This window comes from Ramlibacter alkalitolerans (assembly GCF_016722765.1).
Lineage (GTDB): Bacteria > Pseudomonadota > Gammaproteobacteria > Burkholderiales > Burkholderiaceae_C > Ramlibacter > Ramlibacter alkalitolerans.
Map to the genome: position 1 here is coordinate 169263 of NZ_JAEQND010000004.1, position 56562 is coordinate 225824.

Annotated in this window: 49 protein-coding genes and 1 pseudogene (1 of these 50 cut by a window edge); 17 read left to right on the top strand and 33 right to left on the bottom strand. The window is 68.5% G+C overall.

Going from position 1 to position 56562, the window contains the following annotated elements; translation table 11 throughout:
- The 14 genes from hflX to JI746_RS08325 form a co-directional block, all read right to left on the bottom strand.
- Positions 1–175, bottom strand: the beginning of a protein-coding gene (hflX, locus tag JI746_RS08260; RefSeq protein ID WP_236599671.1) for a GTPase HflX. 1001 nt of this gene lie to the left of the window's left edge; only the first 175 of its 1176 coding nucleotides appear in the window; it begins with the start codon at positions 173–175; its stop codon lies beyond the left edge, outside the window.
- Positions 176–236: 61 nt separating this feature from the next.
- On the bottom strand, positions 237–485 hold the full coding sequence (gene hfq, locus JI746_RS08265) for an RNA chaperone Hfq (protein ID WP_201688364.1): 249 nt from the start codon (positions 483–485) through the stop codon (positions 237–239).
- Between the two features lie 139 nt (positions 486–624).
- The gene (gene der / locus JI746_RS08270) at positions 625–1962 is read right to left on the bottom strand and encodes a ribosome biogenesis GTPase Der (RefSeq protein ID WP_201688372.1); all 1338 of its coding nucleotides are present in this window, start codon (positions 1960–1962) and stop codon (positions 625–627) included.
- Positions 1963–1975: 13 nt separating this feature from the next.
- The gene (bamB, locus tag JI746_RS08275; RefSeq protein WP_201688379.1) at positions 1976–3127 is read right to left on the bottom strand and encodes an outer membrane protein assembly factor BamB; all 1152 of its coding nucleotides are present in this window, start codon (positions 3125–3127) and stop codon (positions 1976–1978) included.
- A complete protein-coding gene (locus JI746_RS08280; protein WP_201688381.1) occupies positions 3124–3798 on the bottom strand; it encodes a YfgM family protein in 675 nt (224 codons plus the stop codon). The genes bamB and JI746_RS08280 overlap by 4 nt, the downstream gene beginning before the upstream one ends.
- Before the next feature lie 155 nt (positions 3799–3953).
- Positions 3954–5267: a histidine--tRNA ligase gene (gene hisS / locus JI746_RS08285; RefSeq protein ID WP_201688389.1), complete on the bottom strand. Its 1314-nt coding sequence runs from the start codon at positions 5265–5267 to the stop codon at positions 3954–3956.
- A 56-nt stretch (positions 5268–5323) separates the two neighbouring features.
- Complete coding sequence (gene ispG / locus JI746_RS08290) at positions 5324–6586, bottom strand: flavodoxin-dependent (E)-4-hydroxy-3-methylbut-2-enyl-diphosphate synthase (RefSeq protein WP_201688393.1); 1263 nt, start codon at positions 6584–6586, stop codon at positions 5324–5326.
- Positions 6586–7566, bottom strand: a complete 981-nt coding sequence (locus JI746_RS08295; RefSeq protein ID WP_201688395.1) for a helix-turn-helix domain-containing protein — start codon at positions 7564–7566, stop codon at positions 6586–6588. The genes ispG and JI746_RS08295 overlap by 1 nt, the downstream gene beginning before the upstream one ends.
- Positions 7559–8401 carry a type IV pilus biogenesis/stability protein PilW gene (gene pilW, locus JI746_RS08300; RefSeq protein ID WP_236599672.1) on the bottom strand — a complete coding sequence of 281 codons (843 nt, stop codon included), beginning with the start codon at positions 8399–8401 and terminating at the stop codon, positions 7559–7561. The genes JI746_RS08295 and pilW overlap by 8 nt, the downstream gene beginning before the upstream one ends.
- Positions 8402–8405: 4 nt before the next feature.
- Entirely contained in the window at positions 8406–9551 is a 1146-nt protein-coding gene (gene rlmN / locus JI746_RS08305; RefSeq protein WP_201688401.1) for a 23S rRNA (adenine(2503)-C(2))-methyltransferase RlmN, read from the bottom strand.
- A gap of 6 nt (positions 9552–9557) precedes the next feature.
- A complete protein-coding gene (ndk, locus tag JI746_RS08310; RefSeq protein WP_201688402.1) occupies positions 9558–9983 on the bottom strand; it encodes a nucleoside-diphosphate kinase in 426 nt (141 codons plus the stop codon).
- A 247-nt stretch (positions 9984–10230) separates the two neighbouring features.
- Positions 10231–11754 (bottom strand): pseudouridine synthase, encoded by a 1524-nt coding sequence (locus JI746_RS08315; protein ID WP_201688403.1) that lies wholly within the window; start codon positions 11752–11754, stop codon positions 10231–10233.
- A 3-nt stretch (positions 11755–11757) separates the two neighbouring features.
- Positions 11758–12501: an SMC-Scp complex subunit ScpB gene (scpB, locus tag JI746_RS08320; protein WP_201688407.1), complete on the bottom strand. Its 744-nt coding sequence runs from the start codon at positions 12499–12501 to the stop codon at positions 11758–11760.
- Between the two features lie 126 nt (positions 12502–12627).
- Positions 12628–13650 (bottom strand): RluA family pseudouridine synthase, encoded by a 1023-nt coding sequence (locus JI746_RS08325; protein WP_408004088.1) that lies wholly within the window; start codon positions 13648–13650, stop codon positions 12628–12630.
- 7 nt (positions 13651–13657) lie between these two features.
- Here JI746_RS08325 and JI746_RS08330 point away from each other — a divergent pair, with 7 nt between their 5' ends.
- Positions 13658–14494 carry an outer membrane protein assembly factor BamD gene (locus JI746_RS08330; RefSeq protein WP_201688409.1) on the top strand — a complete coding sequence of 279 codons (837 nt, stop codon included), beginning with the start codon at positions 13658–13660 and terminating at the stop codon, positions 14492–14494.
- Positions 14495–14646: 152 nt separating this feature from the next.
- Here the strand turns inward: JI746_RS08330 and JI746_RS08335 are convergent, their stop codons facing one another.
- Positions 14647–16740 carry an ATP-dependent DNA helicase gene (locus JI746_RS08335; RefSeq protein ID WP_201688411.1) on the bottom strand — a complete coding sequence of 698 codons (2094 nt, stop codon included), beginning with the start codon at positions 16738–16740 and terminating at the stop codon, positions 14647–14649.
- Positions 16740–16943 carry a YdcH family protein gene (locus JI746_RS08340; protein ID WP_201688413.1) on the bottom strand — a complete coding sequence of 68 codons (204 nt, stop codon included), beginning with the start codon at positions 16941–16943 and terminating at the stop codon, positions 16740–16742. Before JI746_RS08340 ends, JI746_RS08335 begins: the two co-directional genes overlap by 1 nt.
- Positions 16944–17013: 70 nt before the next feature.
- Here JI746_RS08340 and JI746_RS08345 point away from each other — a divergent pair, with 70 nt between their 5' ends.
- On the top strand, positions 17014–17775 hold the full coding sequence (locus JI746_RS08345; RefSeq protein WP_201688415.1) for a PP2C family protein-serine/threonine phosphatase: 762 nt from the start codon (positions 17014–17016) through the stop codon (positions 17773–17775).
- 63 nt (positions 17776–17838) lie between these two features.
- On the opposite strand, the gene JI746_RS08350 is transcribed toward JI746_RS08345, so the two are convergent.
- From JI746_RS08350 to JI746_RS08385, 8 genes are all read right to left on the bottom strand, one after another.
- Positions 17839–18486, bottom strand: a complete 648-nt coding sequence (locus tag JI746_RS08350) for a hypothetical protein (protein ID WP_201688417.1) — start codon at positions 18484–18486, stop codon at positions 17839–17841.
- Entirely contained in the window at positions 18483–19580 is a 1098-nt protein-coding gene (gene zapE, locus JI746_RS08355) for a cell division protein ZapE (RefSeq protein WP_201688419.1), read from the bottom strand. Before zapE ends, JI746_RS08350 begins: the two co-directional genes overlap by 4 nt.
- 118 nt (positions 19581–19698) lie before the next feature.
- Positions 19699–21129: a dihydrolipoyl dehydrogenase gene (gene lpdA / locus JI746_RS08360; protein WP_201688420.1), complete on the bottom strand. Its 1431-nt coding sequence runs from the start codon at positions 21127–21129 to the stop codon at positions 19699–19701.
- 140 nt (positions 21130–21269) lie between these two features.
- Positions 21270–22544, bottom strand: a complete 1275-nt coding sequence (gene odhB, locus JI746_RS08365; RefSeq protein WP_201688421.1) for a 2-oxoglutarate dehydrogenase complex dihydrolipoyllysine-residue succinyltransferase — start codon at positions 22542–22544, stop codon at positions 21270–21272.
- A 147-nt stretch (positions 22545–22691) separates the two neighbouring features.
- Complete coding sequence (locus JI746_RS08370; protein WP_201688422.1) at positions 22692–25562, bottom strand: 2-oxoglutarate dehydrogenase E1 component; 2871 nt, start codon at positions 25560–25562, stop codon at positions 22692–22694.
- Positions 25563–25861: 299 nt separating this feature from the next.
- On the bottom strand, positions 25862–27955 hold the full coding sequence (locus tag JI746_RS28180; RefSeq protein ID WP_330892967.1) for a methyl-accepting chemotaxis protein: 2094 nt from the start codon (positions 27953–27955) through the stop codon (positions 25862–25864).
- A 132-nt stretch (positions 27956–28087) separates the two neighbouring features.
- Positions 28088–30139, bottom strand: a complete 2052-nt coding sequence (locus JI746_RS08380; RefSeq protein ID WP_330892968.1) for a propionate--CoA ligase — start codon at positions 30137–30139, stop codon at positions 28088–28090.
- Positions 30082–30690, bottom strand: a complete 609-nt coding sequence (locus tag JI746_RS08385) for an isochorismatase family protein (protein WP_201688428.1) — start codon at positions 30688–30690, stop codon at positions 30082–30084. Before JI746_RS08385 ends, JI746_RS08380 begins: the two co-directional genes overlap by 58 nt.
- Positions 30691–30761: 71 nt before the next feature.
- Here JI746_RS08385 and JI746_RS08390 point away from each other — a divergent pair, with 71 nt between their 5' ends.
- From JI746_RS08390 to JI746_RS08400, 3 genes are all read left to right on the top strand, one after another.
- Positions 30762–31745 carry an ATP-grasp domain-containing protein gene (locus JI746_RS08390; RefSeq protein WP_201688430.1) on the top strand — a complete coding sequence of 328 codons (984 nt, stop codon included), beginning with the start codon at positions 30762–30764 and terminating at the stop codon, positions 31743–31745.
- Between the two features lie 96 nt (positions 31746–31841).
- Positions 31842–32897, top strand: a complete 1056-nt coding sequence (locus JI746_RS08395) for an ATP-binding response regulator (RefSeq protein WP_201688432.1) — start codon at positions 31842–31844, stop codon at positions 32895–32897.
- Positions 32898–32914: 17 nt separating this feature from the next.
- Positions 32915–33565, top strand: coding sequence for a response regulator (locus tag JI746_RS08400; RefSeq protein WP_201688433.1), 651 nt, complete (start codon positions 32915–32917; stop codon positions 33563–33565).
- Between the two features lie 774 nt (positions 33566–34339).
- On the opposite strand, the gene JI746_RS08405 is transcribed toward JI746_RS08400, so the two are convergent.
- From JI746_RS08405 to JI746_RS28410, 4 genes and pseudogenes are all read right to left on the bottom strand, one after another.
- On the bottom strand, positions 34340–35086 hold the full coding sequence (locus JI746_RS08405; protein ID WP_201688434.1) for a hypothetical protein: 747 nt from the start codon (positions 35084–35086) through the stop codon (positions 34340–34342).
- Complete coding sequence (locus JI746_RS08410) at positions 35083–35745, bottom strand: hypothetical protein (protein WP_201688435.1); 663 nt, start codon at positions 35743–35745, stop codon at positions 35083–35085. The genes JI746_RS08405 and JI746_RS08410 overlap by 4 nt, the downstream gene beginning before the upstream one ends.
- A gap of 92 nt (positions 35746–35837) precedes the next feature.
- Positions 35838–36245, bottom strand: a pseudogene (locus JI746_RS28340) (hypothetical protein); the annotation flags it as partial.
- A complete protein-coding gene (locus JI746_RS28410) occupies positions 36128–36412 on the bottom strand; it encodes a hypothetical protein (RefSeq protein ID WP_456239076.1) in 285 nt (94 codons plus the stop codon). The gene JI746_RS28410 and the pseudogene JI746_RS28340, both read right to left, overlap by 118 nt.
- Between JI746_RS28410 and JI746_RS28415 the strand changes: the two genes are divergently transcribed.
- Together JI746_RS28415 and JI746_RS08425 are read left to right on the top strand one after the other, a co-directional pair.
- Positions 36299–36565: a hypothetical protein gene (locus JI746_RS28415; RefSeq protein ID WP_201688861.1), complete on the top strand. Its 267-nt coding sequence runs from the start codon at positions 36299–36301 to the stop codon at positions 36563–36565. The genes JI746_RS28410 and JI746_RS28415 overlap by 114 nt on opposite strands.
- 731 nt (positions 36566–37296) lie before the next feature.
- Positions 37297–37623, top strand: a complete 327-nt coding sequence (locus tag JI746_RS08425) for an FHA domain-containing protein (protein ID WP_201688436.1) — start codon at positions 37297–37299, stop codon at positions 37621–37623.
- Between the two features lie 524 nt (positions 37624–38147).
- Here the strand turns inward: JI746_RS08425 and JI746_RS08430 are convergent.
- The gene (locus JI746_RS08430; RefSeq protein ID WP_201688437.1) at positions 38148–39293 is read right to left on the bottom strand and encodes a PQQ-dependent sugar dehydrogenase; all 1146 of its coding nucleotides are present in this window, start codon (positions 39291–39293) and stop codon (positions 38148–38150) included.
- A 121-nt stretch (positions 39294–39414) separates the two neighbouring features.
- Here JI746_RS08430 and JI746_RS08435 point away from each other — a divergent pair, with 121 nt between their 5' ends.
- From JI746_RS08435 to soxA, 7 genes are all read left to right on the top strand, one after another.
- The gene (locus tag JI746_RS08435; RefSeq protein ID WP_201688438.1) at positions 39415–40008 is read left to right on the top strand and encodes a C40 family peptidase; all 594 of its coding nucleotides are present in this window, start codon (positions 39415–39417) and stop codon (positions 40006–40008) included.
- A gap of 87 nt (positions 40009–40095) precedes the next feature.
- Positions 40096–40596 (top strand): (2Fe-2S)-binding protein, encoded by a 501-nt coding sequence (locus JI746_RS08440; protein ID WP_201688440.1) that lies wholly within the window; start codon positions 40096–40098, stop codon positions 40594–40596.
- On the top strand, positions 40593–42779 hold the full coding sequence (locus JI746_RS08445; protein WP_201688441.1) for a xanthine dehydrogenase family protein molybdopterin-binding subunit: 2187 nt from the start codon (positions 40593–40595) through the stop codon (positions 42777–42779). Before JI746_RS08440 ends, JI746_RS08445 begins: the two co-directional genes overlap by 4 nt.
- 98 nt (positions 42780–42877) lie before the next feature.
- Positions 42878–43312, top strand: coding sequence for a sulfur oxidation c-type cytochrome SoxX (soxX, locus tag JI746_RS08450; RefSeq protein WP_201688443.1), 435 nt, complete (start codon positions 42878–42880; stop codon positions 43310–43312).
- A gap of 9 nt (positions 43313–43321) precedes the next feature.
- On the top strand, positions 43322–43792 hold the full coding sequence (locus tag JI746_RS08455) for a SoxY-related AACIE arm protein (RefSeq protein ID WP_201688445.1): 471 nt from the start codon (positions 43322–43324) through the stop codon (positions 43790–43792).
- Positions 43792–44115, top strand: a complete 324-nt coding sequence (locus JI746_RS08460; protein WP_201688446.1) for a thiosulfate oxidation carrier complex protein SoxZ — start codon at positions 43792–43794, stop codon at positions 44113–44115. The genes JI746_RS08455 and JI746_RS08460 overlap by 1 nt, the downstream gene beginning before the upstream one ends.
- Positions 44115–44876: a sulfur oxidation c-type cytochrome SoxA gene (soxA, locus tag JI746_RS08465; RefSeq protein ID WP_201688447.1), complete on the top strand. Its 762-nt coding sequence runs from the start codon at positions 44115–44117 to the stop codon at positions 44874–44876. Before JI746_RS08460 ends, soxA begins: the two co-directional genes overlap by 1 nt.
- Before the next feature lie 185 nt (positions 44877–45061).
- Here soxA and lpdA (JI746_RS08470) read toward each other — a convergent pair whose 3' ends face one another.
- The 4 genes from lpdA (JI746_RS08470) to aceE form a co-directional block, all read right to left on the bottom strand.
- Complete coding sequence (lpdA, locus tag JI746_RS08470; protein WP_201688448.1) at positions 45062–46891, bottom strand: dihydrolipoyl dehydrogenase; 1830 nt, start codon at positions 46889–46891, stop codon at positions 45062–45064.
- A gap of 86 nt (positions 46892–46977) precedes the next feature.
- The gene (locus tag JI746_RS08475) at positions 46978–47568 is read right to left on the bottom strand and encodes an Ntn hydrolase family protein (protein ID WP_201688450.1); all 591 of its coding nucleotides are present in this window, start codon (positions 47566–47568) and stop codon (positions 46978–46980) included.
- A 15-nt stretch (positions 47569–47583) separates the two neighbouring features.
- The gene (aceF, locus tag JI746_RS08480) at positions 47584–49278 is read right to left on the bottom strand and encodes a dihydrolipoyllysine-residue acetyltransferase (protein ID WP_201688452.1); all 1695 of its coding nucleotides are present in this window, start codon (positions 49276–49278) and stop codon (positions 47584–47586) included.
- 56 nt (positions 49279–49334) lie between these two features.
- Positions 49335–52064: a pyruvate dehydrogenase (acetyl-transferring), homodimeric type gene (gene aceE, locus JI746_RS08485; RefSeq protein WP_201688455.1), complete on the bottom strand. Its 2730-nt coding sequence runs from the start codon at positions 52062–52064 to the stop codon at positions 49335–49337.
- 201 nt (positions 52065–52265) lie between these two features.
- On the opposite strand from aceE, the gene JI746_RS08490 reads away from it, so the two are divergent.
- From JI746_RS08490 to JI746_RS08500, 3 genes are all read left to right on the top strand, one after another.
- Positions 52266–54803, top strand: coding sequence for a PAS domain-containing sensor histidine kinase (locus JI746_RS08490; protein ID WP_201688456.1), 2538 nt, complete (start codon positions 52266–52268; stop codon positions 54801–54803).
- On the top strand, positions 54800–55426 hold the full coding sequence (locus JI746_RS08495) for a response regulator transcription factor (protein ID WP_201688457.1): 627 nt from the start codon (positions 54800–54802) through the stop codon (positions 55424–55426). The genes JI746_RS08490 and JI746_RS08495 overlap by 4 nt, the downstream gene beginning before the upstream one ends.
- A 160-nt stretch (positions 55427–55586) precedes the next feature.
- Positions 55587–56438, top strand: a complete 852-nt coding sequence (locus JI746_RS08500) for a bifunctional methylenetetrahydrofolate dehydrogenase/methenyltetrahydrofolate cyclohydrolase (RefSeq protein ID WP_201688458.1) — start codon at positions 55587–55589, stop codon at positions 56436–56438.
- Positions 56439–56562: the final 124 nt, after the last annotated feature.

Here is a 56562-nt window from a genome sequence, read left to right on the forward strand (position 1 = left end):
CGAACAGGGCGGCATCGGGCGCCTTGCGCCGCGCCGTGACGCGGGCGACCGGCTCCATGCCCGCGGTCTGGGCGAGCTGGCCCAGTTCCTCGAGTTCGGCGTCGAAATGGGGGAGGCCCAGGTCCACCCCCACCAGGACGGTGGCGGCAACCGGGCGTTCGGAGGGTGCGCTCAAACCGGCAACCAGGAAGGGCGGAAGGTGGGCCCGCAATGGCGGGCCGTCATGCGGGAAAGTCTCAGCTGGACGCGCCTTCCCCGTTCTCGGCCGGCGAGAAGTTCACCGCGCGGCCCGGAACGATGGTGGAGATCGCGTGCTTGTAGACCATCTGCGTCACGGTGTTGCGCAGCAGCACCACGTACTGGTCGAACGATTCGATCTGGCCCTGGAGCTTGATGCCGTTGACGAGGTAGATCGACACCGGAACGTGCTCGCGCCGCAGGGTGTTCAGGAAGGGGTCTTGTAGTAGCTGCCCTTTGTTGCTCACGATATTCTCCGTGTTTCCGGTGTTGTTGGAACTCCCACATTACCACAGCCGCGGGGGTGGGCGGAAAAATGACTGCCGGGGGCGGCGCCCCCGGCCGCGCAGCGGCGAGGTCATCCGGCGCCCAGCGCCGGGTCATTCGTCATTCCTTTTCGGCGTACGGATTCTTCGAAGTCCGCATCTCGATGCGCAGCGGCGTGCCCACGAGGTTGAATTCCTTGCGGAAGCGCCCTTCCAGGAAGCGCTTGTAAGCGTCCGTCACGTGCTCCAGCGAGTTGCCGTGCACGACGATCACAGGCGGGTTCATGCCCCCCTGGTGGGCGTAGCGCAGCTTCGGGCGGAACATGCCGGCCCGCTTGGGGGCCTGGAACTGCACCGCCTCCTGCACCAGCCGCGTGAGCACGGGGGTGGTCATCTTCACCATGGCCGACTTGTAGGCGGCGATGATCGACGCCCATACCGGGCCCAGGCCCTGGCGCTTGGCCGCCGAGATGAAGTGCAGGTCCGCGAACTTCAGGAACGGCAGGCGCTGCTCCACCTGGCGGCGCAGCAGCTCGCGCTGGTAGTCGTCCACCGCGTCCCATTTGTTGACGGCCAGCACCACGGCGCGGCCGCTCTCCAGGATGTAGCCGGCGATGTGGGCGTCCTGGTCCGTCACGCCCTGGGTGGCATCCAGCAGCAGCAGGACCACGTTGGCGGACTCGATCGCCTGCAGCGTCTTGACCACCGAGAACTTCTCGATCGCCTCGAAGACCTTGCCCTTGCGGCGCAGGCCGGCGGTGTCGATCAGCTCGAACTTCTGGCCGTTGCGCTCGAAGGGCACCGAGATGGCGTCGCGCGTGGTGCCCGGGAGGTCGAAGGCGACCAGCCGCTCCTCGCCCAGCCAGGCGTTGATCAGGGTCGACTTGCCGACGTTGGGCCGGCCGGCGACGGCCAGCTTGAGGATGCCGGTCTGCTGGTCTTCGGCGCCCTCGTCCTCTTCCGGCAGGTTCAGCGGCGCGAAGGCCTCGTCCACGAGGCTGCGGATGCCCTGCCCGTGTGCGGCGGAGACCGGGTGGACCTCCCCGAGCCCCAGCTCGTAGAACTCGGCCAGCTGGGCGCCTTCCTGCATGCCTTCGGCCTTGTTGGCCGCCAGCAGCGTGGGCTTGCCCAGCTTGCGCAGGTAGTTGGCGATGTCGTGGTCCTGCGCCGAGACGCCGGCGCGCGCATCGACCACGAAGACCACCACGTCCGCCTCGGCGACGGCCTGCTGCGTCTGCTTGGCCATCTCCTTGTAGATGCCCTGCTCCGCCGTCGGCTCGAAGCCGCCGGTGTCGATGACGATGAAGTCGTAGCGGCCGTGGCGCGCGTTGCCGTAGTGGCGGTCGCGCGTGAGGCCCGCGAAGTCGGCCACGATGGCGTCGCGCGACTTGGTCAGCCGGTTGAACAGCGTCGACTTGCCGACGTTGGGGCGGCCCACGAGGGCCATGACCGGCTTCATGCTGCCAGGAACCTTATTGCGGGACGAACCCGTAGATGTTGCCGTTGTGCGTGACGACGACGAGCGTGTTGCCCGCCGCCACCGGCGCCGCGGCGATCGCGCTGCCGTCGGTGGCCAGGCGCTGCAGCAGCGTACCGTCGTCCCGCGAGAGCATGTGCACGAAGCCGAAGTCGTCGCCGACGACCACCGCACGGCCCAGGGCCAGCGGCGTGCCGACGCCGCGGTGCAGCAGCTTGTCGTTGGTCCAGGCGCGCTGGCCGTCGGCGCGCTTCCAGGAGACGACCTTGCCGTCGCTCTCGCTGCCGAACACGTTGGCGGCATCGCCATGCAGGCCCTCGGAGCCGTTGGCGCGCTGGGTCCAGACCACGGTGCCGCGACCGGCATCGACGCAGCCCACGGCGGCCTGGAAGGCGCGCGTGCAGATCGAATCGCCGACGCGGCTCACGCGGCCGACCAGGTCGACCAGGCGCTCGATGTCGTTGATGCCGCGCGCGGTGGCGATCGGAGCCTCCCAGCGCGAGCTGCCGTTGAGGGGATTGAGGCCCGCCAGGCGGCCGCCCTGCCCCACCACCAGCGTGTCGCCCACGGCCAGGATCACGCCGGCTTCGCGCAGCACCAGCGGCTCGCCCTGGCGCTGCTGCGTCCACAGGCGCCGGCCGGTGCCGCCGTCGTAGGCGGAGACCGAGCGGTCGCCGCCCAGCACGAACACGCGCGCCCCGGCCACCAGCGGCGCGGTGTACGACAGCGCGCCCAGCTTCTGGCGCCAGACTTCCTTGCCGCTCACCATCGCGACCAGGTCGTTGTTGCGGGTGATCACGGCGGCCGTGCTGCCGTCGAAGCCCACGCCAGCGGCCAGCGGCGCGCCGGCGCTGCCGCGCCATTGCTCGCGGCCGGTGGCCGCATCGAGGCCGACCACGGTGCCGTCGCTGGAGGCCATGGCGGCAACGTTGCCGTTGACCGTCACGACCAGCGGGAAATCGACCGTCCCGATCTTGCCCGTCCAGGCCTGGCGGACCGCCAGCAGGTTGGGGTTGGCCTGCAGTTCGGCGGGCTTCGGCTTCTCGGCGCCGCCGATCAGCGGGAGCGAATTCAGGAAGGAACAGCCGGCCAGCAGGACAGCCGCGCCGACGGCCAGTGCGGCGCGCAGGAATCGCGGTCCCGTCATGACTTGGCGGTCTCCCCGGCGGGCTTGAGCGTCTGCACGTCGACGCCGAGCGCGGTGAGCTTCACCTCCACCAGCGGGCGATACTGCGAATCGGCGCTGAAGGCCTGCCAGGCCTTCATGTATTCCAGCTTGGCCTGGTCCTTCTTGCCCTGCAGGTTGTAGATGTCGCCGCGGCGGTCGGCGGCCAGCGCCTCGAATTCGCGCGGCATGCCCGCATTGAGCTGCTTGAGCGCGCCGTCGTAGTCCTTGGCGTCGACCAGCAGGGCGGCCAGGCGCAGCCGGGCGACGGCCTGCAGGCCCTCGTCCTTGGCGTCGCTCGCCACCCATTGCAGCGCCGACTTGCCGGCATCGGCCTTGCCGCGCTCCACGAGCACGCGCCCGGCCAGCAGGCCGGCCTGCTGCGCATAGGTGGTGCGGCCGAAGCGGTCCTTGATGTCCTTGTAGGCCTGCTCCACGCGGGCGGCGTCGCCGCTGCCGGCGGCGCGCTCGACCTCGTCGTAGAGGAAGGAGGCCTGCGCCGCCTGGCGCCGTTCCCAGTACTGCCAGCCGTTGTAGGCGGCGATGGAGCCGAACACGACGATCAGGATCCAGGTGATCGCGTTGCCGTACTGGTTCCAGTAGTGCTTGAGCTGGTCAAGCTGTTCCTGTTCTTCGAGGTCGAGATGTGCCATGGTGTGCCCTTGAAAGGGCTCTTGTGCTGCCCAGTTTGCGGATTGTAGGCTGGCGGTGACGCGCGGCAGCGCCGGAACCCCAGCGCTGCGTGAGCGCCGTGAAGCGCTGGGGTTCGCGCGCTGGCGCGGCTCACCGCCAGCCTACGGGAAAACCGTCAGTTCCGCAGCGTGCCGGCCCAGGAGGCGGCTTCGGCCAGCGCCCGCGCCTCCTGCGTGCCCGCCCGCAGGTCCTTCACCGTCACCTGGCCCTGCGCCAGTTCGTCGGCGCCGAAGATCAGCGCGAAGCGCGCCCCGCTGGCGTCGGCCCGCTTGAACTGCGACTTCATGCTGCCGGGGCCGTCCGGCCCACCCGCATGCTGCTGCACGCGCACGCCGGCGGCGCGCAGGCCCTCCAGCGTGGCCATCACCGCGGGCAGCGGCGCGCCGGCGGGGACGATCGCGTAGGCATCGGGCGCGGCGCCGGGCGTCGCGACCTTCAGTTCCTGCAGCAGGAGCAGCAGCCGCTCGATGCCCAGGCCGAAGCCCACCGCCGGCGCCGGCTTGCCACCCAGCTGCTCGATGAGGCCGTCGTAGCGGCCGCCGCCGCACACGGTGCCCTGCGAGCCGAGCTGGTCGGTCACCCACTCGAACACGGTGAGGTTGTAGTAGTCCATGCCGCGCACCAGGCGCGGGTTGACGCGGTAGGCGAGGCCCACGGCGTCGAGCGTCGCCCGCACGGCATCGAAGTGCGCGCGCGAGGCTTCGCCCAGGTGGTCGATCAGGCGCGGCGCCCCTTCGATCAGCGCCTGCATCGAGGGCACCTTGCTGTCCAGGATGCGCAGCGGGTTGGTGATCAGGCGCCGCTTCGAATCCTCGTCGAGGGCCGCGGCATGCTGCTCGAAGTACGCCACCAGCGCATCGCGGTGGGCGCGGCGCTCGTCCGGCTGGCCCAGGCTATTGAGCTCCAGCCGCACGTCGCGGCCTTCCACCAGCCCGAGTTCGCGCCACAGCGCGCGCGCCATCAGGATCATCTCGGCGTCGACGTCGGGGCCGGCGAAGCCCAGGGCCTCGACATCGAGCTGGAAGAACTGGCGGTAGCGGCCCTTCTGCGGCCGCTCGTGGCGGAACATCGGGCCGATCGTCCACAGGCGCAGCGGGCCGTTGTAGAGGGCGTTGTGCTCGTTCATCGCGCGCACGATGCCGGCGGTGGCCTCCGGGCGCAGCGTGAGCCGGTCGCCGTTCATGGAATCGACGAAGGAGTACATCTCCTTCTCCACGATGTCGGTGACCTCGCCGAGGCCGCGCACGAACAGCGCCGTGGGCTCGACGATGGGCGTCAGCAGGTAGTGGTAGCCGTAGCGCGCCATCACGCCGCGCACGCAGCTCTCGAACCACTGCCACAGGGCGGAGTCCGGCAGCCTCTCCGTGCGCGGCACGGAGGGCGGCAGGATGTCGTTCATGCCTTTGACGGCACTGAGTTTTTCAGCCATGGTTGTCCGTTGGGCGTTCGGCGTTGAGCGTTGGGCGGGAAGTCCACGCCGGACGCTCAACGCTCGACGCCGAACCTCTTCTCGATGTAGTTCTCGACGAGCGCGTGGAACTCGCGCGCGATGTTCTCGCCGCGCAGCGTCAGCGCCTTCTGGCCGTCGATGAAGACCGGCGCGGCCGGTGCCTCGCCGGTGCCGGGCAGGCTGATGCCGATGTCGGCGTGCTTGCTCTCGCCGGGGCCGTTGACGATGCAGCCCATCACCGCCACCTTCATCTTCTCGACGCCCGGATACTTCGCGCGCCACACCGGCATCTGCGCGCGCAGGTAGTCGTCGATCTGCTTGGCGAGTTCCTGGAAGGTGGTGCTGGTGGTGCGGCCGCACCCCGGGCAGGCCGTGACGCTCGGCACGAAGCTGCGCAGGCCCAGCGCCTGCAGGATCTCGGAGGCGATCACCACCTCCTGCGTGCGCGACTCGCCCGGCTGCGGCGTGAGCGACACGCGGATGGTGTCGCCGATGCCTTCCTGCAGCAGGATGCCCAGCGCCACCGAGGACGCCACCGTGCCCTTGGTGCCCATGCCCGCTTCGGTCAGGCCCAGGTGCAGCGGGTAGTCGCAGCGGCGCGCGAGCTCGCGGTAGACCGCAACGAGGTCCTGCACGCCGCTGACCTTGCAGGACAGCAGGACCTGCTCGTGCCGCATGCCCAGTTCCTCGGCCAGCCGCGCCGACTGGATCGCGGAGGTGATCAGCGCCTCGTACATCACCTGCTTCGCATCCCAGGGCGTGGCGCGCTGCGCGTTCTCGTCCATCAGGGAGGCGAGCAACTCCTGGTCCAGGCTGCCCCAGTTGACGCCGATGCGCACCGGCTTGTCCCACTTCAGGGCGGCCTCGATCATCTGCGCGAACTGGCGGTCCTTCTTGTCGCCCTTGCCCACGTTGCCGGGGTTGATGCGGTACTTCGACAGGGCCTGGGCGCAGTCCGGGAATTCGGTCAGCAGCCGGTGGCCGTTGTAGTGGAAGTCGCCGATCAGCGGAACTTCGATGCCCATGCGATCGAGCTGCTCGCGGATGTAGGGCACCTGTTGCGCGGCCTCGGGCGTGTTGACCGTGATGCGCACCAGCTCGGAGCCGGCCAGGGCCAGTTCCTTGACCTGGATCGCGGTGCCCACCGCATCGACCGTGTCGGTGTTGGTCATCGACTGCACGCGCACCGGCGCGTCGCCGCCGACCGTGACCACCCGGGCGCCCCAGGCCACGCGGGCCTGGGCGGAGCGGCGCGCCCCGGGCGCGGCGGGTGCTATCGGGAGGCAGTCTGGTTTCATCACTTCACTTCGAATCGGGCGACGTTGTCGCGCGCCAGCGGCGCAAGGTCGAACGGCTTGCCGCGCACCTGCACCTCGGTGTTCTGGACGCTGCCGACCACCACCGACAGCGGCAGGGCGCCGTCGGCGCCGGCGGTCTCGCCGGGCTCCATCAGCTTCTGCAGGACGGTGGTGCCGCGCGCGTCCTTCACCTGCACCCACGACTGCGCGCGGGTGCGGAACACGACGACGCCGGTGCCGGCGTTCGGGCTGGCAGCGGCGACAGGCGCCGAGGCGGGTGCGGTCGCGGCGCTGGCCGGCGGAGCGGCGGCCGTGCTGGCACTGGTGCGCAGCTGCACGCCGTTGCCGGTGGACGCGGCACCTTCCGGCGCCTGGGTGATGGCCGCGGCCGTGGGTACCGCGCCGGCCGCCGAGGCGGGCGCGCCCGGCAGGCCGGCGACGCTGGTGCCGGCCTGGGCCGGCTCGGTCGTGGGCTGTTCGGGGCGCGCTTCGCCAGGGACGGGGGCCGGCGGGGGCGGCGCTTCGGACCGGTTGGCCTGTGCCACCGTGTCCCACCCGCGCTGCACGAGCGGCAGGAAGATCAGCACCAGGGCACCGAGCAGCAGCACGACGACGGTGAGCAGGACCGGGCGCGACACCTGGTTCAGCATCCCCGGCGGCGGCCCGTCGCTGGGCGAGCGGAAGGGGGCGTTGATCGCCTGGCCGGAGTCGGCCAGCCGCGGCTGCGGCGTCTGCGGCAGGCGCTGCAGCACCGGCGCGGGATCGATCTTGAGCGTGCGGCAGACGCTGGAGGCGAGCGCGCGCACGAACACGGCGTCCGGGAGCTCCTCGTAGCGGTCTTCCTCGAGCGCCTCGAGCTTGCGCACCGGCACCTTGAGGTTGGCGGCGAGCGTCGAGACGTGCAGGCCCGCGGCCTCGCGCGCCTGCCGCAGGAGCGTGCCGGCGCTCACGCCAGCCACGCCGGCCGGGTCGTCACTCATCGAACGCCTTCCGGTCCAGCGCCTGGCGCTCGCGCGACTGCGGGAAGCGCTTGCGCAGCTGCTCGCTGAGCTGGCCCATGGCCACGCTGTCGTTCATGCGGTTCTCCACCTGGATCCCGAGCCACAGCGATTCGGCGTTGGCGAGTTCGCTGTTGTTCAGGCGGCGGATGTAGAACTGGGCACGGGGATAGTCGCCCCGCATGTACAGCAGGCGGGCCAGGTTGTAGCCGGTGATGGGATTGCCCGCATCGAGCTCGTACGAGCGCGCCAGGCTGCGCTCGGCGTCCTCGCGCTGGCCGGCGCGGGCCTGGCACAGGCCCTGCGCCATCAGCGTCTTGGGCTTGTCGGGATACAGCGGGTTGGCCATCGCCTGCTCGAACGACTGCATCGATTCGCGGAAGCGGTTGGTCTGGCACTGCAGCCAGCCGTAGTTGTGGTGCGCGCTGGCGTCGCGCGGATTGATCGCGAGCGCGCGCCGGAAGCTCTCTTCCGCCTGGCGGTTGTCGCCCAGGCGCATGTAGACGAGGCCACGCAGGTTGTAGGGGTCGCCGAAGGTGGGATCGGCCGCGATCGCCTGCTTCAGCTCGTCGAGGGCGACCTCGGTCTTGCCTTCCTGGTAGTAGCCGGTGGCGAGCTCGAGCCGGATGCGCGCGCGCCGGCGGCTCTCGGGTTCGTCGGAGGGCGTCACGACGTTGGCCGTCGCCTCCTGCTGCTGTGGTTGTTGCGGCGCTGCGGCGCAACCCGCGAGCAGTGCCGATCCCGCCGCCGCTGCCAGCGCCGCGGCCGCCAGCCAGCGCCCCGCGGAGCGCCTGCGCGCCCCCATGGCCCTCTTCATTTCCCTACGCCTCCTTGGTGCTGTCCGCGGGGACCGGCCTCAGGACGATCGTGCGTTGCTGCGCGATGCGCCGGTCCACCCGGGTGCGGTCCTGGACGTCGCCGGCCAGCTGGCCGCAGGCGGCGTCGATGTCGTCGCCGCGCGTCTTGCGCACGGTCGTCACGATACCAGCATCACTCAGCACTTTCGCGAATGCCTGCACCCGGTGTTGCGGCGAACGCACCAGCCCCGATGCGGGGAAGGGATTGAAGGGGATCAGATTGAGCTTGCACGAGACGCCGCGGCCGGCGTGGTGCTGCACCAGGTGCGCCAGTTCGCGCGCGTGCTCCGGCAGGTCGTTCACGCCATCGAGCATGCAGTACTCGAAGGTGATGAAGTCGCGCGGTGCGTGTTCCAGGTAGCGGTTGCAGGCATCGAGCAGGTCCGCCACTGGATACTTTTTATTGAGCGGGACCAGCTTGTCGCGCAGCGCGTCGTTCGGCGCGTGCAGCGAGACGGCCAGAGCCACCGGGCAGTCCTCGCCCAGGCGGTCGATCATCGGCACCACGCCGGAGGTGGAGACGGTCACGCGGCGGCGCGACAGGCCGTAGCCGTGGTCGTCCAGCATCACGCGCAGGGCGGGCACCAGCGCCTGGTAGTTCTGAAGCGGCTCGCCCATGCCCATCATCACCACGTTGGAGATGACGCGCTCGCCGCCGGTATGCAGGTGCCGGCGCAGGAAATGCTCGGCGAACCAGAGCTGCGCCACGATCTCACCGGTGGTGAGATTGCGCGAGAAGCCCTGGTGGCCGGTGGAGCAGAACCGGCAGCCGACCGCGCAGCCGGCCTGCGAGGAGACGCACAGGGTGCCGCGATCGTCCTCGGGGATGAACACCGCCTCGACGGCGTTGCCGGCGCCGACGTCGAACAGCCACTTGATGGTGCCGTCCGCGGATTCGTGCTGGGAGATGACCGACAGGCCCTGGATGCAGGCGTTCGATTCCAGCTTCTCGCGCAGCGACTTCGCCAGGTCGGTCATCTGGCCGAAGTCGGAGGCGCCCTTCTGGTGGATCCAGCGGAACAGCTGGGTGGCGCGGAACTTCTTCTCGCCGAGTTCCGCGCAGAAGGCGGCCAGACCCTCGAGGTCGTGATCGAGCAGGTTGGCCGCCATCGATGCTTATCGGGCGTAGATGTTCATCGCCGGGAAGAAGAAGGCGACTTCGTTCTTCGCGGTTTCGGCGGCGTCGGAGCCGTGCACGGCGTTGGCGTCGATGCTGTCGGCGAAATCGGCGCGGATGGTGCCGGCACCGGCCTTCTTCGGATCGGTGGCGCCCATCAGGTCACGGTTCTTGGCGATCGCGCCTTCACCTTCGAGCACCTGGATCATCACGGGGCCGGAGATCATGAATTCCACCAGGTCCTTGAAGAAGGGACGCTCCTTGTGGACGGCGTAGAACTGCTCGGCTTCCTGGCGCGACAGGTGGGCCATGCGGGCGGCGACGATCTTCAGGCCGGCGGCTTCGAACCGGGCGTAGATCTGGCCGATCACGTTCTTGGCCACGGCGTCGGGCTTGATGATGGAAAGGGTGCGTTCGAGGGCCATGTGGTTTCCTGGGTTGGTCTTTTAGGGTTTTGCCGGAAGCGGAAAGTTCGGCAAAGCCCGCAATTTTAGCGTGCGCGGCATGACCTTGCCGGATTCGGGTGGCGTGGGTCTGGGGAGCCTTGCGGCGAGGGTCCGGAATGCCTTAACGCAGAAGCCGCAAAAGACACGCAAAAGCCGCGAAAGATCTGAGGGAGTTTTTCTGCGGCTTTTGCGTGACTTTTGCGGCTTCTGCGTTGAAACAGCTTGATCAGCCGCGGCCCCGGCCGCCCCCGCGGCCACCCCGGCCGCCACCGCCACCGCCACCGCCACTGCGGCTGCCACCGCCGCCGCCGGGACCCCCGGGGCCGCCGCGGCGCTTGCCGGGGCCGCCCGGGCCGGCGTCGCGGCGCTGGCGGTTGAAGCTGTCGGCGCCGATGTAGCCCAGCGAGGTCTTCATCGGATCCGGCTGGTTGCCGCCGCCGCCACCACCGCCACCGCCGCCGCCCGGCGGCTTGCGCCGGCCGCCCGGCTGGCCGCCGCGATCGCCCAGCGGGTTCGGCTGGCGTGCCGAGGGGCCGCCGGCGGGCCGCGGGCCATCGCCGCGCGGTGCGCCGCCGCGGCGCTTGTTGCGGCTGCCCCGGCCTTCGCCGGGGTCGCGCTCGCCGCCCCGTTCCGGCCGCGCCGCGGGCACGCCGGCCGCCCGCGTGAGCGCATTGATGTCGCGCTCGTCGAGTTCCATCCAGCCGCCACGCTTGAGGCCGCGCGGCAGCACCATCGCGCCGTAGCGGATGCGGATCAGGCGGCTGACCGCATGGCCCACCGCCTCGAACAGGCGCCGCACCTCGCGGTTGCGGCCCTCGTTGATCGTCACGCGGTACCAGACGTTGGAGCCCTCGCCGCCACCCTCGTCGATGGTGCCGAAGGCGGCGCGGCCGTCGTCGAGCGACACGCCTTCCAGCAGCTTCTGCCGCTCTTCGGTGCTGAGCGCCCCCAGCACCCGCACCGCGTACTCGCGCTCCAGGCCAAAGCGCGGGTGCATCAGCTTGTTGGCCAGCTCGCCGGAGCTGGTGAACAGCAGCAGGCCTTCGGTGTTGAGGTCCAGCCGCCCGACCGACTGCCACTTGCCCTGCTGCAGCCGGGGCAGCTTGCGAAAGACGGTGGGCCGGTTCTGCGGGTCGTCGTGCGTGACGACTTCCCCCACGGGCTTGTGGTAGGCGATCACGCGCGGCGGCGGCGGCGCGATGCGCACGCGGATCGGCTTGCCGTTGACCTTGATCGAGTCGCCGAACTGGATGCGCTGGCCGATATGGGCGGGCTCGTTGTTGACCGAGATGCGCCCTTCCATGATCAGCTGTTCCATCTCCAGCCGCGAGCCCAGGCCGGCCTGCGCCAGCACCTTGTGCAGCTTGGGCGTCTCGGGCTGCGGGGACAGCACGCGCTTGGGCGCGGCGGTTTCCTCCGCTTCCTCCTCGGCGTCAAAGCGGCCGGTGACCACGTCCTCGAAGCGGTCCGCGGGCTCGCTGCCGGGGACGCCGGGCTCGGCGCCCTGCTCCGCCTGCTCGCGGCTGCGGCGCCTGGCCGGACGCTCCTCGGCGTCGTCGGCGTCCTCCGCGTCCGCCCCAGCCTCGTCGGCGGGCTCGGCGTCCTCCGCCGCATCATCGGCGGCCGGCGCGTCGTTCTCCTCGCCGCGGGGCGTCGGCGGCGCGGCTTCGGCCTCGGGCGAGCGCGGACTGGCGTCCGGCGTTTCGTCGTCGGAGGGGGCGCGCGCCATGGCTTCGGTGGCTTCGTTCATGCTTCAGGTCTCGATGGCTTGCTCGGCATCCTGGTCGCCGATGCCGGCTTCATTGGCGCCGGTGGCGGGCTGGGGCGCGCCGGGGGCGGCGGCTTCGGGGGACGGCAACAGTTCCGCTTGCGACCCGAGCGCATCGGGCGCGTCCAGCGGCAGTTCGGGCGCGTCGTCCAGTGCGGCATCGGGCCGCGGTTCGGCGGCCTGGACCAGGGCGCCGAAGGGGTTGTGGTCGCCCTGGGTGGGGCTTTGCAGCTCGGGCAACTGGTCGAGCGAGGCGATGCCCAGGTCGTCCAGGAACTGGCGCGTGGTGGCGTAGAGCGCAGGGCGGCCCGCCGCCTCGCGGTGGCCGATCACCTCGACCCAGCCGCGGTCTTCCAGCTGCTTGAGGATCTGCGAGCTGATCGTCACGCCGCGGATGTCTTCCATGTCGCCGCGCGTCACGGGCTGACGGTAGGCGATGATGGCGAGCGTCTCGAGCGTGGCGCGGGTGTAGCGGGGCGGCTTCTCGGGATGCAGGCGGTCGAGGTATTCGCGCATCTCCGGCCGGCTCTGGAAGCGCCAGCCGCTGGCCACGCACACCAGCTCGACGCCGCGCTGCGCCCATTCGTCCTGCAGTTCACCGAGCAGGGCCTTGATGGTGTCGGCGCCGAGCTCGTCGTTGAACAGCACGCGCAGCTCGCGCACCGGCAGCGGCTGCTGCGTGCAGATCAGCGCGGTTTCGAGGACGCGCCTGGCATCCGCCGTATTCATCGTGTCGTCGTGCTGGAAGAGGCGCCATCCGGCGCAATGCCTGGTTCTGCCTGGGGCTGGTTCGGGTTCGCCGCGGCGCCGGCCCTGCGGGGGCCGCGCCGCGCGTTCACCGGGGGGGACAGGCCATCAGGCTGCCGCCGCGGGTGGCTGGCTCGCGAGCCAGTCGGATTCATTGTATCGCAGCCCCCACGAAGCCCAAGCCGCGCGCAGGTCGGGCGGCAGCGGCGCGTGCAGCGCCAGCGGCTGGCCGGTGGCGGGATGCACGAAGGCCAGCCGGAACGCGTGCAGCGCCTGGCGCGACAGGCCCGCCGCCGGCACCCCGCCGTACAGGGGATCGGCGACCAGGGGATGCCCGGTGTGGGCCAGGTGCACGCGGATCTGGTGGGTGCGGCCGGTCTCCAGCGTGCACCGCACCGCGCAACCCGCCTCCGCCTGCTGCATGCGCTGGAGCACGGTGGCCGCGGGCTTCCCGGGATGCCGCTGCAGGTCCACCACCGCCATGCGCAGGCGGTTGCGCGGATCGCGCCCGATGGCGGCATCGACCCGCCGCATCGCGGGCCCTTCCCACGGGCGATGGGCCAGGGCCATGTACTGGCGCGAGACCTCGCGCGCCGCGATCATCTGCACCAGCCGCTCCATGGCCGCGCGCGTGCGCGCCACCACCATGAGCCCGCTGGTGTCCTTGTCCAGGCGATGCACGATGCCGGCGCGCGGCAGCATGCGGGCCCCGGCATCGCGCGCCAGCAGCGCATTGAGCAGGGTGCCGCTCCAATTGCCGGGGGCCGGATGCACCACCAGGCCGGCGGGCTTGTCGATCACCAGCAGGTGCTCGTCCTCGTGCACGACCGCGAGCGGCAGCGGCTCCGGCAGGAAGGCCTGGCTTTGCGGCGTGGGCCGCAGGTCGATCTCCCCCGCCTCCCCGGCCCGCACCTTCTGCGCGGGCTTGAGGGCGGCGCTGCCGCGCAGGCGCACGGCGCCTTCCTCGATCAGCTGCTGCAGGTAGCTGCGGGAGAAGCCGGGCACGAGGGCCGCCAGGGCGCGATCCAGGCGCTCGCCGTGCAGGGCCGCATCCACGACGAAGGCGCGGGTTTCCGCCTCGGCGCCGGGTTCTTCCAGCAGGTCCTCGGAGGGGGGCTGGAGGGGGTCGATCGCTATAATGGTCCGCCTTGGTGAAAGAGAGTTGCGCGTGCCTGTTCGAGCGAAATTATCCCTGCTCCCCGTCGTCCTCGCCGCGCTGCTGGCGGGCTGCTCGTCCCTGAAGGACGACGACAAGACGGCCAGCTGGAGCCCCAACAAGCTCTACGCCGAGGCCAAGGACGAATTGAGCGGGGGCTCCTACGACAAGGCGATCCCCTTGCTGGAAAAGCTGGAAGGCCGTGCCGCCGGCACGCCGCTGGCCCAGCAGGCCCAGCTGGATCGCGCCTATGCGCAGTACAAGGCCGGCGACCAGGCCCAGGCCCTCGCCACGCTCGACCGCTTCATCAAGCTGCACCCGGCCAGCCCGGCGCTGGACTATGCCCTGTACCTGAAGGGCATCGTGAACTTCAACGACAACCTCGGGATGTTCGCCTTCCTGTCCAGGCAGGACCTGTCGGAGCGCGACCAGAAAGCGGCCAAGGAGTCGTTCGAGGCCTTCCGCGACCTGTCGACGCGCTTCCCCGATTCCCGGTACACGCCGGACGCGCGGGCGCGCATGACGTACATCGTCAACTCGCTGGCGCAGTACGAGGTGCACGTGGCGCGCTACTACTACAGCCGCGGCGCCTATGTGGCGGCGATCAACCGGGCGCAGAGCGCGCTGGCGGACTACCGCGACGTGCCGGCGCTGGAAGAAGCCCTGGCGATCCTGATGCGCTCGTACGACAAGCTGGGCATGCCGCAACTGCGCGACGACACGCGGCGGGTGCTGGAGAAGAACTATCCGAACAGCGCGTACATCGGCGGCAGCGGCACGCGGGTGGGGCAGCAGAAGCCCTGGTGGCGGTTCTGGTGAAGTGCTCGTTCTGACGAAGGGCCGCTGACGCGGCCCTTTTCATCTGTGAGCAGGCGCGACAGTAGGCTGGCGGTGAGCCGCGGCAGCGCGAACCCCAGCGCTTTCCCGCATCGCCGGCGTTCGCGCAGCTCACCTGCCGCTGGCGCGCCAGCCTACGGGCCCAGCGCGCCCAAGGCCTCTTCGAACTCCCCTTCGTCCTTCAGCCGCCGCATCGGCGGCAAGGCCGCCAGCAACCTGCGCCCATACCCCATCTGCACCAGCCGCGTATCGCACACCACCAGCACGCCCTGGTCGGTCTCGCGGCGGATCAGGCGGCCTGCGCCCTGCTTCAGCGCCACCGCGGCTTCCGGCACGAAATAGTCGTTGAAGGGGCTGCGGCCCTGCGACTCCAGGCGCTGCGAGCGCGCTTCCACCAGCGGGTCGCCAGGCGGCGGGAACGGCAGCTTGTCGATGATCACGAGCTGCAGCGCCTCGCCGGGCACATCCACGCCTTCCCAGAAGGAGGCGGAGGCCACCAGGATGCAGCCGGCATGGCCATGCGCTGCACCCTCGCGGAAGCGCTCGATCAGGCGCCGCTTGGGCGACTGGCCCTGCACCAGGACTTCCAGCTCGCCGGAGCCGGCGAAGTGCGCCTGCAACTGCTCGCCGATCGCGCGCAGGGCCCGCAGCGTGGTGGTCAGCACCATGGTGCGGCCGCCGATGCGGCGCGCCGCGCGTTGCGCGAGTGCGGCCACCGCGGCGCTGTGGCCCGGATCCTTGGGCGGCGGAAGCTGCCGCGGCACGTACAGCGCCGCCTGCGAGGGATAGTCGAACGGGCTGGCCACCCGCAGCACCTGCGCCTGCGACAGGCCGCAGGGCTCGGTGAACCACGACAGGCGCTCGTCGTCGCCCAGCGTGGCGGAGGTGAAGATCCAGGCACGCTGCCGCTCGGCCTCGTCGCGTTCCTCGCCGGTCTTGAGCAGCTTGCGCTGCACCGCCTGCGCGATGTCCAGCGGCGACTCCACCAGCCGCAGCTGCGTGCCGGCATCGGCCCAGCGCACCGAGCCAGGCTCCGCCTCGCGCGCGAAGGCGCGCACGCGTTGCGCCAGCGTGGAGGCGCGCTCCTGCAGGCGCACGAAGTCGGGTGCGACCTCGTTGACGACGGCCAGGCCCTCGGCCGCCTGTTCGAGCGCACTTGCCAGCACGGCCAGCGCATCGTCCCAGGCCAGCGGGTCGACGCCTTCGGGCGCCTCGCCGCTCCAGCGCAGCCGCGTGCTGTAGTTGCCGCCGCCCACCACGAGGCGCAGCTCGCGCGCGGCGCGTTCCACCGCGGCCACCAGCGGCTGCCACTCGACCAGCCCGCGCGCGAACTGCAGGCCGGCGGCCAGCACGTCGCGCGCGAAGTCGAGCACCTGCCCGGTCCCGAGCTGGCGGCCCAGGAACTGCACGCCGGTTTCATTGAGCTGGTGCGCCTCGTCGAAGATCACCACGCGCACGGTGGGCAGCAGTTCCGCCATGCCCGATTCGCGCACCGCGAGGTCGGCGAAGAACAGGTGGTGGTTGATCACGACCACGTCGGCGGCGAGCGCCTCGCGGCGCGCCGCGTTGACGTGGCACTGCCGGAACTTCGGGCATTGCGAACCCAGGCAGTTCTCGCGCGTGGATGTCACCAGCGGCAAGACCGGTGAGCGTTCGTCGAGCCCCGGCATCTCGGCCAGGTCCCCGGTGCGCGTGCCCTGCGCCCATTGCTCGATCTTCGCCAGCGTGCGCAGTGCCGTGCGATCCGGCAGGCTGGCGTCGCGCCGCGCGAGGTCGAGCCGGTGCGCGCACAGGTAGCTGCCGCGCCCCTTGAGCAAGGCCATGCGCACCGGCAGGCCGAGCGACTGCGCGAGCCGCGGCAGGTCGCGGCCGAACAACTGGTCCTGCAGGGTCTTGGTGGCCGTCGACAGCAGCACGCGTTCGCCGCTCAGGAGCGCCGGCACGAGGTACGAGAAGGTCTTGCCGACGCCGGTGCCCGCCTCGACGACCAGCGCTCCGCCCTGCTCGATGGTGCGGGCCACCGCCGCCGCCATTTCCGTCTGGCCGGGGCGGGGGCGGAACGCTTCGGCCGCTTGCGCCAGGGCGCCGCTGGGGACGAAGGCCCCGCGCGTGAGCTCCTCCAGCCGCTCGCGCGGCGGCTGCGTCCAGGCCGACGTGTCCTGGCCTGCGGCCACGGCATGGCCTGCTTCGGCGTGGCTTGCCGACCACGGACCTGCGGAGTCCGTCATCAGGCGGGTTCTTTGGGATCGAGCACCAGTTCGAGCCGCGCGATCTGGTCGCGCAGCGCCAGGCGCCGCTTCTTCAGGCGGCGCATCATGAGTTCGTCCACGGGGGACTCGGTGGCGGCGCGGTCGATGAGCGCGTCGAGGTCGGCGTGCTCCATGCGCAGCTCGATGAGGCGCCGTTCGGGAGAGTGCAGGTTGGAGTCCAAGGTGGAAAGCGGGGCGCCGCTGCAGGGATCGGTTCGATAATACGTCTTTCGCAGGCAACAATCGAGCCACATGAGCAAAGGCTACCGCCTCACGGCATCGACCGGCATCCACAAGGGTGACCGGGAATACCAGCAGGACCAGATCGCCCTGATCGCGCATCCGCGCATCAACGGCTGCGTGCTGGGCGTGGTCGCCGACGGCATGGGCGGGCGCAGCGGCGGGCGCAAGGCCTCCGACCAGGTCATGATGACGTGCAAGCAGCTGTTCGAGCGCTATTCGCCCGACCACGACGACACGCCCACGCTGCTCAGGCAGATGGTGCAGGAGTCGCACCTCGTCATCAAGCTGACCGCCATCTCCGCGGAGCAGGAACCCCACAGCACCATCGCCGCCTTCATCATCAACCCCGACGGGGAGTGCTGGTGGGCGCACGCCGGCGACTCGCGCATCTACCACTTCCACAGCAACGAGCTGGTCAAGCGCACCATGGACCACTCGTATGTGCAGACGCTGGTGGATCGCGGCGAGCTGACCGAGGAAGAAGCCAACGTGCACCCGCAGTCCAACATCCTCATGGGCTGCCTGGGCGCCGAGGAAGAGCCGCCGACCGACCTGCACCACATCCCGCAGCTGCGCCCCGGCGACACGCTGCTGGCGTGCAGCGACGGCGTCTGGCACTACTTCAGCACCGAGGAACTCGGATCCGTGCTCGCGTCGCTGTCGGCGCGCGAGGCGACGGAATTCCTGATCGAGAAAGCGCGCCAGCGCGGGCACGGCGGCGGCGACAACCTGTCGCTGGTGATCGTGAAGCTGGAGCCGCTGGGGAGTTGAGCGTTGAGGGTTGGGCGTTGGGCGTGGAATTCCTGCCGGACGCCGAACGCTCAACGCTCAACGCTAACGCGGCATCGGCAGGTCCGAGGCGGCGGGCTTCCTGCGCTTGGCTGCGCGCTCGCGCACCTGGGCGTTGTGTTCCTCGGCGGCGCGCAGGCGCGCCTCGTAGGCGGCGCGGTTGGCCGCCGCCTGCTCCGGGGTGGGGCCGTGGCTCTTGGGCAGCGGCGGAGTGCGCGGGGCGCCCTGCGGCCCGTGCGGGCCGGTCGCCGCCTTGGGCTCGCGCGGTCCCTTGGCGGCCTTGTTCGCGTCCTCTTCGGCCTTCTTCTGCTGCTTCTCGGCGGCGCGCGCCTCGCGCTCCTTCTGCTCGCTCACGGCGAGGCGGCGGCGCTGCTCGTCCTGGGCGCGCTTCTCGGGCGAGTTGCGCTCGTCGACATCCTTCTGGCGCTCCGCCGCGCGGCGCTTGCGCTCCGCGTCGTTCAGCACGCGTTCCTGGCGGCGCAGGTCGGCGAGCGCGGCGTTGCGCTCGCGTTGCGCCGTGTGCACGCAGTCCGTCACCGCGAAGCGGGCGCGGCAGGCCCGGTGCGCCTCGTCGAAGCGCGCCGCGACCGCGGCCCGCTCGGCCTTGATGCGCTGGCGCTCGGCCTCGTCCTCCGCGGCGCGGACCGGGGCGGCCGCCAGCAATGCGAGGGCAAGGGCAAGCAGGGCTTTCATGTCAGGCGGGTATCGACGGTGCGGTGTTCGAGCGCGAGGAATTCGGTGGACTGCATTTCCATCAGGCGCGACACGGTGCGCGGGAATTCGTGCGCCAGGGGCCCTTCGGTGTACAGCTCCTCCGGCGGGGCGGCGGCAGACAGGATCAGTTTGACACGGCGGTCGTAAAGAACATCCACCAGCCAGGTAAATCTTCGTGCCTCGGAGGCCAGCCGGGCCGACATGCGCGGCACGTCGCTCAGGAGCACGGTGTGGAACTGGGTGGCGATCTCGAGGTAGTCGTTCTGCGAGCGCGGGCCGCCGCACAGCGCCTTGAAGTCGAACCACACGACGCCGCCGGCCTTGCGGCGCGCGCGGATCTCGCGGTGCTCGATGTGCAGCGTCGGCTCCTCGTCGCGCGATTCGGCCAGCTGCGTGAAGGCCTCGTCCATCTGCGCATCCGCCTCCGCGCCGAGCGGCGTGTGGTACAGCCGCACCTGCTCCATCGTGCGGCGGCGATAGTCCGTCCCGTTGTCGACGCTGATCACTTCCAGCTTCTCGTTCAGCAGGGCGATCGCGGGCAGGATGCGGTCGCGGTGCAGGCCGTTCGGATAGAGGTCGTCGGGGCGGAAGTTGGAGGTGGTGACGAAGCCCACCCCGTTGTCGAACAGGGCGTCGAGCAGCCGGTGCAGGATCATCGCGTCCGTGATGTCGGCGACGTGGAACTCGTCGAAGCAGATCAGGCGGTAGCGCTTGGCGATGCGCGCGCCCAGGGCGTCGAGCGGGTTCACCGTGCCTTGCAGGTCCGCCAGCTCGCGGTGCACCTCGCGCATGAACTCGTGGAAGTGCAGCCGCGTCTTGCGCACCACGGGCACGGCCTGGAAGAAGCAGTCCATCAGGAAGCTCTTGCCGCGCCCGACGCCGCCGTACATGTAGACGCCGCGCGGGATGGCCGGCCGGTTGATCAGCTTCTTGAACGCATTGGAGCGCTGCTCCTTGTACTGCGACCAGTCGGTGGCGCAGCGCTCCAGCGCCGCGACCCCCCGCAACTGCGCCGGATCGCTCCGGTAGCCGCGGGCGCTGAGTTCCTGTTCGTAGACTGCGCGGACGCTCATGAATACCTGAATGCCGAACGCAAAAGCCGCAAAGGTTTCGCAAAAACCGCCAAAGGAATCATGAAGGATTCTTTTGCGGCTCTTGCGTCACATTTGCGGCTTCTGCGTTCAAGGGTCTTCAGAAGTTCAGCGTCCGCTTGTCCACCGCCAGTGCCGCTTCCTTCGTCGCTTCGGAGAGCGACGGGTGGGCGTGGCAGATGCGGGCGATGTCTTCGCTGGAGGCCCTGAATTCCATGGCCACCACGGCTTCGGAGATCAGCTCGCTGGCCATCGGGCCCACGATGTGCACGCCCAGGATCTCGTCGGTCTTGGCGTCCGCCAGGAACTTCACCATGCCCGTCGTGTCGCCCAGTGCACGGGCGCGGCCATTGGCCATGAACGGGAAGGTGCCGGCCTTGTACTGCACGCCGTCGGCCTTGAGCTGCTGCTCGGTGCGGCCCACCCACGCGATCTCGGGGCTCGTGTAGATCACCCAGGGAATGGTGTTGAAGTTGACGTGGCCATGCTGGCCGGCGATGCGCTCGGCCACCGCCACGCCCTCTTCTTCCGCCTTGTGCGCCAGCATCGGCCCGCGCACGACGTCACCCACCGCCCACACGTTCGGCAGGTTGGTGCGGCATTCCTCGTCGACCTCGATCGCGCCCCGGTCGCTGAGCTTCAGGCCCACGGCTTCGGGATTCAGCCCGTTGGTGTTGGGCACCCGGCCGATGGAGACGATCATCCGGTCGCACTGCAGCTTCTGCTCGCCGCCCTTGGCGTCCGTGTACGCGACCGACAGGCCCTTGCCTTCCGGCTTGATCTCGCCCACCTTCACACCCAGCTCGATCTTCAGGCCCTGCTTGTCGAAGGCCTTCTTCGCTTCCTTGGCGATCTGCTCGTCCACCGCGCCCAGGAAGGTCGGCAGCGCTTCCAGCACCGTGACTTCCGCACCGAGGCGGCGCCACACCGAGCCCATCTCCAGGCCGATCACGCCGGAGCCGATCAGGACCATCTTCTTCGGCACGCTCGGAATGCGCAGCGCGCCGTCGTTGGACAGCACCAGTTCCTCGTCGAACGGCGTGCCGGGCAGCGCGCGCGGATTGGAGCCGGTGGCCACGATCACGTGCTTGCCCACCAGCGTCTCCTCGGCGCTGCCGCTCACCTTGATCTCGTAGCCCTGCTCGCCCGCGTTGACGAAGGAGCCGCGGCCATGGAAGAAGGACACCTTGTTCTTCTTGAACAGGTACAGGATGCCGTCGTTGTTCTGCTTCACGACGGTGTCCTTGCGCCCCAGCATCTTCGCCAGGTCGAGGCTCAGGCCCGAGACGCCGATGCCGTGCTCGCCGAAGTGCTTGCCGGCATGCTCGAAGTGCTCGGACGACTGCAGCAGGGCCTTGGAGGGGATGCAGCCCACGTTGGTGCAGGTGCCGCCCGGCGCCGGCCCGCCCGAATTGTTCTTCCACTCGTCGATGCAAGCGGTGTTGAACCCGAGCTGCGCGGCGCGGATGGCGGCGATGTAGCCGCCGGGGCCGCCGCCGATGACGATGACGTCGAATTGTTTGTTGGCCATGGGGGAAGGAAGTTTCTTGGTTTTGTTCCCTCCCCCTCTGGGGGAGGGCTAGGGTGGGGGCGCTCCGGGTGGGCCGATGCGCACCAAGCGCCCCCACCCCGACCCTCCCCCGGAGGGGGAGGGAGAAAATCGGACAGCCGTCAGATGTCGAACAGCAGGCGCGCCGGATCCTCCAGCGCTTCCTTCATCGCCACCAGGCCCAGCACCGCTTCGCGGCCGTCGATGATGCGGTGGTCGTAGGACATGGCCAGGTAGTTCATCGGGCGGACCACGACCTGCCCGTTCTCCACCACCGCGCGGTCCTTGGTCGCGTGCACGCCCAGGATGGCCGACTGCGGCGGGTTGATGATGGGGGTGGACAGCATCGAGCCGAACACGCCGCCGTTGGAGATCGAGAACGTGCCGCCGGTGAGTTCTTCCAGGCCCAGCTTGCCGTCCTTGGCCTTCTGGCCGAATTCGGCGATCTTCTTCTCGATGTCGGCAAAGGACATCTGGTCGGCGTTGCGCAGGATCGGCACCACCAGCCCGCGCGGCGAGCCCACCGCGATGCCGATGTCGAAGTAGCCGTGGTAGACGATGTCGTTGCCGTCGACCGAGGCGTTGATCACCGGGTACTTCTTGAGCGCGTGCACGGCCGCCTTCACGAAGAAGGACATGAAGCCGATCTTGACGCCGTGTTCCTTCTCGAACTTGTCCTGGAAGCGCTTGCGCATCTCCATCACCGGCGCCATGTTCACCTCGTTGAAGGTGGTCAGGATGGCGTTGGTGGACTGCGATTGCAGCAGGCGCTCGGCGACGCGGGCGCGCAGGCGCGACATCGGCACGCGCTGCTCGGGGCGGTCGCCCAGGTCCGGCTGGCCGACGGGCGCACTCACGGGCGTCAACGGGGCCCGCGGCGCGGCTTGCGCGGCCGGCATCGGCGCCGAGGCGGCCTTGGCGATCACGCCGGAGGCGAGCGCGCCGATCACGTCGCCCTTGGTCACGCGGCCGTCGCGGCCGGTGCCGCCGACCGCGCCGGCGGCCAGGTTGTTGTCGGCCATCATCTTGGCCGCGGCGGGCATCGCGATGTCGGACTTGGAACCACCGGCGGCGGCCGCGGCAGGCGCGGCGGCGGCCTTGCCGGGCGCGGCTTCGGCCGCCTTGGCGGCGGCGGGAGCGGCCGCGCCAGCCTTGGCTTCGGTATCGATCCTGGCGATCACCTGGTCGGAGGTGACGGTGGCGCCGTCGGCCTCCACGATCTCGCCCAGCACGCCGGCGCTGGGCGCGGGCACTTCGAGCACCACCTTGTCGGTCTCGATCTCGATCAGGATCTCGTCCTGCGCCACGGCTTCGCCGGGCTTCTTCTTCCACTGCAGCAGGGTCGCTTCGGCAACCGACTCGGACAGTTGCGGGACCTTCACTTCAACGATAGCCATTTGAGTTCTTTCCGGTGTTCTTGAACGGGAGCGGCAAAGCCGTCATTCCCGCGCAGGCGGGAATCCAGGGCCTTCAAGGGACAACGCGCGCAGCGCGTTGCATCGGGAGCCCTGGGCCCCCGCCTTCGCGGGGGTGACGGGTCTGCGTTACTTCGTCAGCACGAAGCCTTTCAGCTTCGCGAAAGCGGCTTCCACCAGCGCCTTCTGCTGCTCGGCGTGCAGGTGCGCGTAGCCCACCGCCGGCGAGGCGGAGGCGGCGCGGCCGGCATAACCCAGCTTCTGGCCGTCGCTCATGTTCTCGTGGATGTTGTGCTGGATGAAGAACCACGCGCCCTGGTTCTGCGGCTCGTCCTGGCACCACACGAGTTCCGCGAGGTTGGGATACTTCTTCAGTTCCGTCGCGAAGGCCTTGTGCGGGAACGGATAGAGCTGCTCGATGCGCACGATGGCGGTGTCGTCCGAACCTTTCTCCTCGCGCTTCTTGGCCAGGTCGTAGTAGACCTTGCCGGAGCACATGACCAGGCGCTTGACCTTCTCGGCCTTCAGGTCCTTCTGGTCCGGGATCACCGTCTGGAAGCTGCCCTTGGTGAATTCGGCGAGCGGCGAGGTCGCGTCCTTGTTCCGCAGCAGCGACTTGGGCGTCATGATGACCAGGGGCTTGCGCAGCGAGCGGATCATCTGCCGGCGCAGCAGGTGGAAGATCTGCGACGCGGTGGTCGGCTGGCACACCTGGATGTTGGTGTCGGCCGACAGCTGCATGAAGCGCTCGAGGCGGGCCGAGCTGTGCTCGGGGCCCTGCCCTTCGTAGCCGTGCGGCAGCAGCAGCGTGATGCCGTTGACGCGGCCCCACTTCACCTCGCCCGAGGCGATGAACTGGTCGATCACGACCTGCGCGCCGTTGGCGAAGTCGCCGAACTGCGCTTCCCAGATCACCAGCGTGTGCGGGTCGTTGGAGGCGTAGCCGTATTCGAAGCCCAGCACCGCCTCCTCCGACAGGATGGAGTCGATGCAGGTGAACGGGGCCTGGTTCTCGGCCACGTGCTCCAGCGGGATGTAGGTGCCGACGTCCCACTTCTCGCGCTGCTGGTCGTGCAGCACGGCGTGGCGGTGCACGAAGGTGCCGCGGCCCACGTCCTCACCGGACAGGCGCACCGGGTAGCCGGAGGCGACCAGCGAGGCGTACGCCATGTGCTCGCCCATGCCCCAGTCGACGTTGACGTCGCCGCGGCCCATGGCGGCGCGGTCTTCCAGCACCTTCCTGACCAGCGGGTGCACGGTGAAGTTCTCCGGCACGGTGGTGATGCGTTCGGCCAGGCGCTTCCACTCGGCCAGCGGGATGGCCGTGTCGGCAGCGTCGTTCCACTTCTTGCCGAGGAAGGGCTGCCAGTCGACCGCGTACTTGCTCTTGAAGTTGGACAGCACCGGGTCGGAGGTGTGCTTGCCCGCGTCCATAGCGGTGCGGTACGCCTTGACCATGTCGTCGCCCAGCGACTCGCCCAGGCCCTGCGCGGCCAGCTTGTCGGCGTACAGCTTGCGCGTGCCGGGGTGGGCCGCGACCTTCTTGTACATCAGGGGCTGGGTGAGCGAGGGCGTGTCCTGCTCGTTGTGGCCCAGCTTGCGGAAGCAGACGATGTCCACCACCACGTCCTTGTTGAACTCCATCCGGTACTCGAGCGCCAGCTGCGTCGCCAGCACCACGGCCTCCGGATCGTCGCCGTTCACGTGCAGCACCGGCGCCTCGATCATCTTCACGACGTCGGTGCAGTACAGCGTCGAGCGGGTGTCGCGCGGGTCCGAGGTGGTGAAGCCGATCTGGTTGTTGATCACGATGTGCACCGTGCCGCCCGTGTAGTAGCCACGGGTCTCGGCCAGCGCCAGCGTCTCCATCACCACGCCCTGGCCGGCGATGGCGGCGTCGCCGTGCACCAGCACCGGCAGCACCTGCTTGCCCGCCTTGTCGCCGCGGCGGTCCATCCGGGCGCGCACCGAGCCCTCCACCACCGGATTGACGATCTCCAGGTGCGAGGGGTTGAAGGCCAGCGACAGGTGCACCGGGCCGCCGGGCGTGCTGACGTCGGAGCTGAAGCCCTGGTGGTACTTCACGTCGCCGGCGGGCAGTTCCTCGGGGGCGGAGTGGTCGAACTCGGCGAACAGGTCCTTGGGCATCTTGCCCAGCGTGTTGACCAGCACGTTCAGGCGGCCGCGGTGGGCCATGCCGATCACGATCTCCTGCACGCCGCGTTCGCCGGCGCGCTGGATCAGTTCGTCCATCGAGGCGATGAAGCTCTCGCCGCCTTCGAGCGAGAAGCGCTTCTGGCCGACGTACTTGGTGTGCAGGAAGCGCTCGAGGCCTTCGGAGGCGGTCAGGCGGTCGAGGATGTGCTTCTTCTTCTCGACGCTGAACTGCGGCTTGCTGCGGATCGATTCGAGCTTCTGCTGCCACCAGCGCTTGTGGCCCTGGTCGCTGATGTACATGTACTCGGCGCCGATGGTGCCGCAGTACGTCTCGCGCAGGGCGTTGAGCATGTCGCGCAGCGACATGTTGTCCTTGCCGAAGAAGGTGTTGCTGGTGTTGAACACCACTTCCTGGTCGGCATCGGTGAAGCCGTAGAACGACGGCTCCAGTTCGGGAATGTGTTCGCGCTCGGCGCGCTTGAGCGGGTCGAGGTCGGCCCAGCGGGCGCCGACGTTGCGGTAGGCGGCGATCAGCTGCTGCGCCGCGGTGCGCTTGCGTGCGGTCTCGGGATCGGCGCCGGCGGCGACCACCACGCGGGTGCCGCCCTTCTTGGCGCGCTCGGCGAAGGCGTTGACCACCGGCAGGTGGGGCACGTCCCTCGCATTGGAGCCATCGACGGCGGGCACGTGCTGCAGCGCGTCGAAATACTCGCGCCACATGTCGGGAACGCTGCCGGGGTTGGCGAGGTAGTTCTCGTACATCTCCTCGACATACGGCGCATTGCCGCCGAAGAGATAGGAATTGCTGTTGTAGGCCGTGTAGACGGAGCTTTGGTCGCTCATCGTGTGTTCGCTACTTTCCGCCCCCCTTCAGGGAGCATGGAGCTGGTTGAGAACCTTCCGCGACACGGCTTTACCGGTTGGCGGATGCGACTGTGGGGAAGGGGCCCTGGTCTGGTTGCGCTGCGGATTGTGCCACGTTCGTGGCACTCCGCGCTTGCAACCAGGCCAGCGCCCCTTCCCCTGCGGGGGGTCTCACGACCCCCCTCTCCCCAACCCTCTCCCCCGGGGGGGAGAGGGAGCGGAGCGCGCCCAGGCGGAACGCGCAGGCAGTGTGGCAGGGCTAGCTTGCGCCGAGCTTGCTAGAGAGGACTGACGGTGGGTGCGGCGAGCGCGGCGTGGGACGTGCTTCGCTTCGCGGCGCGATGCGGCGAGTTCGCGGCGTCGCGGCGGCTGTCGCGGGCGCGCGCGATGGCCTGGCCGGCCGCGTCGTCGCCTTCCAGCTTGAACTGTCCCACCGCGGCAGAAAGGCGGTGGGCCTGGTCCCGCATCGACTGCGCCGCCGCAGATGCCTCTTCCACGAGCGCCGCGTTCTGCTGCGTCACGTGGTCCATCTGCGCGATGGCCTGGTTCACCTGCTCGATGCCGAGCGTCTGCTCGTTGCTGGCGGCGGCGATCTCGCCCACGAGGTCCGTCACCTTGCGGATACCGGCGACGACCTCCTGCATGGTGCTGCCGGCGCGGTTGACCAGTTCGGTCCCGGTGTCGACCTTGCCGACGGAGTCGTGGATCAGCTCCTTGATCTCGCGCGCCGCCGCGGCCGAACGCTGCGCCAGCGTGCGCACTTCCGCCGCCACCACGGCGAAGCCGCGGCCCTGCTCGCCTGCGCGCGCGGCCTCCACCGCCGCATTGAGCGCGAGGATGTTGGTCTGGAAGGCGATGCCGTCGATCACCCCGATGATGTCCACGATCCGGCGCGATGCCGTGTTGATGGACGCCATGGTCGCCACCACCTCGCCCACCACCGAACCGCCCTTGCCGGCCACCTGCGAAGCCGCCTGCGCCAGCTGGTTGGCATTGCGCGCGCTTTCCGCGTTCTGCTTCACGGTGCCGGTGAGCTCCTCGACGGACGCTGCGGTTTCCTCCAGCGTGCTGGCCTGTTCCTCGGTGCGCTGCGACAGGTCGGCGTTGCCGGTGGCGATCTCCTCCGTGCCTTCCAGCAGGGTGCTGGAGGCGACGCGGACCTGCGAGACCATCGTGACCAGCGCGGCGTCGGCACTGCGCAGTTCCTCCAGCAGGTGGCCCAGTTCGTCACGCGCCGCGGGTTGCGGCATGCGGCCCAGTTCGCCACGCGCCAGCGCCCGCGCCGCCTCGGAAGCCTGGCGGATGCCGTGCTGGAGCACGAGGTAGGAGCCGAGGCACAGGTAGAGCGTGACCAGGAGAGCGGCGGCGAGCAGCGCCGTGAGCGCGGTGCGCGTGAAGCTCGCCGCGGCGGCGCGCTCCAGGAGCAACTGGTCGGCCAGGCTGCGGTTCGCCTCCACCAGGCTCCAGGCGGCATCGACGGCGGCGGCCGACGCCTGCTCGATCTGCTGCTGCGTGACCTTGACGGTGCCGGCGTCGATGAAGTTGCTGCGGATGAAGGCCAGCATCTCCCGGGAAGTCGACTTCAGCTTGTCGAAGCCCGCCTCCAGCCGGGCCTGCACCACCGGGCTCGCGTCCATCGACTGCTTGAGCATCGTCTCCACGCCACTGAAGGTGTCCTCCAGGCGGGCCTGGGTGACCTCGTAGAACACCTTGTCCTTCGGCGTGATCTCGCCGCGCGGCACGTTCAGCGTCGCATACGCGGCGATGCGCACGATGATGCCGGCGGTGCTGGGCGAGTTGTTGGCGAGCGGAAAGCCCAGGTAGAACACGTCCGCGTCCGGGTCCAGCGCCATCTTCGAGCGGTTGCCCAGGTCGCGCATGAAGGCGTAGAGGCGCGCGTATTCCGGCGCATGGGCGGCGAAGCCGCGGGCCGCGAAGTCGCGGTCGACGGGCAGCGCCTCGACCTTCTTCTGCAGGTCCTCCCAACCCTGGCGCAGGCCCTTAGTCTCGGCGCCCATGTCGTACAGGGGCCGGGCGGCGGCCACCTGCTCCTCGATGCGGGCGAGGACCTTGTCGACCACGTCCTTCTGCGCCCTCAGCCGCTGGCGCACGCCCTGGTCGTCCGGGGCCGTGGTGATCACGATGCGGCGGTTCTCGATCAGGACCTTGTTCCACTCCACCAGGGTGGCCATCAGCGCCACGGCGCTGCGTTCGGACTCGATCATGTGGACGCGCTCGTTGAGGCGTTCGAGTTGCGTGGCTCCGAGCCACAGGAGCAGCAGGCCGGTGATGGCCCCGCACACGATGAACTTGGCGCGGAAGCTGAGGCGGGCCATCAGCGCGATGACCGGGGCAAGGACGAAACTTCTCATGGTGCAACGGATTGTTACCCGCAGCACCCCCTGGCTCATCCTAATGGACGATGCCCCCGGCGCGCGCGCGCCGGGCGGTCGCGAGGGCCCGACGGGCGGGCCCGGTGCGTGTGTCCCGCGCCGCGCCGGGGTTCAGGACGCGACCAGGTCCTTGATCTGCTGCAGCGCGCTCGGGTCCTCGATCGTCGTCAGGTCGCCCGGATCGCGACCTTCGCACACCGCCTGGATGGCGCGACGCAGCATCTTGCCGCTGCGCGTCTTGGGCAGCACGGTCACGAAGCGCACGCGGGCTGGACGCGCGACGGCGCCGAGCTGGTCGTCGACGACCTTCATCACCTCGCCTTCCAGCTTGAGCTTCGCGTTCTCGTCGACCAGGCCGGAGGCGTCCTTCACCACGGCGAAGGCAACGGCGACCTGGCCCTTGAGCTGGTCGGCGATGCCCACCACCGCGACTTCGGCGATGTTCGGATGGGAGGAGATGCTCTCCTCGATCTCGCGCGTGCCCAGGCGGTGGCCGGCCACGTTGATCACGTCGTCCGTGCGGCCCAGGATGTAGAAGTAGCCGTCCTTGTCGCGGATGCCCCAGTCGAAGGTGCTGTACACCTGCCGCTCCGGGATGCTGGACCAGTAGGTCTTCACGTAGCGTTCGTCGTCGCCCCACACCGTCTGCATGAAGCCCGGGGGCGTCGGCCCTTCGATCACCACCACACCCTTCTGGTCGGGACCGGTCAGTTCCTCGCCGGTGCCTTCGTGCACCAGCTTCACGTCGTAGCCGTACATCGGCACGCCGGGGCTGCCGAACTTGCTGTCCTTCTTCTCCACGCCGTTGGCGATGGTCAGGATCGGCCAGCCGCTCTCGGTCTGCCAGTAGTTGTCGATGATCGGGCGGCCCAGGCTGTCGGCGATCCACTTGGCCGTCGGTTCGTCCAGCGGCTCGCCGGCGAGGAACAGGGCGCGCAGGCTGGACAGGTCGTACTTCTTCAGGAAGGCCGGGTCCTGCTTCTTCAGCACGCGAACCGCCGTCGGCGCGCTGAACATCGAGGTGACCTTGTACTTCTCGACCAGGCTCCACCAGATGCCGGCGTCGGGCCGGATCGGCAGGCCTTCGTACATGATGGTCGCCATGCCGGCCAGCAGCGGCCCGTAGACGATGTAGCTGTGGCCCACCACCCAGCCGATGTCGGAGGTGGAGAAGTAGGTCTCGCCGGCGTTGCCCAGGAAGATGTGCTTCATGCTCGCGGTGAGCGCCACCGCGTAGCCGCCGACATCGCGCTGCACGCCCTTGGGCTGGCCGGTCGTGCCGCTGGTGTAGAGCGTGTAGCTGATGTCGGTGGAGTCCAGCCACTCGCAGTCGACGACGGTGTGCATCTGGCGGTCGGCCAGCGTCGCGTAGTCGTGGTCGCGGCCCGCCACCTTGTCCATGGGGGCCAGATTGCGGTCCACCAGGAGCACGGAATCGGGCTTGTGCTTCGAGAGCCGGATCGCCTCGTCGAGCAGGTGCTTGTAGGGAACGACCTTGCCGCCGCGCGAGCCGGCATCGGCGCTGACGATGACCTTGGGCGTCGCGTCCTCGATGCGCGAAGCGAGCGACACCGATGCGAAGCCGCCGAACACCACGGCGTGGATGGCGCCGATGCGCGCGCACGCCAGCATGGCGAAGGCGGCCTGCGCGATCATCGGCATGTAGATCAGGACGCGATCGCCCTTGCCCACGCCCTGGGCCTTGAGCACCGCGGCGAAGCGCTGCACTTCCTCGTGCAGTTCCCGGAAGGTGTAGACGCGCTCCTCGCCGGTTTCGCTGGAGACGTAGATCAGCGCCGGCTGCGTGGCGCGATCGGCCAGGTGGCGGTCCACCGCGTTGTGGCACAAATTCGTCTTGCCGCCCGCGAACCAGCGCGTGAACGGGGGATTGCTGTTGTCGCAGATCTGCTTCGGCGGTGTCTGCCACTCGATCAGCTTCGCCTGTTCGGCCCAGAAGGCATCGCGGTCCTCGATGGACCGGCGATAGAACTCCGCGTAACCCGCCATGCTTGGTCTCCGTTGTGCGTTGAGCGTCGGGCGTGGAGCGTGGGGCACACGGCTTTCTGGACCCTGACGCTCAACGCCGCACGCCCGACGCCAGACCCCTATTTGACAATCGTCAGCACGTCCCGGAAGCGGGGATGACCCGCATCCCGCAGCCACTCGAAGGCCACCATCTCGGTGGTGAGCAGCTCCGCGCCGGCGCCGGCCAGCCGGTCGAAGGCGGCATCGCGGTTGCGTTCGCTGCGCGAGCTGCAGGCGTCCGTGACCACGACGACGTCCAGTTCCTCTTCGAGCAGCCCCAGCGCGGTCTGCAGCAGGCACACGTGCGCCTCGCAGCCGGCCAGCACGATCGTCTCGCGCCCCGGCTGCGGCGGCGGCGCGGCCTTCTGCAGGTGCTTCGGCAGGCTGCGCGCGTTGCCGCCCTGTGCCGGCCTGGCGGCGGGCTTCAGGCGCGGCAGCAGCACCGAGCTGCCGTCGAACGCCATCTTCGACAGCACGCGGCCGGCCACCAGCGGCTGCAGCGCCTCCACCGTGCCGCCCAGGCCTTCCGGGTTTTCCTCGGTGGCCCACAAGGGCACCTGCAGCAGTTGGGCGACGCGCGCGAGCTTCACGGCCTGGGCGACGACGAGGCCGGCCTCGTGGATCGCGGGCATCAGGCGCTGCTGGTAGTCGACCAGCACGAGTTGGCATTCCTGGGCATCCAGCAGCATGGGTTCTTCCTTTGCGCCGGATTATTCCCTGCGCGGGGCGTTCCCCGCGCGAAGCCTTACGATCGCGCCTCATGAAGTCTTCCCGCCCCGACCTGATCGTCCTGCACGAGCACCCCGAGTGGCAAAAGCCGCTGTTCGCCGCCCTGGAGCGGCGCGGCGTGAACTTCGCGCCCTTCGACCTGACGCAGGCCGCCTTCAGCAATTCCGCGCCGCCGCAGGCTTCCCTCTACTTCAACCAGGCCAGCCCGAGCGCCTACGTCCGCGGCAACACGCGGGCAGTGCCGCTCGCGCTGGCCTACATGCGCACGCTGGAGCGCCTGGGCGCCCGCGTGCTCAACGGGGCGGACGTGTTCGCGCTGGAGCTGAGCAAGAGCGTGCAGGCCACCCTGCTGCGCACCCTGCAGATCGACACGCCGCGCTCCTTCACCTTCAACGAGCCGAGTGCCTTGCGGGCCTTCGAGGAGCAGATCAGCTGGCCGGCGGTGCTCAAGCCCGACCAGGGCGGCAGCGGGGCCCGCATCCAGGTGGTCGAATCGCTGGCGCAGGTCGAGGAGATCTTCCGCCGCGACCCGCAGGTGTGGTTGCCGGACAACCTTTTCCTGCTGCAGGAGTACCTGCCCCACGACCCCGAGCAGGGCATCGTGCGGCTCGAATTCCTCGGCGGCGAACTGCTGTACGCCATGCGCGTGAAGACCCACGGCCGCTTCAACCTGTGCCCCTCCCCGGTGTGCAACCCGGAAGACGGCGAGGGCCTCTGCGAGATCCCGGCGCACGAGCCCGTGGCCGCGCCGCCGGTGGAGTTCCATCCCTATCCCGAGGTGCCGCGCGAGGCGGTGGCCACGGCGAAACGCATCGTCGAGGCTGCGAAGCTGGATGTCGGCGGCATCGAGTACCTCGAGACGCCGGACGGCCGCCGCGTGTTCTACGACATCAACGCCAATTCGAACTTGCGGCCGGCGGTGGCCGAGGCCTTCGGCTTCGATCCCTTCGAGCGCGTGGTCGATTTCCTGGAGCGCAAGCTGCAACCGGGCTGGCCCGCACTGGGCCGCACTTAGGAAACTTGCTTAAGTCGGCACTGTTGAGCCCGACGGTAAACTCGCCTGCGCATCGCCATGCCCAGTCGCGCAGTCCAAGACCATCCCCCCATCCGTTTGCTGTGCGTCGAGGACAACCCCGACGACGTCGAGCTGATGGGCCTTGCGCTGGAGCGGGCGGACCCGACCCGGCGCTACGAACTGCACCGGGTGGACAACGCCGCCAGCTTCGTCGCGGCGCTGGAAGGCGAGTGGGACGTGATCCTGTGCGACTTCAACCTGCCCCGCTTCTCGCCCTATGCCGCCCTGCAGATCCTCGTCACGCGGCGCAGCAACATCCCGCTGATCGTGCTCACGCGCGCGATCGGCGAGGAAGCGGCGGTGCACGTGCTGCGCTGCGGCGCCAAGGACTACCTGACCAAGGACAAGCTGGGCACGCTGCCGCAGATCATCGGCCGGGTGCTGGAGGAGCGGCGGCGCGCGCGGGAAAAGGAAAAGCTCGATGCGGAGCTGCAGTCGGCGTATGCGCGGCTGAAGGAGCTGTCGGCGCGCTTCGTGCTGGCGCAGGAGCGGGAACGCTCGCACATCTCGCGCGAGCTGCACGACCAGCTCGGGCAGACGCTGACCGCGGTGGTGATCCACCTGCACGCCTCGCAGCGGGCGCATGAGCCCGAGGTGGCACGCAAGTACAGCGACACCGCCGCGGAACTCGCCAACGGCGCGCTGCAGCAGTTGAAGACGCTGTCGTTCTCGCTGCGGCCGGCGCAGCTCGACCTGCTGGGGCTGGTGCCCGCGGTGCAGTCGGCCATGCAACGCAGCTGCGAGCCGGCGGGGCTGGCGTGGGAGGTGCACACGCGCGGCGAGGAGCCGAAGCGCCTGGAGGAGAACGCCGCCGTGGCGGTGCGCCTGGTGCAGGAGGCGCTGACGAACATCGTGCGGCACGCGCGCGCCACGCAGGTGCAGGTGCGGCTGCGGTTCCTGCCGCAGGGGCGCATCGGCGTGCTGGTGCTGGACGATGGCAGGGGTTTCGACAAGGCGGCCGTGTTGAACGGCCAGCAGTCCGAGAAGAATATCGGCCTGTACGGGATGATCGAGCGGACGGAGCTGGCGGGAGGCCGCCTCCACATCCGCACCCGGCGCGGGCGTGGCGTCGCGATCCGCGCGGTGCTTTGAACAACAGGGGGTGGAGAATGATGCAGAACTTCAGCAAGCCGATGCCGATCCAGGTGGTCCTCGCCGACGACCACGACCTGGTGCGTTCCGGCATCAAGGCCTTGCTGGCCACGGTCGACGGCGTGCAGGTGATCGCGGAGGCGCGCAACGGCCAGGAATTGCTGGCGCTGCTGGACTCGATCAAGCCGGACGTGGTGATGACGGACATCTCCATGCCCGGCATGGACGGCATCACCGCCATCGGCGAGATCCACGCGCGGCATCCGGACGTGCGGGTGATCGTGCTGTCGATGTACGACACGGTGGACTTCGTCAAGCGCGCGGTCGCCAACGGCGCCTGCGGCTACCTCATGAAGGACGCGCCGCCCTTCGAGCTGGAGCAGGCCCTGCGCAGCGTGATGGCGACCGGCAGCTACTTCAGCGCCGCCGTCGCCCAGCGCCTGCTGCAGCCTTCGGAGCCGACGGTGGACGACGAGCTGACGCAGCGCCAGGTGGAGATCCTGACGCTGATCGCCCAGGGCAAGTCCGCCAAGGAGATCGCGTACGAGCTGGGCCTGAGCCCGAAGACGGTGGACGTGCACCGGGCCCGCATCATGGAGCGGCTGCGGCTGAACGACATCGCGAGCCTGACGCGGTATGCGGTGCGCAAGGGGTTGGTGAAGGCCTGATCCCCGTCATCCCCGCGAAGGCGGGGACCCAGAACGCGGCGTCAGCCGCTCTTCCCTCTCTCAACTCGTACGCTGCTGGCCGGACGGGGACGGAGCAGCCCGCCTCGTCGAATGTCCCCTGGTGCGGATCAGAACCGCCGCAATTGGGAAGGCCGCGCCCGCGCCTCCTTCTTTATTTCGCCGAGTCGGGCTGCCCCGTCCCCGACCTCCGTCGCGCCCGTTCATTGCATCGATGTTGGATGCGTTTGGCAATGCGCTGAGGTGAGTGCCGAGCAGTGAGTGGCCGGCCGGCAGCACGTTTCGCCCAAACTGGGACTTGCTTCCTTGCTTCTTCCTGAACGAGGTCCACTTCGGTCGGAAGCAGACGCCACGTACTTCTCTTCGCCTTGAGGCTGCTCGTGCGCGCCACGCCGTGAACCGCGGGCTGGTGCTCGGCCCGTAGATGCCGGCTTCAGACTGGAAGGTGTCGCTCGACCTGCTCACGATGAGTGACGGCCCCGCGACCCACAGCAGTCACTCCCCTGTCGAAATGGCTGCCCGAAACCCGCCGCTTGGAGCTGCCGGAGGCGAGCGGCAGCTGTCGCTGCGAAGCGGACTTCAGCCGACGTTCTGTTCAGGTTGAAGAGGTACGTTCGCATCGATAAGCCGCCTAGCTCCGAGCGGTCGAGGAGCCTGCTCCGGAAAAGAGCAAGGCACGGAGTCGCTAAACCTTGGCAAACCCGAGCGCCATGCAGCGAGCAGTGAAAACGCGTGCCTCAGCTCGCCCCGCTGTGGTCATACTGCCGGATTCAACAGGACGTTGTTGACGAGGTCGGTGATCGTGTCCTCTGCTTGTGCTGCGACAAACGTGGCCGAGGACGGATGGGCCGCGGAGTTTCGCCGATTCAGTTGCGCGGTCAGGTGCTTGCACACCGTCGCATCGAGAATTCGAGCGCCTCGACAAATCTCGATGACCTGGGACTCCTTGTAGTCTTCGAAGTCCGTCGCCTTGGTGATGTCCGGCAGCTTTGGGTAAGTCACCTTCTTCTGCGCATTGAACGTCACGACGTGCGAAGCCAGGATTCGATCGCATACGTGGGAGTAGGCAAGGTTCCACGCCATCACAATCGCTGCACGGAATGCGTCCTGCTTGAAGCAACGCAGAGTCTCGTTCAGGAACGTCTGCTGTACTGGGTTCGCGACTCTTGGAATCAGGTCATTCAGGAGCTTTGTCGTGCTGACGGTAGAGGTCCGTACAGGCAGCATCCGCTCCATTGCGGAACGGGCGTTAGCCGACAGCCGAAAGCTGTTTCCTGAGCGCAGCACGTCCTTGCGCTCGACCAGCTTCGCAAGCGTCGCGGCAATGTTTGGGGGCCGCGCTACATGAGCCGCATCAAAGCAAGCGCCAATGTCACCCGTGCCGAAGTTTGCTTGATCGCGGACAGCATGCAAGTACCACCCGAAGATCACTACCTGCTGGGGCGCTGACTTTGCGGTGAAGCCACTACCTAGCGGCTTGATGAATTCCTCCGCGCTGATCACTCAGCCTTGCCCATTTCATCCACCGCATTCTCACCGAGCAACCCGATTTCGGAGGAGTTTGGGTTGCTGCCCTTGATTAGCCGCTGATCACGGCTCGCCCGCAACTCACGCACGATTTGGGCAATGTTGGGCACAGTCCAACCAATCGTACGGAACGCGGTGTAGATCGCGTCATTCGTGACATCGGGCTGCTTGAGGTGATGCTTGAACCAATACGCAATGACCAGCAACTTTTTGGGATCAGTGCTCGGACCCTTCTGCGCCGCGAAGTCCTTCAAGGTGGGATTCGTGCTGCCAAAACCAGGGTCTTCGATTGCCGTGTAGTTCTTGACCTTCGGCCTTGCACGAGGCGTCGACGCCTTGCGGGCCGGAGCGCGCTCTTCGACAATCTCGGTAGCCTCCACGTCGGTAGCTTCTTCGGGGTCTTCGGCTTCCGCGGCTTCCGGCTGGCTGCTGCCAACCATGGCAACCTGCTTAGTGCCGTTCGCGCGAATCTGCCGGGTCTCCGGGGGGATACCAATGCCAGCCTGAGCGAATGCTGAACGGATTGCGTCAATCCCCTTCTGCAGGCCCGCGTCGGACGCCTTCATGCTGAACTTGACCATCGTGAACGAGATTTCCCCGTCTTGGTCTTGATCCACCTTCGTGTGCCGAGCCATCTGAACTCCCCTCAGGTTGTTTCCAAGTGTACTCGTCCATATCGGCATAGTGCAACGCGCTGCCAGTGCGGCGCAGACTCGGCACGTGGACGTCACTGAAGCCTGCCAAACCGTCCGCAGGATTCGACTTCAGTGAGCACGGGCGTAGCTAGTCGCAACAATTGAGCGCCCTGTAGGTACTCAAGCGCTCTCGGAGGCTGAGCATGGGCGCCGCAAGCCTGCCTGATATGGTCAAGACTGGTCTGCTGTGCAGCGGATGCGGTCGCCCGTCGAGCCCGGGCGGCCTCGGCGCCAGGCCGATCGCATCGTCGGAAGCCCACGCTCGCAAACGGCTGCTTCTGGCCCGCGAGCGGCCAGTTATAGGGCTGCGCCTGAACGACCGCTACCGCTGCAAGGCGGACCTTGTCCAGGGACGGAGACCCAGTCGATCGCGCAGCCGCGGCCGAACACGAACGTGTCCGCACCTCGCCTCCGGACAGCTGGTCGTTGCCGGCACCACCGAGGAGCGTGTCGTTGCCGCTGCCCCGTAGAGCGAGTCGTGGCCGGAGCCGCCTTGCAGCAGGTCGTCGCCGTCATCGCCCTGCAGGGAGTCGTTGCGGGCGCCGCCATCGATCGTGTCGCTGCCGGCGCCGCCCTCCAGCGTGTCGCCGCCGCCACCCCCGGAGATCGCTTCGTCGAGCACCGTCCCGACGATGTGGTCTGCGGCGTCGGTGGACGCCACCACGGCAGCGCGCACCTGCTCGCCCAAGTCGTTCCGTCGCCGACCACGATGCTCTCCACCGCCGGCTCGAAGGACGGATCGCCGACACCTTCGAAGTAGCCGGCGATGAACAGGTAGTCGTGGCCGCCGTTGAACCGGAACACGAGATGGCCGGTCTACTGGGCACGGTGACGTCGGCGACATCGGGCTCGAGCCGGACCGTGTCGGTGCCGGCGTCCGCGGCCGCTTCGACGACGGTGATCACGTCGGCGCCGTTGTGGCGGACGAAGTCGTACTGGTCCGAACCGCCGCCGCCGACCATGCGTGTGATGCCGCTGCCGGAAGTCAGCAGGTCGTCGCCGGCGCCCTCATCCAGCGTGTCATGGCCGGAACCGCCGCCCAGCGTGTCGTTGCCGCCGAGGCCGCCGATGAAGTCGTCGCCCTCCCCGCCTCCAGCGTGTAGCGCCCGGAGCCCCCTCCAGGAGGTCGGCGCCCTCCACCCCGCTCAGGAAATCGTCTTTCGTGCTGCCCTTCAGGATGTCGTCGCGCGAGGTGCGTCCAGCTGGTTATTGCCTCTGGCCGACCGATGTTTATGCCGGTGTTCCAGGTTCTCACTCCTGATTCGTGGCGCGCACGCGCTGCGCCGGGCAGCGCGAAGTGGTGCGGCAGCAGCGGCGGTTGCATCCGGAGCCGAGCTCAAGTTCGGCTCCCGCATGAATTTGTTGGCATCGACCAGGATCCGGTGTCGCGAGGAACCCCACGGCGGTCTTGCTCAACTGTGGCGCCCCCATTAACATCCAGATACGCTTGCACGCGCCATGTTCCGTGCGCGCAAATCCGGGATTTTTTCAATGCCGCAACTCATCGTGTCGGTCGAAGGTGTAGAGATCAAGCACGTCGACCTGCAGAAGGACTGCACGACGCTGGGCCGCAGCGCCGACAACGACATCGTGTTCGACAACGAGGTGGTCAGCGGCCATCACTGCCGCTTCGACCTGCTAGGGCTGGCCGCCGTGTTCGTCGAGGACCTGCACAGCACCAACGGCACCTATATCGACGGCAAGATGGTCAAGCGCCAGCTGCTGCACGACGGCGAAGTTATCAGCATCGGCAACTTCCGCATCAAGTACCGTGCGGCATCCGGACGGCGCGATTTTGTGCACACCGCCATGCGATGAAGCTGAGACGCGCAGCCAAGGACGGTGACGCGCGGCAGCATCTTCATCAAGATCATCTGTGGATCTGTTTGATCGTCCCGGGGCTGATTTACTGAATTTGGCGGCTCACGAGGCGCGGACGCGCGGAACAAGAAAAAACCCGCCAGGGGCGGGTTCTTCATTTCGGGGCTGGCGGAGAGAGCGTCCTCTATACCGGCGACTGAGGGGCAGACTGACCTGCGGCGCACTCTGCGCATGATCAAAGGCGCCCAGCGCATCGCCAAATGCATTGCCTCCCGCGGGATTGCAAGCCCTCGACCAAACAACCGCGGGATTGCGACGAACCAGGCGCGGTGCAGGGCCAGGGCGGGTCCCTGTCCGACTCGGCGACATAAAGGGGGAGGCGCGGGCGCGGCGCCATCACGGGCAACGGTTCTCATCCGCGCCGAAGGACAGTCGCCGAGGCGGACAGGGACCCGTCCTGGCCCGGCCGACAGGCAGCGGACGTTTCCGGGAAGTCGCCCCCGCCCCTGCCGAAGCGACGTCTACGGCAGCACCCGCACGATCTTGCCGTCGCTTTCATCCGTCACGATGTACAGCAAGCCGTCCGGCCCCTGGCGCACATCGCGCACGCGTCCGACGCCCTGCAGCAGCTTGGTCTCGCGCGTCACCTTGCCCTCCGCCAGTTCGATCCGGTCCAGGTAGCCGAACTTCAGCGAGCCCACGAACAGGTTGCCGCGCCACCCAGCGCCATAGCGGTCGCTGGTGAGGAACACCATGCCCGAAGGCGCGATCGAGGGCACCCAGTAGTGCAGCGGCTGCTCCATGCCTTCCTTGCGCGTGATGCCTTCGCCGATCGGCCCGCCGCCGTAGTTCTCGCCGTAGGTGATCACCGGCCAGCCATAGTTGCGGCCGGCCTGCGGCAGGTTGATCTCGTCGCCGCCTTGCGGGCCGTGCTCGATCTCCCAGAGGCGGCCGTCCGGCCCCAGCGTCGCGCCCTGCGCGTTGCGGTGCCCGTAGCTCCAGATCTCCGGCAGCGCGCCGGCGCGGCCCACGAAGGGGTTGTCGCGCGGCACCGTGCCGTCCTTGTTCAGGCGCACGATCTTGCCGTGATGGGTGTCCAGCCCCTGCGCGTCCTCCTTGCGCGAGAAGCGCTCGCCCATGGTGAGGAACAGCATGCCGTCGCGCGTCTCCACGATGCGGCAGCCGAAGTGCGCCGAGCTCGCCACCTTGGGCTTCTGGCTGAAGATCACGCGCACGTCCTCCAGCCGGCTGTCGTCGGGCGCGAGCCGCGCGCGCGCCAGCGCGGTGCTGTTGGTGCCGCCCGCACCCGGTTCGGAAAAGCAGAAATAGAGCGTGCGGTTGGACGCGAAGCCGGAATCGAGCACCACGTCCAGCAGCCCGCCCTGCCCGCGCGCAGCCACCGCCGGCACGCCCGCCAGCGGCGGGGACAGGCGCCCCTGCGCGTTGACGATGCGCATGCGCCCGGGCCGCTCCGTCACGAGGAAGCGGCCCTCCGGCAGGAAGGCCAGCGCCCACGGATGGTCCAGGCCGCTGGCCACCGTCTCGCCGCGCGGCGTCTGGGCGGCGACGGGCGGCAGGGCCAGGCCTGCGACAATGAGGGTCGTGAGTGACGCCGCCAGCCGGCCCCAGAGCGGGCGGCGCGTCGTGGATCGGTTCGGTCCGTTCATGGTGGAAGGCATTGTTCCCCAGCCACCCGCGTCCCGGGCCGAAGCAGCCGGGACGAATCAAGAAACTGCCATGCATTGTCCGCTTGACCTCCGGCGCGGCCGGACGCTAAATTGCGCGCCCATGTTGCGTCGGCTCAGCCTTGCCCTGGTGCTCGCCGCCACCGGCGTGCATGCCGCGCCGCCGGTTTCGGCGGAAGACGACGTCGGCCGCTTCATGGCCGAGAAGCGCTTCGTGGACCGGCTCGATGAAGTGCGCGCCAATGTCGGCGAGCGCGTGTCCGCCCGTGCTTCGCACATCGCGCAGCGCGCGTCGGAACTCGTCGTCAATGCCATGGGCTTCCTCGGCGTGCCCTACCGCCGCGGCGGCAGTTCGGTCGAGACCGGCTTCGACTGCAGCGGCTTCGTGCGGGCGATGTTCGAGCAGACCGTGGGCCTGATCCTGCCGCGTCGTGCCGACGAGCAGGCCGCCGCCACGCAGAAGATCGACAAGCAGGAACTGCAGCCCGGCGACCTGGTGTTCTTCAACACGATGCGGCGCGCCTTCAGCCACGTGGGGATCTACATCGGCGACAACAAGTTCATCCACTCGCCGCGCCCCGGCGCCCACGTGCGGGTGGAGGACATGGGCATCTCGTACTGGAAGACGCGCTTCGACGGGGCCCGCCGCGTGCTCACGGCCCCGCAGGCGCCTGCGCCCGCGACCGAGCCGCAGTAAGCCGCCGGCTCATCGGGATTACGCTAGGGCGCCCGCACTTTCGCACTCGTACGATCCGTCGCCTATCCATCTCGCGAGGAGATCGGCGTGGCGAAACTGAACGTGAATGGGGTCGTGCGTGAATTCGAGGCGGAGGCCGAAACGCCCCTGCTCTGGGTCCTGCGCGAACAGCTCGGCCTGACGGGCACCAAGTTCGGCTGCGGCATCGCGGCCTGCGGCGCCTGCACCGTGCACATCGACGGTGTCCCCACGCGCAGCTGCGTGCGGCCGCTCTCCAGCATCGGCGCCAACGAGAAGATCACCACCATCGAGGGCCTGTCGCCCAACGGCTCGCATCCCGTGCAGAAGGCCTGGGTGGCGCTCGACGTGCCGCAGTGCGGCTATTGCCAATCGGGGCAGGTGATGGCGGCGGCGGCCCTGCTCAAGGGCAACCCGAACCCGAGCGATGCCGACATCGACCTCGCCATGAGCAACATCTGCCGCTGCGGGACGTACAACCGCATCCGCGCGGCGATCCATGCGGTGGCGCGCGGCGACCTCAAGGCCGCGCAACTGTCCATCCAGCACGCCGACGGGAGCACGACATGAGCAGCATCGCCCTCGAGATGGACCGTCGAAGCTTCCTGCGCGTCAGTGCCTCCGCCGGCCTGGCGATCGGTTTCCACATCCCCTTCGCGGGGACGGCGGCCGCGCAGGGCAGCAGCCCCGAAGTCAACGCCTGGGTGGTGGTTCGCCCCGACGACACGGTGGTGGTCCGCATCGCCCGCTCCGAGATGGGACAGGGCACGCTCACCGGCCTCGCGCAGCTCGTCGCCGAGGAGCTCGACGCCAACTGGGCCAAGGTGACCACCGAATATCCGACGCCCGGCCAGAACCTCGCGCGCAAGCGCGTGTGGGGCAACTTCTCCACCGGCGGCAGCCGCGGCATCCGCGAGTCGCACGAGTACGTGCGCAAGGGTGGCGCCGCCGCCCGCATGATGCTGGTGCAGGCGGCCGCCGAGGAATGGAAGGTCCCGGTGGCGGAGTGCCGCGCCGCCAACAGCGTGGTGACGCACGTGCCGAGCGGCCGCACCCTCACCTACGGCCACCTCGCCGCGGCCGCGGGCAAGCTGGAGCCGCCGGCCAACGTGACGCTGAAGGACCCGAAGGACTGGAAGATCGCCGGCAAGCGCCTGGCGCGCCTGGACACCGCCGACAAGGTCACGGGCAAGCAGATGTACGGCATCGACCTGAAGCTGCCCGGGATGCTCAACGCTGCCATCAAGGACTGCCCGGTGTTCGGCGGCAAGGTGAAGTCGTTCAACGAGGCCGCCATCCGCAACCGGCCGGGCGTGAAGAAGGTCGTGCGCGTGGGCGACAGCGCCGTCGCCGTGGTGGCCGATACCTGGTGGCGGGCGAAGAGCGCGCTGGACGCGCTGCCCATCGAATGGGACCACGGCCCCAATGCGAACGAATCGAGCGCCAAGGTGGCGGCCATGCTCAAGGCCGCCCTGGACGCGCCCGAAGCCGCCATCGGCAACCAGAACGGCGACGCCAGGGCAGCGCTGGGCTCGGCGGCCCGCGTGATCGAGGCGGTGTACGCCTATCCGCACCAGAACCACGCCACCATGGAGCCGATGAACGCCACGGCCCGCTGGACGCCGGAGCGCTGCGAAGTCTGGACGCCGACGCAGAACGGCGAGGCGGCACTCGCGGCCACCTCGGAAGCCGCCGGCCTGCCCGCCGACAAGTGCGAGGTCTACAAGGTGCTGCTGGGCGGCGGCTTCGGCCGCCGCGGCGCGGTGCACGACTGGGTGCGGCAGGCCGTGGAGATCGCCAGGCAGATGCCGGGCACGCCGGTGAAGCTGCTCTGGACGCGCGAGGAAGACATGCTGCATGGCCGCTTCCATCCGGTCACGCAATGCAAGCTGCGCGCGGGGCTGGATGCGCAAGGCAACGTCACGGCGCTGCACATGCGCATCTCGGGCCAGTCGATCCTGGCCAGCATCTTCCCGGAGAACATCAAGGACGGGAAGGACCCGGTGGTGTTCCAGGGCCTCAACCCACCCGGCCCGGAAGCGTCGATCGGCTACAGCTTCCCGAACCTGCTGGTCGACCACGCCATGCGCAATCCGCCGGTGCCGCCCGGCTTCTGGCGCGGCGTGAACCTGAACCAGAACACGATCTACCTCGAAAGCTTCATCGACGAGATTGCGGCCGCCACCCACCAGGACCCGCTGGCCCTGCGGCGCAAGCTGATGGCCGGCCACCCGAAGCACCTGGCCGTGCTGAACGCGGTGGCCGAGCGCGCCGGCTGGGGTCGCCCCGCGCCCGACGTGAACGGCATGAAGGTGTACCGCGGCCTCGCCCAGACCATGGGCTTCGGCAGCTACGTCGCGGCCTGTGCCGAAGTGTCGGTGAGCAATGACGGCGAACTGAAGATCCATCGCATCGTCGCGGCGACGGACCCCGGCCATGCCGTGAATCCGCAGCAGATCGAGGCGCAGGTCGAAGGCTCGTTCGCCTATGGGCTGTCGGCGGCGCTGTTCGGCGAATGCACGCTGAAGGACGGGCACATCGAGCAGGCCAACTTCGACACCTACCCGGTGGTGCACATGCGGCACATGCCGAAGGTCGAGGCCATCGTGATGCCCAGCGGCGGCTTCTGGGGCGGCGTGGGTGAACCGACGATCGCGGTGGCGGCGCCCGCGGTGCTGAACGCGATCTACGCAGCCACCGGCAAGCGCATCCGCGAACTGCCGCTGCGGCACCACAGCCTGAAACGAACCTGAGGAACACCCCCGTCACCCCCGCGCGGGCGGGGGTCCAGAGCGGCACTGTCACGCGCTGCGCGCGTGCCGTGGGCCCCCGCCTGCGCGGGGGTGACGGTGTGCGCGCGCTCGCGGCGGGACTGCTCGCCGCCGCCTGCAGCGCCGCTTGCGCGCAGGAAGTCGTTGCGTATGTCGTCGAGGGTGACCGCATCGCGCAACCGCTCGCCGGCCTGCGCGGCGATGCGTCGCGGGGCCGGGCCATCGTCGCCAGCCGGCAGCAGGGCCTGTGCCTGCTGTGCCATACCGCGCCCATCCCCGAGGAACGCTTCCAGGGCAATCTCGCACCCGATCTCGCGGGGGTCGGCGCCCGCCTCAGCGCGGCCCAGTTGCGGCTGCGCGTGGTGGACCCGCGCCGGGTGAACCCGGCCAGCTTCATGCCTGCTTTCCACGCGGCGAACAACGCCCAGCGCATCGGTGCGGCCTGGGCCGGCAAACCCGTGCTGGGCGCGCAGCAGATCGAGGATGTCGTCGCCTGGCTGGCCACGCTGCGTTAGGCTTGCGCGATGGAGCCTGCATCCTCTCCCCGCCGACGCCTGCTGCTGCAGGCGGGCGCCGCCGCCGCCGCGCAGGTGCTGGTGCGGCCCGCCGCCGGCGAGGAGGCGCCGGCGCTCGCCGCGCTGGTGGCGCAGTTCGCCGGCGCACAGCCGGTGCGTGCAGGCCGCGTGAAGATCGAGATCGCGCAGCTGGTCGACAACGGCAACGTCGTGCCGATGCGGGTGACGGTCGACAGCCCCATGACGGCGGCCGAGCACGTGACCGAGATCGCCGTCTTCAACGAGAAGAACCCGCAGCGCGACGTCGCCCGCTTCCAGCTCGGGCCGCGCGCCGGCAAGGCCGACGTCTCCACGCGCATCCGGCTGGCCACCAGCCAGCAGCTGGTGGCGCTGGCGCGCATGAACGACGGCAGCGTGTGGGCCGACCGCGCCGACGTGATCGTGGTGCTGGCCGCCTGCATCGAGGAAGCGAAGCCCTGATGGCGGCGCGCACGTTGATCCAGTTCCCCGCGACCGCCGCCCTCGGCGAGGCGGTCCAGGTGCGCGTGACCATCGCCCACGCGATGGAAAGCGGCTTTCGCCCCGGCATGGACGGCAAGCCGGTGCCGCGCGACATCCTGCGGCGTTTCACCTGCCGCTACAACGGCGAGGTCGTGTTCAGTGCCGAACTCTCGCCCGCCATCGCGGCCAATCCCTATCTCGCCTTCCACCTCGTGGCCGACCGCAGCGGCACGCTGGAATTCGAATGGCAGGGCGACCACGGCTTCTCGCAGGTCGAGCAGCGGCCCTTGCAGGTGACCTGATGCCGCGCCTGCGCGGGGTCGTCCTGGCGCTGCTGGCCGCTTCGGCGTGGGCGGCGCCGGGGGACGCGCGGCGCTCCGGGTTCGAGGACATGGGCGCGTCCACGCAGGCGATGCAGCGCGACGACGCCATGAATCCGGCGATGCTGTGGGTCGGCGAAGGCGAACAGCTGTGGGCGCGCGCGCCTTCAGCATCCTCGCGTTCCTGCGCGGGCTGCCACGGCGAGCCGTCTTCGATGCGCGGCGTGGCAGCGCGCTATCCGGCCTGGGACGAGGCGCTGGCGCGACCCGTGGACCTGTCCACGCGCATCGATCTGTGCCGGCAGCGGCACCAGGGGCAGGCCGCGTGGCCCGTCGAGCATGCGGACTTGCTGGCGCTGGAGACGCTGGTGGGCCTGCAGTCGCGCGGCATGCCGATCGCGCCGCCCCCCGATCCCCGGCTGGCGCCGCATGCGGCGCGCGGCGAGGCGTTGTTCCGCCAGCGCCTGGGGCAGCTGGAGCTGTCCTGCGCGCAGTGCCACGAGGAGCGTGCCGGCGGCAAGCTGGCCGGCTCGCTGATCCCGCAAGGGCATGCCACGGGCTATCCGATCTATCGCCTGGAGTGGCAGGGGCTGGGTTCCCTGTGGCGGCGCGTGCGCGGCTGCATGACCGGCGTGCGCGCGGAGCCGTTCGCCGCAGGATCGCTGGAGTTCACGCAGCTGCAGCTGTATCTGGCGCAGCGTGCGAGAGGAATGAACGTGGAGACGCCGGCGGTGCGTCCCTGATATGTCCGTCATCCCCGCGAAGGCGGAGACCCAGGGCTCCCGATGGCGCGCTGCGCGCGCTCTTCCCGGGTTCCCGCCTGCGCGGGAATGCCGGGGACGCCCGGGCAGCTCCGCTGCGCTCGCTGAGCGCTGGGGTTCGCAGGGCTCACCACCAGCCTACGAAGCCCCAGCGAAGTCGATTGCGGCTACTTCCTCTGCGGCGGCACGTCCGTGCACGTGCCGTGCGCGATCTCCGCCGCCATGCCGATGCTCTCGCCGAGCGTCGGGTGCGGGTGGATCGTCTTGCCGATGTCGATCTCGTCGGCGCCCATCTCGATGGCCAGCGCCACTTCGCCGATCATGTCGCCGGCATGCGTGCCGACGATGCCGCCGCCCAGGATGCGGTGCGTCTGGGCGTCGAACAGCAGCTTGGTGAAGCCCTCGTCGCGCGTGTTGGCGATGGCGCGCCCGGAGGCGGTCCAGGGGAAGTGGCCCTTCTTGATCGCGATCCCTTCCGCCTTGGCCTGGTCCTCGGTGAGGCCCACCCAGGCCACTTCGGGGTCGGTGTAGGCCACGCTGGGGATCACGCGCGCATTGAAGGTCGACTTCTCGCCGGCCGCAACTTCCGCCGCGACGTGCGCCTCGTGCACCGCCTTGTGGGCCAGCATCGGCTGGCCGACGATGTCGCCGATGGCGAAGATGTGCGGCACGTTGGTGCGCATCGAGATGTCGACCGGGATGAAGCCGCGGTCGGTGACGGTCACGCCCGCCTTCTCGGCGCCGATCTTCTTGCCGTTGGGCGAGCGGCCCACGGCCTGCAGCACCAGGTCGTAGACCTGCGGCTCCTTGGGTGCCTGCTCGCCTTCGAAGCGGACCAGGATGCCGTCCTTCGTCGCTTCGGCGCCGACGGTCTTGGTCTTCAGCATGATGTTGTCGAAGCGCGGCGTGTTCATCTTCTGCCACACGCGCACCAGGTCGCGGTCCGCGCCCTGCATCAGGCCGTCGAGCATTTCCACCACGTCAAGCCGCGCGCCCAGCGTGGAGTACACGGTGCCCATCTCCAGGCCGATGATGCCGCCGCCCAGGATCAGCATGCGCTTCGGCTCGGTCGCGAGTTCCAGCGCGCCGGTGGAGTCCACCACCCGCGGGTCCTTGGGCATGAAGGGCAGCGAGACGGCCTGCGAGCCCGCCGCGATGATCGCGTTGCGGAAGCGGATCACCTGCTTCTTGCCGGTGGTGTCCTTGCCGTCGCCGGAAGTCTCCTGCACTTCCAGGTGGTACGGATCGAGGAAGGTGCCGATGCCGCGCACAACCGTCACCTTGCGCATCTTCGCCATCGCGGCCAGGCCGCCGGTCAGCTTGCCCGTGACCTTGTCCTTGTGCGCCTTGAGCTTCGCACGATCGACGGTGGGCTTGCCGAAGGAGATGCCCAGGGCATCCATGTGGCTCACTTCGTCCATCACGGCGGCCACGTGCAGCAGCGCCTTGGAGGGGATGCAGCCGACGTTGAGGCAGACGCCGCCGAGGGTCGCGTAGCGCTCGACGATCACCGTCTTCATGCCGAGGTCGGCGGCGCGGAAGGCGGCGGAGTAGCCGCCGGGACCGGCACCGAGGACGAGCATCTCGCATTCGAGGTCGACGCCGCCGGAGTAGGAACCGGCAGGGGCTGGAGCGGCTGGCGCCGCCTTGCCCTCACCCCGGCCCTCTCCCGCAGGGGCGGGAGAGGGAGAGGAAACCGGGGCCGGCTTGGCTCCCTCTCCCCTCTGGGGAGAGGGTTGGGGTGAGGGGCTGGCACCCGCAGCGGCTTCGATCGTGAGCAGCACCGACCCTTCGGCAACCTTGTCCCCGACCTTGACCTTCAGTTCCTTCACCACCCCCGCATGCGTCGACGGGATCTCCATCGACGCCTTGTCGCTTTCCACCGTCACCAGCGATTGTTCGACCTTCACCGTGTCGCCGGCCTTGACCAGCACCTCGATGACGGCCACCTCCTTGAAGTCCCCGATGTCGGGGACTTTCACTTCCGTCTGTGCCATTTATCGTTTCTCCCGCCGGGCCGTCCCAAGGGAGCAACGCGCCCCCTCGGGGGGCAGCGACGACACGCAGTGCGGAGCGTGGGCAATCATTTTTGTTCTTTCGCTTTGACGGTGAAGATGTCGCAGGGCATCTCGGAATTGCGGTCGAATTCGCAACCGGCGGCGATCCCTGCTTCCGCGACTTCGCGCGCGGTCTTGGCCTTGGCATAGGCGGCATGCATGGCACCCAGCGCGAAGCTGCGACCCGAGCCTATCCCCCAGAACTCCTTGAACTCGAAGACCTCGCGGTAGCTGTACAGGCCGTAGATGCCGGCGGCGTTCGCGATCACCACGCTGAACTGGCTGGACTCGTACGGGTCGCTGTCTTCTTCCTTGGTCTGCAGGAAGAAGTTGTCCTTCAGGTACGGGTGCAGCTTGGTGAAGGTGTCGAACACCTCGTCCTTGCTCCCGAGCTTGAGGATCTCCCGCGGCATCGAGCCCATCGCCTTGCGCAACACCGGAAAGTGCGCCACCGTGCCGGCCATCCCGATGTAGCTCGGGCCGTCGTCGGTCTCGACCTTGAAGATCTTGGTGTTGTCCTCGAACCGGTGCGCAAGGCGGGTGTCACCGAAGGTCACCAGGGTGTCCGCCGCGATGGCGATCTGCCCGGCTTTCTTCACCACCACTACTGTTGTCATCGAGTCTTGTAGTTCTTAGAGAAGGACGCGGCGGAAGTCCGCGAGGATCTGCCCCAGGTATGCGTTGAAGCGCGCGGCCGAGGCGCCGTCGATGACACGGTGGTCCCACGACAGCGACAGCGGCAGCATCAAGCGCGGCTGGAACTGCTTGCCGTCCCAGACCGGCTCGGTCTGGCTGCGGCACACGCCAAGGATAGCGACTTCCGGCGCGTTGATGATCGGCGTGAAGTAACGTCCACCGATACCGCCGAGTGACGAAATGGTGAAAGTCGCGCCCGACATGTCGCCCGGCGAGAGCTTGCCGTCGCGCGCCTTCTTCGCGAGCTCGGCCATTTCCTGGCTGATCGCCAGCACGCCCTTCTTGTCGGCGTCCTTGATCACGGGGACCACGAGGCCGCTCGGCGTGTCCGCTGCGAAACCAATGTGGTAATAGCTCTTGAGCACCAGGTCGTCGCCATCGAGCGAGCTGTTGAAGTCGGGGAATTTCTTCAGCGCGGCAACGCAGGCCTTGATGAGGAAGGCGAGCATCGTGACCTTGACGCCCGACTTCTCGTTCTCCTTGTTGGTCGAGACGCGGAAGGCTTCGAGCTCGGTGATGTCCGCATCGTCGTGGTTGGTGACGTGCGGGATCAGCACCCAGTTACGGTGCAGGTTCGCGCCGCTGATCTTCTTGATCCGCGACAGCGGCTTGCGCTCGATGGGCCCGAACTTCGCGAAGTCCACCTTGGGCCAGGGCAGCAGGCCCAGCGCCTCGCCGCCACCGCCGCCGGCGGGCGCCTTCGCGGCAGCCGCCTTGGTCTGCGTCGCGCCAGCCATCACCGACTTGGTGAAGGCCTGGACGTCTTCCTGCGTGATGCGGCCCTTGGGCCCGGTGCCCTTGACCTCCTCCAGCGGCACTCCGAGCTCGCGCGCGAACTTGCGCACCGAGGGCGAGGCATGCGGGAGATTGCCGGTGGGCGCGGCGGGTTCGTGCGGCGGCAATGCAGCCGTCGGAGGGACGTGGTGCTGCTGCTGCGGCGCAGGCGCCTGTGCGGTGGCCGGGGCTGCTGCTCCCTCTCCCCTCTGGGGAGAGGGTTGGGGTGAGGGGCTGCCTGCGCTGGCAGCACCGCCCGCGCCTTCCACGATCGCGATCAGGTCCCCGATGTTGACCTTGTCTCCGATCTTGACCTTCAGTTCCTTGAGCACGCCGGCCGCCGACGAGGGAATCTCCATCGAAGCCTTGTCCGACTCGACGGTGATCAGCGACTGCTCCTGCTTGATGGTGTCGCCGGGCTTGACCAGCACCTCGATGACGGCGACATCCTTGAAGTCGCCGATGTCGGGGACCTTGACCTGGATGGAGCCTGAACCACCACCCTCACCCCGGCCCTCTCCCGCCGGGGCGGCAGAGGGAGTGGGAGCGGGAGCCGGGGCCGGTCTTGCTCCCTCTCCCCCCTGGGGAGAGGGCTGGGGTGAGGGGCTGCCCGCACCCGCAGCCGACTCCACCACCGCGATCACCGACCCTTCCGAGATCTTGTCCCCGAGCTGGATCTTCAGCTCCTTGACGATCCCCGCCACGCTGGACGGGATCTCCATCGAGGCCTTGTCGGATTCGACCGTGACGAGCGATTGCTCCTGCTTGATCGTGTCGCCCGGCTTGACCAGGATTTCGATGACGGCGACATCCTTGAAGTCCCCGATGTCGGGGACCTTCACTTCGACCAGTGCCATGTTTCTTGTTCTCCGCGGCCCGTGGGGGGCCTTGTCGTTGTCTCAGGAAGCGATTGTCACGCGTGGAGCGGATTCACCTTGTCGGCCTTGATGGCGTACTTCTTGATCGCCTCCGCCACCTTCGAAGCCGGCACGCTACCCTCTTCCGCGAGCGCCTTCAAGGCCGCGACGGCGATGTAGTGACGGTTGACCTCGAAGTGCTCGCGCAGCTTGCTGCGGAAATCGCTGCGGCCGAAGCCGTCGGTGCCCAGCACCTTGTACGTGCGTCCCTTCGGCACGAAGGCGCGGATCTGGTCGACGTACTGCTTGATGTAGTCGGTCGAAGCGACCACCGGGCCGGCATGCTTCTCGAGTTGCTGGCTGACGAACGGCACGCGCGGCTGCTTGGCATCGGGATGCAGCATGTTCCAGCGCTCGCAGTCCAGGCCGTCGCGCGCCAGTTCGTTGAAGCTCGGGCAGCTCCACACGTCGGCCTGCACGCCCCAGTCCTGCTCCAGCAGTTCCTGCGCGAACAGCGACTCGCGCAGGATCGTGCCCGAGCCCATGAGCTGCACGCGATGACTTGCCGCACCGGAGGTGCCTTTCCCTTTCGCGCCTTCCTTCAGGAGGTACATGCCCTTGACGATCTGCTCCTCCGTGCCGGCCTGCAGGCCGGGCATCGGGTAGTTCTCGTTCAGCAGCGTGATGTAGTAGAAGACGTTCTCCTGCTTCTCCACCATGCGCTTCAGGCCGTCCTGCATGATCACGGCGACCTCGTGCGCGAAGGTCGGGTCGTAGCTCATGCAGTTGGGGATGGTCTGCGCGATGATGTGGCTGTGGCCGTCCTCGTGCTGCAGGCCCTCGCCGTTGAGCGTGGTGCGGCCCGAGGTGCCTCCCAGCAGGAAGCCGCGCGCCTGCATGTCGCCGGCGGCCCAGCACAGGTCGCCCACGCGCTGCAGCCCGAACATCGAGTAGTAGATGTAGAACGGCACCATGATCCGGTTGCTGGTGCTGTAGCTCGTCGCCGCCGCCACCCAGCTGGCCATGCCGCCCGCTTCGTTGATGCCCTCCTGCAGGATCTGGCCGTTCTGGACCTCCTTGTAGTAGGAGACCTGGTCGCGGTCCTGCGGGGTGTACTGCTGGCCCTGGTGGTTGTAGATGCCGATCTGGCGGAACAGGCCTTCCATGCCGAAGGTGCGGGCCTCGTCGACCAGGATGGGCACGACGCGGGGGCCGAGTTCCTTGTCGCGCAGCAGCGCGGTCAGGAAGCGCACGAAGGCCTGCGTCGTCGAGATCTCGCGGCCTTCCGCAGTCGGATCGGTCACGGCCTTGAAGGCGTCCAGGCCCGGCACCTGGAACTGCTCGTCGGCCTTGGGGCGGCGCTTGGGCAGGTAGCCGCCGAGGGCCTTGCGGCGCTCGTGCAGGTACTGCATCTCCGGCGTGTTCTCTTCCGGCCGGTAGAAGGGGATCTCCGCCAGCTTGTCGTCCGGGATCGGGATGTTGAAGCGGTCGCGGAAGGTGCGGATGTCGTCGTCCGCAAGCTTCTTGGCCTGGTGGGCGATGTTCTTGCCCTCGCCCGCCTTGCCCATGCCGAAGCCCTTGACGGTCTTGACCAGCAGCACCGTGGGCTGGCCCTTGTGGTGGTAGGCGCGGTGGAAGGCCGCATAGACCTTCTGCGGATCGTGGCCGCCGCGATTGAGGCGCCAGATGTCCTCGTCGCTCATCTTCGCCACCATCTCCAGCAGCTTGGGATCGCGGCCGAAGAAGTGCTTGCGCACGAAGGCGCCGTCGTTGGCCTTCATCGCCTGGTAGTCGCCGTCGAGGACGTCCATCATCACCTTGCGCAGGATGCCTTCCTTGTCGCGGGCGAGCAGCGGATCCCAGTAGGAGCCCCAGATCAGCTTGATGACGTTCCAGCCGGCGCCGCGGAATTCGCCTTCGAGTTCCTGGATGATCTTGCCGTTGCCGCGCACCGGGCCGTCCAGGCGCTGCAGGTTGCAGTTGACGACGAAGATCAGGTTGTCGAGGCCTTCGCGCGCCGCCACGCCGATGGCGCCCAGCGATTCCACTTCGTCCATCTCGCCGTCGCCGAGGAAGGCCCAGACCTTGCGGTTCTCGGTGTTGGCGATGCCGCGGGCGTGCAGGTACTTGAGGAAGCGCGCCTGGTAGATCGCCATCAGCGGGCCCAGGCCCATCGACACGGTCGGGAACTGCCAGAACTCCGGCATCAGCTTCGGGTGCGGGTAGCTGGAGAGGCCCTTGCCGTCCACCTCCTGGCGGAAGTTCAGCAGCTGCTCCTCGGAGATCCGGCCTTCCATGAAGGCGCGGGCGTAGATGCCCGGGGCGCTGTGGCCCTGGATGTAGAGGCAGTCGCCGCCGTGTTCCGGCGTCTCGGCGTGCCAGAAGTGGTTGAAGCCGGCGCCCAGCATGGTCGCGAGCGAGGCGAACGAGCTGATGTGGCCGCCGAGGTCGCCGCCGTCCTCGGGATGGATCCGATTGGCTTTCACCACCATCGCCATGGCGTTCCAGCGCATGTAGGCGCGCAGGCGCTCCTCGATCTCGAGGTTGCCGGGGCAGCGCTCCTCGTTCTCGGGTTCGATGGTATTGACATACCCCGTGGTGGCGGAAAAGGGCAGGTCGATGCCTTCCTGGCGCGCCTGCTCCAGCAGCTGTTCCAGCAGGAAATGCCCGCGCTCCTTGCCCTCCGCGGAAATGACGGCGGAGAGCGCATCCAGCCACTCGCGTGTTTCCCCGGAGTCGGAATCGTTGGCGGCGGCGCCGAACACGCGGTCGGGCTGAGCGGACATGTGTTGTCTCCTTGAATCGTGCAAGTGAATTTAGTACGGCTTGGCCGCGCGGGGCCGAAGTGTCGCACAGCTTCTTGAAGATTTCAAATGGTGCGTGTGCATTTCATAATGCGGATCGTTCCTTGGTCATCCTCGCGGGCCTGCGGCACCTTTCCCCTGCACGTTGGTCCCACCGGGGCGCGCCCTTAAACTGCCGTCCTCATGCATGACAACCCCCCATCGGAGCTGCCCTCCGACGGCCCCATCCCCAACTGGTGGCGGCACTGGTGGCGGCGCCAGTCGCCCACCCGCCAGGACCGCTACGCGATGCTCGCGCCGCTGGCGGCGGTGCTGCTGTTCCTGGCCGCCATCGTCTCCGCTTTCGGCTACCTGCGGCTGGAAGAAATGGACCGCGAGCAGGAAGCTGTCAAGCGGGATGTCGAATACGCGCAGCAGCGCATGCGGCTACGCCTGCTGGAACGCCAGGAACAGCTGATGCGCATCGCGCGCGACATCTCCAACAAGGAGGTGGACGCGGAGGAATTCGTCGGCCGCGCGGAATCGATGATCGCGCAGTACCCCGAGCTGCTGATGCTCACGTGGATCGACGAGCGGCGGCGCGTCACGGCCTCGTATGCCGCGCCGAGCCTGAGCAGCGCACACGTGCGCACCAAGGGCGACACGCTGCGCCCCGGCGAGACCGAGACCATGTACAGCCTGGCGCGCGACCTGCAGCAGCCGGTGTACTCGCAGCCGGTGGCCGGGCCGGACAGCTCGGGGCTGCTGCAGCTGCACGTGCCGTTGGCGGACCAGGGCAAGTTCGGCGGCGTGATCCTCGGCGAGTACTCGATCGACGGCCTGCTGCGCTACGGCGTGCCGTCCGAGATCTCCGCCAAGTACGCCGTCGCCCTGCTCGATGGCAAGAGCCGCGTGCTGGCGGGCACCTCGGTGCCGCCGCGCAATCCCGCCACCCACCTGCTGCCGTGGGCGGCGCAACCCAACGAGTACGAGGTGCCGGTCTCGCCGGTGGGCAACGGCCTGGTCGTGCGGGCGCAGGCCTATCGCACCGGGCTGGGCGTGATCGGCAGCGGCCTGTTCTGGCTGGTCGGCGCTCTGTCGGCGATGACGGCCTGGATGCTGATCGCCAACTGGCGCCACACGCGCCGGCGCATGCGCACGCAGCAGGCGCTGATGACGGAAACCAACTTCCGCCGCGCGATGGAGAACTCGATGCTCACCGGCATGCGGGCGCTCGACCTGCACGGACGCATCACCTACGTCAACGCCGCGTTCTGCCAGATGACCGGCTGGAGCGAGGCCGAACTGGTGGGCCGCACTCCGCCCTTCCCCTACTGGCCCGACGAAGACCGCGAGCTGCTGATGGCGCGGCTGGAAGACGAACTCAAGGGCCGCACGATCCAGGGCGGCTTCCAGGTGCGCGTCAAGCGCAAGGACGGCACGCTGTTCGATGCGCGCCTGTACGTCTCGCCGCTGGTGGACGCCAAGGGCCACCAGACCGGCTGGATGACGTCGATGACCGACATCACCGAACCGACGCGCATCCGCGAGCAGCTGCAGGCCTCGCACGAGCGCTTCACCACCGTGCTGGAAGCCCTCGATGCCTCGGTCTCGGTCGCGCCGCTGGGCAGCGAGGAACTGCTGTTCGCCAACAAGCTGTACCGCCTGTGGTTCGGCGGCCGCGCGGGCGGACACCTGGGCATGGTGGCGCAGGCCGGCATGTCGGAATCGCCGCCCACCAACGACGACCACCTGGACGAAGTCGATTCGTTCGTCGGGCTGCCGACCAACAGCCTCACGAGCGCGAGCTCCGAGAACGCGGAGATCTTCGTGCCCGAACTGGGCAAGTGGCTCGAGGTGCGCTCGCGCTACCTGACGTGGGTGGACGGCCGCCTGGCGCAGATGGTGATCGCCACCGACATCACTTCGCGCCGCACGGCGGAAGAACAGGCGGCGGCGCAGGCCGAACGCGCGCAGTCCGCCAGCCGCCTGATCACGATGGGCGAGATGGCTTCCAGCGTCGCCCACGAACTGAACCAGCCGCTGACGGCGATCAGCAACTACTGCAACGGCCTGATGTCGCGCATCCGCGGCAAGCAGATCGCCGAGGAGGACGTGCTGGCCGCCCTGGACAAGACGGCGCGGCAGGCCCAGCGCGCCGGCCAGATCATCCAGCGCATCCGCAGCTTCGTGAAGCGCAGCGAACCGAACCGCACGCTCTCGGACATCAGCGTGATGGTGAGCGAGGCGCTCGAACTCGCGGAGATCGAACTGCGCCGGCGCAACGTGCGCATGTCGCACTACGTCGCCGCGCGCCTGCCGCACCTGATGGTGGATCCGATCCTGATCGAGCAGGTGCTGGTGAACCTGCTGCGCAACGCCGCCGAGGCGATCGAGCACGCCGGCCGGCCGCCGGGCCGCCGCAGCGTGGAGCTGCGCGTGGTGCCGCGGCAGATCGACGTGCAGAACGTGGTGGAGTTCTCGGTGGTCGATTCCGGCCAGGGCCTCGCCCCGGAGGTGATGGACCGCCTGTACGAGGCCTTCTTCTCCACCAAGGCCGAAGGCATGGGCATCGGCCTCAATCTGTGCCGCTCGATCGTGGAATCGCATCACGGCAGGATGCAGGCGGAGAACATCTACAATGGTGCAGAGGTAGCGGGGTGCCGGTTTTCCTTCTGGATCCCGGTCTCCGGCACGACAAGTCCGATAGTAGGCAAGGACGCGGGGGTGACAGCAGTATGAGTTTGATTCCCAAGAAGGGCACGGTCTACGTCGTCGACGACGACGAGGCGGTGCGCGATTCGTTGCAGTGGCTGCTCGAAGGCAAGGATTACCGGGTGCGCTGCTTCGACTCGGCCGAATCCTTCCTCGCCCGCTACGACCCGCGCGAGGTCGCCTGCCTGATCGTCGACATCCGCATGGGCGGCATGACGGGCCTCGAGCTGCAGGACAGGCTGGTCGAACGCAAGTCGCCGCTGCCCGTCGTCTTCATCACCGGCCACGGCGACGTGCCGATGGCGGTCAACACGATGAAGAAGGGCGCGATGGATTTCATCCAGAAGCCCTTCAAGGAAGACGAGCTGGTGAGCCTGGTCGAGCGCATGCTCGAACGCGCCAAGGACACCTTCGCCGAATACCAGAGCGCCGCCAGCCGCGACGCGCTGCTGTCGAAGCTGACCTCGCGCGAAGCGCAGGTGCTGGAACGCATCGTGGCCGGCCGCCTGAACAAGCAGATCGCCGACGACCTGGGCATCAGCATCAAGACGGTGGAGGCGCACCGCGCCAACATCATGGAAAAGCTGAACGCCAACACCGTGGCCGACCTGCTGAAGATCGCCCTCGGCCAGACGCCACCGAAAACCTGAACACCTGAAGACCTGAATACCGAACGCAGAAGCCGCAAAAGTTGCGCAGAAACCGCAAAAGGACATCCATTCAAAGGTGTCTCCTTTCGCGGCTTCTGCGCAACTTTTGCGGCTTTTGCGTTCTGCTTTCCCGTCTTCTGCCTTTTGAACCGAGCTTCCCATGACAGCCAAACTCATCGACGGCAACGCCCTCGCCGCGCAGGTTCGCGCGGAAGTCTCCGGACGCACCGCGGCGCTGAAGGCCAAGGGCGTCCAGCCCCACCTCGCGATCATCCTGGTCGGCGACGATCCTGCCAGCCAGGTGTACACGAAGCACAAGGCCGCGGACAGCGAGCAGACCGGCCTGAAGGCCACGCTCGAACGCTTCCCCGCCTCCATGCCCGAAGCCGACCTGCTGGCCCGCATCCGCGCGCTCAACGAAGACCCGTCGGTGCACGGCATCCTGGTGCAGCTGCCCATCCCCAGGCACATGGACACGCACAAGGTGATCGAAGCCATCGCGCCCGCGAAGGACGTCGACGGCTTCCACGTCGCGAGCGCCGGCGCGCTGATGGTCGGCCAGCCGGGGTTCTGGCCGTGCACGCCCTTCGGCTGCCTGAAGATGCTCGATTCGATCGGCTACGAGTTGAAGGGCAAGCACGCCGTGGTGATCGGCCGCAGCAACATCGTCGGCAAGCCGATGGCCATGATGCTGCTCGGGCGCGATGCCACGGTCACCATCTGCCATAGCCGCACGAAGGACCTCGGCGCGATCACGCGCCAGGCCGACGTGATCGTCGCGGCGGTGGGCAAGCGCAACGTGCTCACGGCCGACATGGTCAAGCCCGGCGCGGTGGTGATCGACGTCGGCATGAACCGCAACGACGAGGGCAAGCTGTGCGGCGACGTCGACTTCGCCGGCGTGAAGGAAGTGGCCGGCTGGATCACGCCGGTACCCGGTGGCGTCGGCCCCATGACGCGCGCCATGCTGCTGGTCAACACGATCACTGCGGCCGAGCGCGCCGCAGGCTGAGTTCGCGCGGGCTTGCGCGGCCCGCTTCTGCTGTTCAGTCGTCCGATGTACGGGTAAGGCCCATGCCCCGTACATATCACGGCACGATACATTCCGTTGCTTCACCGGCCCGTCGTCAGGAGAA

What these genes read in the sequence shown, in the direction of transcription:
- der (WP_201688372.1), bottom strand. Translation starts at nt 1,962, where the DNA reads ATGAAGCCGGTCATGGCCCTCGTGGGCCGCCCCAACGTCGGCAAGTCG.
- bamB (WP_201688379.1), bottom strand. Translation starts at nt 3,127, where the DNA reads ATGACGGGACCGCGATTCCTGCGCGCCGCACTGGCCGTCGGCGCGGCT.
- JI746_RS08280 (WP_201688381.1), bottom strand. Translation starts at nt 3,798, where the DNA reads ATGGCACATCTCGACCTCGAAGAACAGGAACAGCTTGACCAGCTCAAG.
- hisS (WP_201688389.1), bottom strand. Translation starts at nt 5,267, where the DNA reads ATGGCTGAAAAACTCAGTGCCGTCAAAGGCATGAACGACATCCTGCCG.
- ispG (WP_201688393.1), bottom strand. Translation starts at nt 6,586, where the DNA reads ATGAAACCAGACTGCCTCCCGATAGCACCCGCCGCGCCCGGGGCGCGC.
- JI746_RS08295 (WP_201688395.1), bottom strand. Translation starts at nt 7,566, where the DNA reads ATGAGTGACGACCCGGCCGGCGTGGCTGGCGTGAGCGCCGGCACGCTC.
- pilW (WP_236599672.1), bottom strand. Translation starts at nt 8,401, where the DNA reads ATGAAGAGGGCCATGGGGGCGCGCAGGCGCTCCGCGGGGCGCTGGCTG.
- rlmN (WP_201688401.1), bottom strand. Translation starts at nt 9,551, where the DNA reads ATGGCGGCCAACCTGCTCGATCACGACCTCGAGGGTCTGGCCGCCTTC.
- ndk (WP_201688402.1), bottom strand. Translation starts at nt 9,983, where the DNA reads ATGGCCCTCGAACGCACCCTTTCCATCATCAAGCCCGACGCCGTGGCC.
- JI746_RS08315 (WP_201688403.1), bottom strand. Translation starts at nt 11,754, where the DNA reads ATGAACGAAGCCACCGAAGCCATGGCGCGCGCCCCCTCCGACGACGAA.
- scpB (WP_201688407.1), bottom strand. Translation starts at nt 12,501, where the DNA reads ATGAATACGGCGGATGCCAGGCGCGTCCTCGAAACCGCGCTGATCTGC.
- JI746_RS08330 (WP_201688409.1), top strand. Translation starts at nt 13,658, where the DNA reads ATGGTCCGCCTTGGTGAAAGAGAGTTGCGCGTGCCTGTTCGAGCGAAA.
- JI746_RS08335 (WP_201688411.1), bottom strand. Translation starts at nt 16,740, where the DNA reads ATGACGGACTCCGCAGGTCCGTGGTCGGCAAGCCACGCCGAAGCAGGC.
- JI746_RS08345 (WP_201688415.1), top strand. Translation starts at nt 17,014, where the DNA reads ATGAGCAAAGGCTACCGCCTCACGGCATCGACCGGCATCCACAAGGGT.
- JI746_RS08350 (WP_201688417.1), bottom strand. Translation starts at nt 18,486, where the DNA reads ATGAAAGCCCTGCTTGCCCTTGCCCTCGCATTGCTGGCGGCCGCCCCG.
- zapE (WP_201688419.1), bottom strand. Translation starts at nt 19,580, where the DNA reads ATGAGCGTCCGCGCAGTCTACGAACAGGAACTCAGCGCCCGCGGCTAC.
- lpdA (WP_201688420.1), bottom strand. Translation starts at nt 21,129, where the DNA reads ATGGCCAACAAACAATTCGACGTCATCGTCATCGGCGGCGGCCCCGGC.
- odhB (WP_201688421.1), bottom strand. Translation starts at nt 22,544, where the DNA reads ATGGCTATCGTTGAAGTGAAGGTCCCGCAACTGTCCGAGTCGGTTGCC.
- JI746_RS08370 (WP_201688422.1), bottom strand. Translation starts at nt 25,562, where the DNA reads ATGAGCGACCAAAGCTCCGTCTACACGGCCTACAACAGCAATTCCTAT.
- JI746_RS28180 (WP_330892967.1), bottom strand. Translation starts at nt 27,955, where the DNA reads ATGAGAAGTTTCGTCCTTGCCCCGGTCATCGCGCTGATGGCCCGCCTC.
- JI746_RS08385 (WP_201688428.1), bottom strand. Translation starts at nt 30,690, where the DNA reads ATGCTGCTGGATGCCCAGGAATGCCAACTCGTGCTGGTCGACTACCAG.
- JI746_RS08390 (WP_201688430.1), top strand. Translation starts at nt 30,762, where the DNA reads ATGAAGTCTTCCCGCCCCGACCTGATCGTCCTGCACGAGCACCCCGAG.
- JI746_RS08400 (WP_201688433.1), top strand. Translation starts at nt 32,915, where the DNA reads ATGATGCAGAACTTCAGCAAGCCGATGCCGATCCAGGTGGTCCTCGCC.
- JI746_RS08410 (WP_201688435.1), bottom strand. Translation starts at nt 35,745, where the DNA reads ATGGCTCGGCACACGAAGGTGGATCAAGACCAAGACGGGGAAATCTCG.
- JI746_RS08425 (WP_201688436.1), top strand. Translation starts at nt 37,297, where the DNA reads ATGCCGCAACTCATCGTGTCGGTCGAAGGTGTAGAGATCAAGCACGTC.
- JI746_RS08430 (WP_201688437.1), bottom strand. Translation starts at nt 39,293, where the DNA reads ATGAACGGACCGAACCGATCCACGACGCGCCGCCCGCTCTGGGGCCGG.
- JI746_RS08435 (WP_201688438.1), top strand. Translation starts at nt 39,415, where the DNA reads ATGTTGCGTCGGCTCAGCCTTGCCCTGGTGCTCGCCGCCACCGGCGTG.
- JI746_RS08445 (WP_201688441.1), top strand. Translation starts at nt 40,593, where the DNA reads ATGAGCAGCATCGCCCTCGAGATGGACCGTCGAAGCTTCCTGCGCGTC.
- JI746_RS08455 (WP_201688445.1), top strand. Translation starts at nt 43,322, where the DNA reads ATGGAGCCTGCATCCTCTCCCCGCCGACGCCTGCTGCTGCAGGCGGGC.
- JI746_RS08460 (WP_201688446.1), top strand. Translation starts at nt 43,792, where the DNA reads ATGGCGGCGCGCACGTTGATCCAGTTCCCCGCGACCGCCGCCCTCGGC.
- soxA (WP_201688447.1), top strand. Translation starts at nt 44,115, where the DNA reads ATGCCGCGCCTGCGCGGGGTCGTCCTGGCGCTGCTGGCCGCTTCGGCG.
- lpdA (WP_201688448.1), bottom strand. Translation starts at nt 46,891, where the DNA reads ATGGCACAGACGGAAGTGAAAGTCCCCGACATCGGGGACTTCAAGGAG.
- JI746_RS08475 (WP_201688450.1), bottom strand. Translation starts at nt 47,568, where the DNA reads ATGACAACAGTAGTGGTGGTGAAGAAAGCCGGGCAGATCGCCATCGCG.
- aceF (WP_201688452.1), bottom strand. Translation starts at nt 49,278, where the DNA reads ATGGCACTGGTCGAAGTGAAGGTCCCCGACATCGGGGACTTCAAGGAT.
- aceE (WP_201688455.1), bottom strand. Translation starts at nt 52,064, where the DNA reads ATGTCCGCTCAGCCCGACCGCGTGTTCGGCGCCGCCGCCAACGATTCC.
- JI746_RS08490 (WP_201688456.1), top strand. Translation starts at nt 52,266, where the DNA reads ATGCATGACAACCCCCCATCGGAGCTGCCCTCCGACGGCCCCATCCCC.
- JI746_RS08495 (WP_201688457.1), top strand. Translation starts at nt 54,800, where the DNA reads ATGAGTTTGATTCCCAAGAAGGGCACGGTCTACGTCGTCGACGACGAC.
- JI746_RS08500 (WP_201688458.1), top strand. Translation starts at nt 55,587, where the DNA reads ATGACAGCCAAACTCATCGACGGCAACGCCCTCGCCGCGCAGGTTCGC.